Raw genomic sequence first — 44,156 nt, forward strand, 5'->3', positions numbered from 1 at the left:
GGGGTGTGGGTGGGGGTCAGAGCGCCGTCGTAGTCGCAGGTGATGAGGAGGCGGGGGGTGCGGGCCAGAGCGCTGACCCGCCGCCGCACATCCACGGGCAGGGTCTCGGGGGTCGTGTCGCCGGTCGGGCCGGACAGGCCTGGGACCGTTTCGGCCGCCTGGGTGAGCGTCACGTTGCCTCCTCCATCGGTCTTCGTCGACCTGGGGACGTCGGTGAGATGTGGAATTCCGCGCGCATGGTTCGGGCGCACACCGCAGTGGTGTGAAGACGGTAGAACCCAGGGCTTGTGGCGCGGGATGGGCTTCAGGGGACTTGAATCAGACCTTGGGAATTTTTGGTGTGAACACCGACAGACTGGACATGCAGTCGGCCGGGACAAGGTCGGGTCCTCAAGAAGTCAACGTGAGACTACCCGCGCAACAAGGGTCACCGCGACACCTCATCCGGGCAAATCAGATCACGGTCGGGCGAATCTTGATCGGGTCGCGGTACGGCCCCGCCCCCGGGGCGCCGTGGCGCGGGGGCGGGGCCGCCGGACGACGGGTCCCGGCGTCCACCGGGACGGCCGACGGGTTCAGGCGGGCTTGCGCAGGTGGTGCACCCACGCGGGCGGCACGTTGGCCCACACGCGCTCGGAGCGGATTCCGTAGCGGTCGATCCAGTCCTGCACCAGCCAGCTCGCGCGCGCCTGGCGCAGGTAGTCCTCGCGGCGCGCGATGACCGCCTTGACCTCCTTGGTGTACAGGTAGCCGTAGAAGGACAGCGTCCCGCCCGGCCGCAGCACGGTGAAGTAGTGGTCGAGGATCTCGCCGACCTGCTCCGCCGTGAAGTTGGCGAACGGGAGCCCCGAGATGATCACGTCGTAGGCCTGGTCGGTGCCCATGTCGTTGACGAGCATGGCGTGCACCGTGGCGCGGTCGGCGATGGCGGAGAGCTCGGGATCGCTCCCGAGCAGGTCCTCGACGTGGGCGGCGAACCGCGGGTTGGCCTCCACCAGGTCGGCGGTGTCCTTCGGCCCCATGGCGGCGGCGATGCCGCGGGTGATCGCCCCGGTCCCGGCCCCCGCCTCCAGGATCCGCAGCGCTTGCCCGGGATCGGGGCGCTCGCGCACGTACTCGGCGAGGGCGTCCGCCAGCGCTCTGCTGCTCGGGACGACGGAACCGGTGGCGTGGAAGGTGCGTACCGCCTGGGTGAAGAACAGCTTGGTGTCGCGGAGGCGGTCGTCCAGCCTGAGGGCGGTGAGAGGTCCGGTGGGACTCTGGGGCTCGGCCATACCCGAACGCTAGCGTCTGGCGCGGGCGGACGGGAGGGATCGGCGGGAAGTCCCGGCGGGCGCAACGATCTGTTCCCTCACGGGCCGGGCGGAGCGGACACCTCGGACGGGAGTAGTCTGCCCCCATGAGCGATGCGGACACCGCCCCCCGAGCCGCCCCCCGGACCGCGTTGGTCACCGGAGCCTCCACCGGCATCGGCGAGGAGTTCGCGCGCAGGCTGGCACAGCGCGGTTACGCCCTGGTGCTCGTCGCCCGCCGCGCGACCCTCCTCGACGAACTGGCCGAGGACATCCGGGACTTCTACGGCACCGGCGTCGAGACCCTCCCCGCCGACCTCGGGACCCGCGAAGGCGTGGCGGCCGTCGCGGAGCGCCTGTCCGCCGACGGCGAGGACGGCGGCGCCCCCGTCGACCTCCTCGTCAACAACGCCGGGCGCGGGGACGGCGGCCCGTTCGCCAGCCAGGACCCGGACGAGATCGACGCCATGCTCGACCTCAACGTGCGCGCCGTCCTCCAACTGACCCGTGCCGTCCTGCCCGTCCAGATCGCCCGGCGCGCGGCGGGCGAGACCGCCAGGCTCGGTGTCATCAACGTGTCGTCGCTGGCCGGTGAGCCCCCGGTCAACCCCGGCGGCTCCGTCTACGGCGGCGGCAAGAAGTTCGTCACGTTGTGGAGTGAGAGCGTGGCCGCCGAGGTGCGCGGGAAGGGCGTGCACGTCACCGTGGTCCTGCCCGGGTTCGTCCGTACCGACATGACCCGTGCGGTCCAGGAGAAGGGTCTGCCCGAGTTCGCCTTCGTGCCCAAGCACCAGCTCGTGCGCGACTCCCTGCGGGCCTGGTCCGCCGGGCGGCCCCACGTCGTTCCGGGCATCCAGTACAAGACCGCGGACGGCGTCCTCAGAATGCTGCCGCGCTCGGTCGTGCGCGCCCTGGCCCGGCGGATGGCCTGAGCCCGTGTCCGGAGGTCCTCCGACCACATCGTGAGACATCCGTCTCCGGTTGCGGCGAGGGGCGCGCGGAGCGCCTACGCTGGTAGCGCACTGTCGGTCGAGGAAAGACACCATGAAGACCTTCGAAGAGCTGTTCGCCGAGCTGTCCGAGAAGGCGCGCTCCCGCCCCGAGGGTCCGGGACCGTCGCCCAACTCGACGCCGGTGTCCATGCCATCGGCAAGAAGGTCGTGGAGGAGGCGGCGGAGGTCTGGATGGCCGCCGAGTACGAGTCCGACGACCAGGCGGCCGAAGAGATCTCGCAGCTCCTCTACCACCTCCAGGTTCTGATGCTGGCCAGGGGCCTGCGCCTCCAGGACGTCTACAAGCATCTCTAGCCGGTCTCCGACACCGGCTCACCGGACGTCCCGACACGCCAGAACCGACGAAGGAACCAGCAATGTCCGACCTGTTGCGAATCGCCGTGCCCAACAAGGGCCAACTCTCCGAACCCGCGGTCGAGATGCTGCGCGAAGCCGGGTACCGGCAGCGAAAGAGCACCCGTGACCTGGTCATGGTCGACCCCGACAACGACACCGAGTTCTTCTTCCTGCGCCCCAAGGACATCGCCGTCTACGTGGGCGAGGGCATCCTCCAGGCCGGGATCACCGGCCGGGACATGCTGCTCGACTCCGGCGCCGAGGTCGACGAGGTCCTCGCGCTCGGCTTTGGCGCCTCGACCTTCCGTTTCGCTGCCCCCAACGGCGCGAGCATGACCGTCGCCGACCTCAACGGCAAGCGCATCGCCACGTCCTTCGACGGCCTGCTCCGCTCCTACCTGGACCAGCGGGGCGTCGCGCCCGGGTGATCCACCTGGACGGCGCCGTCGAGAGCTCCGTGCAACTCGGTGTGGCCGACGCCGTCGCCGACGTGGTCTCCACCGGGACAACGCTGCGCCAGGCGGGCATGGAGACCTTCGGAGAGCCGATCCTGGTCTCCGAGGCGGTCGTGATCCGGCCGAGGGGCGCGGTCGAGGACCCGAAGATCGAACGGCTCCTGCGGCGTCTGCGCGGCGTCCTGGTCGCCCGCGACTACGTGATGATGGAGTACGACGTCCACGCCGAGCACCTGGAACCGGCCGTGGCGCTCACCCCGGGCATGGAGGGGCCGACGGTCTCCCCGCTGCACCGGGAGGGCTGGGTCGCGGTCCGCTCGATGGTGCCGCGCAAGGACGCCCAGCGGATCATGGACGACCTGTGGCGGCTCGGAGCCCGGGCCATCCTGGTCACCGACATCTACGCGTGCCGCCTCTGACCGCGCGGGTGCGCGTACTCCGCCGTGGGGCCCGAGCCCGGTTCGGCGCCGGGCCCGGGCCCGCGTCGGAGGGCAGAATATGGGCATGGAGCAACGGAGACCGGAGCAGTCGGCGTACACCGTTCCCGAGGGCGAGACCGTCACCCTGGACCGGGTGACCGGTGAGACCGGCGGTGACCTGGTGCTGCGCAGGGTGGGCGCGCACTACGAGATCTACTCCAACGGCGTGTTCCTCATGGACACCCGCGACGGCGCCTCCGAACGCGAGATGGTGCGGGCCGGCCTCGCCGCGCTGCCCCGGGGGCGTTCGCGTGCCCGCGTGCTGATCGGCGGACTGGGCGTGGGCTTCTCCGTCCGGGAGGCACTCGACCATCCCCGGGTGGCCAGGGTCGACGTGGTCGAACTCGAACCGAGGGTCATCGCCTGGCACGACGGCGAACTCGGCGAGGCCGCCGGACACGTCCACCGCGACCCCCGCTGCCGGGTGCACAACGCCGACATCGTGGCCTGGCTCGACGACGCCCGGGCCGCCGCCGACCCGGTTCGCTACGACGTCATCTGTCTGGACACCGACAACGGGCCCGACTGGACGGTGGTGGAGGGCAACGGCCGACTGTACGAGGACGCCGGGTTGGGCGGGCTCGGTGAGCTGTTGGCCCCGGGCGGGCTGCTGGCCTTCTGGAGCGCGAACGCCGCGCCCGCCTTCGAGGAGGCGCTGTGCGGGCGTTTCGCGTCGGTGGAGGCCATCGAGGTGCCGGTGGCCCGGGGCGGGCCCGACGTCGTCTACCTGGCCGGGGGCCCCGGCGGCCCCCGGCGGCGGACCGACCGCGTCAGCCGGCGAGTCCGGCGAGGAACCCTCTGATGTCGCTGGCCGGGGAGGCGGGGGATCAGTCCCCGTTGTCGGCCATGTAGAGGGCGAACTCCTCCAGCGTGATCAGCCCGTCGCCGTCCCGGTCCATCGCCTCGATCGCGCGCTGGGCCTGTTCCTCGGTGCAGCTGTCCCCCATGCGGTGCATCAGGTCGGCGTACTCCTGGGCGGTGATGCGCCCGTCGCTGTCGGCGTCGACGAACGCGAAGGTCGCGGCGTACTCGTTGGTGTCGGGCATGTGCTTCGGCCTCGCGGGATTCGGGGTCTGGTCCGGCGCAAGGCTATCGGGGAGGGGCCGGTTCGGGAAGGCGGCGCGGCCGGGCGCCCGGCCGCGCGGACCTCACGTGTTCCGGGGGTTGGTCGCCCTGCCGTCGAGCCAGAGTTCGGTCGAGGCGTCCCGGTGGGCACCCGTCGTTCCCACGTGCTTGGCGCTGATGCCCGTGCCCTTCTTGATGACGTGGACCAGGGCCATCGCGTGGCCGCGCCCCAGGCCGTAGTCGTCGGCCAGCCACTGGACGATGGTCCCGGCCTTGACCGACGGGTCGTCGTAGCCCCTTTCCCTGGCGCGGTCGACGATCTCGCGCGGGATCAGGCCGGTCTTGTCCTCGATGGCGTCGAGATAGGCCTGGAACGACATGGGTCCTCCTATGGTCGGGCGGCTTCGATCGCAATATAAGGCCACGTCATGACATTCCAGTCGGTCGAGGCTCGCGTCGGCGTATCGGTGCGTGCGGGTCAACGGAAGGGCAGGAGCGCGCCACGCGGGGCAAAGCGGAAGTCCAAAGATGGTTACCCTCGGTAGTGATATGAATTCTTATTGTGATTCTCCGGCGGGGCCTGGTCCGAATTGAGTCGGCTCCTTCATCTTTCGTTCATCTTTTCTCCCTTCCCTGATCAGTCGGACCGCTTTGCATGGGGAACGTGCTCGGCGGGACACGCCGGGCGGTCCCTGCACCGGGTCGGCGGTTCCCCCCTGTCGGCCGCAAGCAACGAGTCAAGGATTCCCACGTGATCTCTAAGAAGTGGCTTCAGGTCGTCGGCGTGGCCGGAGCGGTTCCGTTCATCCTCACCGCGTGCGGCGGGAACGGCGCCGAGGAAGGCGGCGGTGAGGGCGGTTCGGACCTGTCCGGCACGATCTCGATCGACGGTTCGAGCACCGTCGGCCCCCTCTCCGAGGCCGCCGCCGAGCTGTTCATGGAGGCCAACTCCGACGTCCGCGTCTCGGTCGCCCAGTCCGGCACCGGCGGGGGGTTCGAGAAGTTCTGCAACGGCGAGACGGACATGAACGACGCCTCGCGTGAGATCGGCGAGGACGAGATCGAGGCCTGCGAGGGCAACGGCATCGCGTTCGAGGACGTCCAGGTCGCCAACGACGCCCTGGCCATCGTGGTCAACCCCGAGAACCCGCTCGAATGCATCACCGTCGACCAGGCCAGCCAGATCTGGAACGAGGGATCCACCGTCACCACCTGGGGCGACGTGGACGGCCTCGACGTCGGCGACCTCTCCGACGAGGACATCACCCTCTACGGCCCCGGCTCCTCCTCGGGCACGTTCGACTACTTCACCGAGGCCGTCAACGGTGAGGAGGGCGTGATCCGCAACGACTACACCGACATCGGCGAGGACGACCAGGCCGCCATCGTGGGGGTCGAGGGCGACGCGGGCGCCATGGCCTACATCCCCTACTCCTACTTCACCGAGGCCGGTGACGCCGTCAAGCCGCTGCAGATCGACAACGGCGAGGGCTGTGTCGCGCCCACCCTGGAGAACGTCCAGAACGGCTCTTACGCCCCCCTGGGCCGCGGGCTCTACGTCTACGCCAGCGACGTCGCCCTGGAGCGTCCGGAGGCCGTGGCCTTCATGAACTTCTACATCGAGAACCAGGCCCTGATCTCCGAGGCCGCCGGCTTCGTTCCCCTGACCGAGGAGCAGATGGCCACGAGCACCGAGCAGATCGAGTCCCTCACCAACTGACCGTCCTCGATCCGAGAGCACTCCAGCCATGGCAGACAGCAACATGGCGACCCCTCCGGCCGGCGCTGACCAGCGCCGGCCGTTGGCGGGCGCCGGATCCTCCCACCTGGGTGAGCGGGGCATCAAGCTCTTCCTCGCCCTGTGCGCGGCCTTCTCCATCCTCGTCACGACCGGCATCGTCGTCGCCCTCGTGGTCCCCACGGTGAGCTTCTTCGGACAGATCACCCTCTCCGAGTTCCTCTTCGGCGCCGTCTGGCAGCCCGCGTTCGCGAACCCGTCCTTCGGTGTGCTGCCGATCGTCGTGGGCACGCTGATCGTCGTCGTGACCGCGCTCGCGGTCTCGGTCCCGATCGGTCTCGCCTCCGCGATCTACCTGTCCGAGTACGCCTCGCCGCGCGTGCGCAAGGTGATCAAGCCGGCTCTGGAGGTCCTGGAGGGCATCCCGACCGTCGCGATCGGCCTCTTCGCGTTCTTCTTCATGCGCCCGATCGCGGAGAGCCTGTTCCCGTTCTTCCCCTGGGACACCCCCTTCTCCATCGGTGTCGCGGGCGTGGCCGTGGGCCTCCTCATCGTGCCGCTGGTCGCCTCCGTGGCCGAGGACGCGATGCGGTCGGTGCCCGGCGGCCTCCGCGAGGGCGCCTACGCGCTCGGGGCCAGCAGGATGCGGGTGACCCTGCGCGTGGTGTTCCCGGCCGCGATCTCCGGCATCATCGCCGGTGTCGTGCTCGGCACCTCCCGCGCGATCGGCGAGACGATGGTCGTTCTCATCGCCGCGGGAGCGGGCAACCCGAATCTGACCTTCAACTGGTTCGGCTCCGCCCAGACCATGACCGCCTACATCGGCGGCACCGCGACCGGCGACATCCCGCAGCACGGTCGTCTACGACACGATCTTCGCCGTCGGCACCCTGCTGTTCTCGATGACGCTGGTCATGAACATCATCGCGACCCGTCTGGTCCGCCGCTTCCGTGAGGTGTACGAGTAAATGGTCATCGACAAGGGAAAGCGGCCCCAGAGGCCGCGGTTGGCCGTCGCGGGAGCCCGCGCGGCCACCGAGAGCATCTTCACCCCGTCGTCGCCCGGCGACCGCGTGGCCAACGTGCTCTTCCGCGCCCTGCTGCTGCTCGGCATGGGCTTCGCCCTGCTCGGGTTGGCCGCGATCATCATCTGGTCGTTCATCGAGGGTCTTCCCCGCCTGGACACCCAGCTGGTCACCGAGGGGCCGTCCACCCTCTTCCCGGAGAACGCCGGGTACCGGACGGCGATCCTCGGCACCCTGTGGGTGATCGGCGGCGTCGTGCTGTTCATCGTCCCCGTGGGCGTGGGCGCGGCGGTCTACCTGGAGGAGTACGCGGACAAGAGCCGCTGGTGGAACCGCGTCATCGAGGTGAACATCCAGAACCTGGCGGCCGTGCCGTCGATCGTGTTCGGCATCCTGGGTCTGGCGTTCATCGTGCGCGGGCCGCTCAGCCTCGGGTTCGTCGCCGCCGCCGGTTCGCTCACCCTCTCGCTGCTGGTCCTGCCGACGGTCATCCTCGCCGCGCGCGAGGCGATCAAGGCCGTCCCGAACTCGACGCGTCTGGGTTCGCTCGGTCTCGGCGCGACCCAGTGGCAGACCATCTGGCACCACGTCCTGCCGGGCGCGCTGCCGGGCATCCTGACCGGTGTCATCCTCTCCGTGTCCCGCGCGATCGGCGAGTCCGCGCCGCTGCTGCTCGTCGGCGCGGTCACCTTCGTGACGTTCGACCCGACCTTCTTCGACGGGCAGTACTCGGTGCTGCCGGTCCAGATCTACAACTACGCGGGCCGTCCCCAGGACGAGTTCCGGGTGCTGGCCGCGGCCGGGACCATCCTCATGCTGGCGGTGCTGCTGTCGATGAACTCGTTCGCGATCTGGCTGCGCAACCACTACGAGAAGAAGAACGCGAGGTGACCGGGGTGCCGGAGAGCGCACCCCGGCGGGTCCCCGTGGTCGGCCACGGGGCCGATCGCTCGGTCAGCCCCCGGTCCGGCACCGCCACGGCCGCGTCGGGTTCGTCCCGTTCCAGGAGGGCCGCGTGTGGAGTGTCCGACGCACCTGGAGGGGCGGCCAACGCTGTTGGCGGGAGAGTCGGACCGGCGCGGGGAGTCCGGGCTCCGGGCGCTCCTGGCCGGGGAACCGATCGACGTCCTGTACTGCGACGAGGCGCCCAAGGCCCTGCTGCTCCTCGGGCGGACCTCTCCGGACGCGGTGTTGCTCGGATCGATGGACGGTCCGATCGATCCGTTGGAGTTCCTCCGCATCGTCCGGAGTTCCGACCAGGTGCTGCCCGTGGTCGTGGGCGTACCGACCGGGGACGCGTCCTACGCCGAGACGGCGCGGTCCCTCGGGGCGACGCGCACGGTGGAGCGGCCCTACCGCTCCGACACCCTGCTGCCCGTCCTGCGGTCGCTGCTGCGGGGGCCGGGACGCGGTCCCCGGGACGCGAGCGCCGTCGACCTGGGGAGGCTGAGGGTCGACGGCGAGGCCCCGGCGTTCCGGCTCGACGGAAGGCTCGTGGCGCTGCCGCCCACGGAGTACCTGCTGCTGCGGCACCTGGCGCGCAACGTGGACTCGGTGGTGTCCCGACGTGAGTTGATCCGCGCCGCATGGGCGGGGGACGCGCCGGTGCGCACCAACACGCTCAACGTGCACATCATGCGGCTGCGCAGACGGCTGGGGGACGACCGCGCGCGGCCGAGGTGGATCAGCACGGTGCACGGGGTGGGGTACCGGCTGACCGTCCCGGAGGACCTGTGACGAGCTCCTCGCCGCGCGGGGGTCGCGTCCGGCAGAATATGGGGTGACGGAGCGTCGGATGAGGGTCCGATCCGACGCGCACGAGCGCGCCGACAGCGAAGCGAGAGCCCGTTGATCTTCATCACCGCAAGGTTCACCGTCCGGCCCGAGCGCGCCGACACCTGGCTCGACCTCACCCGCTCCTTCACCGAGGCCACCCGTGCCGAGCCGGGCAACCTCTTCTTCGAGTGGTCCCGCTCGGTCGACGAGGACGACGTCTTCTACCTGGTCGAGGCCTTCGCCGACAGTGAGGCCGGGCGTGCGCACGTGGAGTCGCCGCACTTCGCGAAGGCGATGGACGACATGTCCTACGCCGTCGCGGCGCGGCCCTCGATCGTCTCCACCGAGATCCCCGGCATGTCCGGCTGGGGTGAGATGGGTGAGATCGTTCCCCGCGACGCCTGATCGAGACGTCACGGCGCTCTCCCGGCGTGGTCGCCTGCCCTCTTCTTACGGAGTGCTTATCTCGGCGGGATAACAAGAAGGGAGAACCTACGGAGAGTGAGCGATGTTCGACGACGTGATCGAGTGGTTCAAGGGTCTCTTCGGCGGAGCCGCCGAGGAGATGGCCCAGGGAGCGTCCGAGACGGTGGACGGCGCCGCCGAGTCGGCCCAGGCCTACGGCGAGGGGGCCGTGGGGGGTGCGACCGAGGCGGCTCAGAACCACGGTGAGGAGGCCCTCGGAGGGGCGTCCGAGACCGCGCAGGGGTTCCAGGACCAGGCCGACGCCGTGGGCGGGATCGTGGAGGATCCGGGTGGCGCCGCCGCCGACGCGGCCACGGACCACCTCTACGGCGACGGTCGCTGAGATCTGGGCGGAACGGACGCGGGGCCCGCTCAGGGCGCGGAGGTGTCCAGGCGGTAGCCGATCCCGCGCACCGTGTGGATGAACCGCGGCTGGGACTCGGAGTCACCGAGCTTGTGGCGCAGGCGTCGGATGTGCACGGCGATCGTGTTGTTCACCGGAGGCAGCGGCTTGTGCCACACCTCGGCCCACAGCTCCTCGCGGCTCACCACGCGTCCACTGTGCCGCATGAGGAAGTCAATGATCCCGAACTCCCGCAGCGCCAGGTTGACCGGGTCGCCGTCCACGAACAGCCGGTGGCCCAGGGCGTCGAGCTCCAGCGCCCCCGACCGCAGCGCGACGGGGTGCTGGACCCCGTCGATCGGCGTCGGCGCGCCGCCCGCGGGCAGAGAACCGCGCAGCAGCGCGGAGAGTTCGGGGATCCGGTAGGGGCGGTTCACACAGGCCGTCGCCCCGGCCGCCAGTGCCCGCATGGCGCGCTGGGAGTCGCCCGGCCCGACCCCGATGAGGATGGGGGCGTCGGTCGCGCGACGGGTGACCCGAACGAGCGTATCCAGGTCGATCTCGGGGGGATCGGCGCTGGTCACGAGGGTGTCCGGTCGGACCATGCCGATCCGGAGCAGGGCCTCGGCCCCGTCCACGCAGACGGTGATGTCCATGTCGTGCCCGCTGAGCGACAGCACCAGCTGGTGGGACTGCTCCGACTCCGGTTCGATCAGCAGGACGCGCAGCGGCCCCTCGGACCGTTCACCGCCGGGCTCCACCCGCTCCTCCTCGTCCGGCGAGCCCGGGGGCTGGGGGACCGAGGCGGAGGGGCTGAGCGCGGGCATGGGCGTTCCACTTCGTCGAAGGGGAGTGAGGGACGGGACGTGTCGCGCGTGGCCTACCCGAAGCGGCCGGAGATGTAGTCCTCGGTGCGCTTGTCGGAGGGCTTGCTGAAGATCGTGGCCGTCTCGTCGTACTCGACCAGGCTGCCGAACCGGTCGCCGTTCTCGTCGACACCGGCGGTGAAGAACGCGGTGCGGTCGGAGACGCGCGCCGCCTGCTGCATGTTGTGGGTGACGATGACGATGGTGAACTCGTCGGCGAGCTCGTACATCAGGTCTTCGATCTTGAGGGTCGCGATGGGGTCGAGCGCCGAGCACGGCTCGTCCATCAGGATCACCTCGGGGTTGACCGCGATGGCGCGCGCGATGCACAGCCGCTGCTGCTGACCGCCGGAGAGAGCGAACGCGCTCTGCCTGAGCTTGTCCTTGACCTCGTCCCACAGCGCGGCCTTGACCAGCGACTCCTCGACGATGTCGTCCAGGCCGCCGCGCACGCCTTGATGCGGGGGCCGAAGGCGACGTTGTCGTAGATCGACTTGGGGAACGGGTTCGGCTTCTGGAAGACCATGCCGATCCGGCGTCGGACCTCGATCGGGTCGACGGCGGGGTCGTAGAGGTCCTCGCCGTGGTAGGCCACCTGGCCCTCGACGCGGGCCCCGGGGATGAGGTCGTTCATCCGGTTCAGCGTCCGCAGCACGGTGCTCTTGCCGCAACCGGAGGGGCCGATCATCGCGGTGATCTGGCGCGGTCCGACCTTCATGTTCACATCGCGGACGGCCTTGTTGTCGCCGTAGTGGACGGAGAGGCCGCTGACGTCGAAAACGGGCTCGTCGAGACCGGGCACCTCCCGGTTGTACCGGACGGTGTCGGGGGCGACGCCGCGGCCGGACTCGGCGCCGCGGGCGGTCGCGGTGTTGCTGACAGACATGGGGCCACTTCCGGATGGAGGTTACGCGGTCGATGAGGGGCGAATCCCGCGGAGCGCGGTCTCACCCATGCAAAGGTGTCCGGATGAAGTGGAGGTGAACGAACCTCGTGGCCAAGGTGAACGTGGGCGGTGAACTCTGGACACGGTGGGTGTCACCCTTGCTTGACGGACGCGCCGTGGGGGCGCGGTTGCCACCTTCCGTGACCGCCCGGAAGCGATGGTGCCGGTGACCTGGTGGGCGTGGTGGGTGAACGGCGGGGTGACGCGGGACGGCCGCCGCCCCGGGGCGGCGGCGGTGGCGGCGCCCCGGGGCGGTCGTCGGTCCGGTGGCGCGGGGGTCAGCCCTGGGCGCCCTGGCCGTCGCTCTCGGTCCGGGGCCGGCCGTCGTCCTCCTGGGTGGTCTGCTCGGCGATCTTCGCGCGGACCTCGTCCATGTCCAGCTCCCGGGCCTGGCTGATCAGGCTGTCCAGGGCGTCGGCCGGGAGCGCGCCGGGCTCGTTGTAGATGACCGTGCGGTCGCGGACGACCATCAGCGTCGGGATGGACTGGATGTTGAACTCGTAGGCGAGTTCGCGCTCGGCCTCGGTGTCCACCTTGGCGTGCACGATGTCGGAGTGCTTGTCCGAGGACTTCTCGAACACCGGGGCGAACTGGCGGCAGGGGCCGCACCAGTCGGCCCAGAAGTCGATGAGGACGAACTCGTTGTCCTGCAGGGTGTCGGCGAAGTTGTCCTTGGTGAGTTCGACGGTGGGCACGGGGTCTCCTGGAGTCTGATCGTCGTCTGGTGGTCGACCTGTGGCCAACTGCCATCCTCTTGCAGTGCTACAGCAGTGGTGTCCGCTCGTTTGTTCCACGGCTCGGCGGGGCGCGTCAACGGTGTCGCCGATGGGCGATTTCCGGCACAACACGCATTACATACCTGTTTGGGAGGACGGACACGCTGGGGCTAGGGTCTGCTCAAGGGACACGGTCCCATTGTCGTGACCGGATCGCGAACCGTGGTCCGAACGAGCGAGATTCCAGAGGTCGACGGGGGGACGGATGAGTGCCGACGCATCCGGGGAGCGCGCCCCGGTCGACTACCGCTTCACCCTTGCCAACGAGCGCACGTTCCTCGCCTGGCTCCGGACCGCCCTGGCCCTCCTCGCGGGCGCCGTCGCGGTGCTTCACCTGCTGCCGCTCGACTGGAGCGATGCCCTGCGCATGACGGTCGGACTCACGCTCACGGTCCTGGCCGGGGTCATCACCGTGTACGCGCCCCTGCGCTGGTACCACGTGCAGAAGGTCATGAGCCGTGGGCGGACGCTGCGGTTGAGCCTGCTGCCGGTGGTGACGACGTTCGCGATCTTCGCGGTGTGCGTCGTGATCCTCTGGGGGAACCTGCGTTGACCGCCGCGGATGAGGAGGACCGAGCCCCGGGCCTTCAGCCCGAGCGCACGTTGCTGTCCTGGCAGCGCACTCTGATCCTGGTCGTCGTCGTGGGCGTCCTGTACATGCGCGGCTCGTTGGTGGGGGCCGAACCGGACCTGCCGGTGGCGCCGCCGATCGTCCGCTTCGCGACGCTCATCTTCCTGCTGCTCATGTGCTGCGTTCTCGGACTGCACCTGTGGTACCGCTGGCGACGGACCGGGCGGGGCCTGTGCGACCCCGTGACCGGGCGGCCGCCGCTCACCGTGGCCCGTCCGTGGGCGCTGGTGCTGCTCTGCGTCGGCGTCCTCGGTCTCAGCGTCGTCCTCGTGCTGCCGGTTCTCCGGGCCTGACCCGGGGGCTGGGGGATGAGTCCGGGGCCGTCCCGGGCGGGCGGGACGGGTGGAGCATGCCCTGGGCGGGCGGAGTGCGGGGGCCCGGTGGCCGTGTCCCTCCCTCCCACGGAAACGGGGGCACACCGGGGCCGTCGACGTCCGCCCCGTGCTAGGCGGGCGTGGGAACGGACTGGATCGATCGGCGGTGCTCGACGAGCGACTGGATGATGTCGTTGAGGTCACGTGTGGGCTCGAAGCCGATCAGCCGTGCGGCCAGCGAGGTGTCGGGATAGCGGCGCTGCATGTCCTCGTACCCCTCGCCGTAGGCCTGCTCGTAGTCCACGTAGGTGATCGAGCTGGTGGAACCGGTCAGCGCGATCACGCGGTCGGCGAGCCCCTTGATCGAGACCTCCTCGCGTCCGCCCAGGTTGACCGCGCGGTTGTGCGCCTCCGGTGTCTCCATCAGCCGCGTCATCGCGGGCACGACGTCGAAGACCGAGCCGAAGCAGCGCCGCTGCGTGCCCGTGCCGTACACGGTGATGGGCGCACCGTTGAGCGCCTGGTCGACGAAGCGCGGGACGACCATGCCGTACCGTCCGGTCTGGCGCGGTCCGACCACGTTGAAGAACCGCGTGATGACGCAGGGGACGCCGGACTCGACGCCGTGGACGTAGGCGACCAACTCGTCCAGACCCTTGGCGGCCGCGTACGACCACCGGCTCTTGGTCGGCGACCCGTAGACGCGGTCGTCGTCCTCGGTGAGGCCGTCGGCGTCGTTCTTGCCGTACACCTCGCTGGTGGAGGCGACCATGTACGGCACCTGGTGTGCCACGGCGGCCTCCACCACGTTCTCCGTGCCGTGCAGGTTGGTGCGCAGCGACCGGAGCGGGCTGTCCACGATCGTGTGGACGCCGACCGCCGCGGCGAGGTGGTAGACGGCGTCGGACTCGGCCACGAGGGCGTCGACGAGGTCGCGGTCGAGGATGTCGCCGTGGACGAACCGGAAGCCGGGGGCCCGTTCGGCGTGGGAGAGGTTGTCGATGGAGCCGGTGGACAGATCGTCCAGAACGGTGACCTCGTGGCCGCGCGCGACCAGGTGGTCGCACAGGTGGGAGCCGATGAAACCGGCGCCGCCGGTAACGAGGGTCTTCACTGTTTTCCTCCACTGTGGTTGAGGCGCCCCGCGTTCGACGGGGCACGGACACGTACGGGACCGGTGGGGTGGTCCTTGGAGCCCGGCGTCGGGCCGGGGCGGGGCGGTGCGGGGACGGGCGTGTCGCGGGGCGGCACACCCGGTGGATCAGGCGTGCTGGCGTAGGACGTGGAACCCCTCCGCGAGCGCGACGCCGGCCTGCATGCCCCGCAGGACGGCCAGGGCGCGCAGGGTCGTCGCCGAGCGGGTGTGCGGGTGGGGGTGGCTCTGCGACCCGTAGGCCGCCATCGCGTGGATCTTGGCCTCCAGAGCCGTCTCGTCCAGGGCGACGAGGAGGGAGGGCGGGGCGACCGCGTCCGTGCGCCACTGGTCGGCGGCCTCCTCGTAGGCGAGGACCAGGCGGGGGTGGTGGCGCAGGGCGGCGTTGGAGGGGCGCAACGCGGTGTGGGCGGCCTCGGCGACCGCGCGGTGGTCCTGGTTGTAGCTGGTGTGGTGGGGGGCGACCACGACCGTGGGGCGCAGGCGGGCGATGGAGATCGGGCTCTCGTGCTCGATCACCTGCGCGAGTCGCAGCCGACCGACGAGGTCGAGCCGGAGGTGGTACTCGTCGCCGGGCAGGGCCATGTGCCAGTCATCCCAGCGGAAGTGGTCGCACACGGCCTTGATCTCGGCGAAGCGCTCCTCGGCGGTGGAGAAGCTTCGGGGAGTGGTCGACGGTGTCGCCGACCGTCATGAACTGCACGAAGACCTCGGCCCCGGCGTCCTTGGCCTTGCTCATGAGGCCACCGCAGCCAAGGGTCTCGTCGTCGGGGTGGGGTGCGAGGACCAGGATGCGCTCCTGGGACCAGTCCGTCTTCATGCCAGTTTCCCGTCCTTTACCGAGATGTGCGTGTGGGGGATTCCGGTCGTCCGGGACCGCCGAGGGCGAGACCGGAGCGGAGAGCGGGACCCGTGGGCGGTGTGGTGGCCGCATTGGTCGTGGTGGTCATGAGGGAGAGGCGGGGTTCCATGTGCGGTGCGGGCCTCGGGGCGCATGAGGTGTGGGCGAGTGCTGGGGTGTTCGAATCACGGTTGGTCGAGCCGCGGGAGGGGCGGCGACGTTCCTCCGGTCGGCGGCCGGTGTGGGCGGTGGAGTGCTGGGTCCGTGGCCGCGCCCGTGGGCCGGAGTAGGACCGGATGCGGAGATTCGTCCCACTTTTCTGCGAACACGCGTACGTCTTCGATGTGTTTCTTTCCTCGCGGCGGTGCACTGTGGCGCCTGTGTTCCGTGTGGCCGTGGTGAGGCCTGATTCTCCATTGTGGTGAGTTACCGGAAGTCGTGTCCGGTATGGGGTTATTCCGCATTGTCGAGGCGGTCATCCCTGAGGGATTCCCGGTATCTACTACGTGTTTTCGGTTATGTCGGAGTGGCCCTTCGAACTGATCCGAACGCGGTGCTGACTCAGGCTCCGGGAAACGGTCGGCGCGGACGAATCCGGTGCCCCCGCCGCCCGGCGGGGGCGGGACGTGGCTCCGGGGCCGCCGCTCCGCCGTGCCCGGGGCCCGGTGATCGTGCCTGGTGGGTTCTGGTGCCACGATGCCGGAGTTCGGGAGTACGGGGCCCGGTGCGGCCGATGTGGTCGGTACGTCGCCGATCACGTCTGGCGTTCTCCTTGTCTCCTCGTGTCACCGTCCGCGAGGTTTTCCGGTGCTCCGGGCAGCCTCGAACACGCCGGAGAGGGCTCGCCCCCCCGGCCGTCATCACAAATATCCTCTAATGGGTACCACCTCACGCAAGCCCGTGGATACGATTTGCGTGGCCTACATAGGACGCGAATCTGGGTGAACCCATCGGAGTCGCAGAGCGTCAATCTAACACCGACTTTGCGGTTAATGTCGGTCCGAAAACCAGTGACTTCCGGAGGGTCCCAGGATTGTGGGTATCGTACGTTTCATCGGAGGCCTGCTGGCGGGGTTGGTCGCCCTCGTCCTGGCAGCGGCACTGTTCGTCTACTGGTTCGACTTCGCGACGGCCGCGGCCGATGAGGCCGGCGGCGGTGTGGTCGCCTACGCGTTCCTGTGGCTGGCGTTCGGCGCGAACCTCCTGTGGTGGAGCGCCGTAGGGGTCCTGCGGCTGGGTGAGGGCTCGGTCCGGGCCGTGGCCGGGCGCGGGCCCCGGTCGCGGAGGCGGCAAATGACCGGGGGAACCGAGCACGAACGCGTCCTGGTCCTCGCCGGCGCCGCCGAGTCCGGCGCGGAAGTGACCTCGGGGGCGGGCACGGCGCTGGACACGATCGATCCGCCCGTCGGGGAGGAGACCGCGCGCGTCCGGACGGCGCCTCGCCGGACGGGCTGGTGCACACGAGCGGCGGCGCGGTGACGCGGGCCGGATCCGAGGAGTCCGACGAGCCGCGTGACGCGCGCATCGCCGTCATCATCCCGGCGCACAACGAGGAGCCGGTGATCGCCGGCGCGATCGAATCGGCGCTGCGGCTCTTCGACCGCTGGGACGTGTACGTCGTCTCGGACTCGTCCAAGGACGCCACTGCCGAGATCGCCGCGCGGACCGGTGTGAACGTCCTCGAACTGCTCACCAACCGAGGCAAGGCGGGTGCCCTGGAGGCGGTGATCGAGGAGTTCGCCCTCACCGAGAACTACGACGGCGTGCTCATCCTCGACGCCGACACCGAACTGGACGCCGGGTACGTGGAGGGGGCCAAACGCCAGCTCAGGGATCCGGACGTGGCGGCCGTCGCCGGGTTCGTGGTCTCGGAGTGGAAGCCGGGCGAGCGCACGTTCGTGGGACGGCTGATCTCGGTCTACCGGGACCGCCTGTACTTCATGCTCCAGTACTTCATGCGGTTCGGGCAGACCTGGCGGCACTCCAACACGTCGTTCATCGTCCCGGGCTTCGCCAGCGTCTACCGCAGCAGCGCCCTGCGGGAGATCGAGATCAACCCCAAGGGCTGGTGATCGAGGACTTCAACATGACCTTCGAACTCCAGCGCAAGCGCCTCGGCCGGATCTCGATGCGCCCCGACACCCGCGCCTACAGCCAGGACCCGTTCACCCTGCGGGACTACTCGAAGCAGGTGGGGCGGTGGACGCTGGGGTTCTGGCAGACCATCCGCCGCCACGGGGTGTGGCCCAGCGCGTTCTGGCTGTTCCTCGCTCCGTACCTGCTGGAGGTCGTGCTGGTCTCCGCCGTGCTGTTGGCCACGTCGGCGCTCGGACTGTTCGTCCTGGCCGGTGCGGTCGGCGGTGAGCCGGTGCTGAGCATCCCGTTCTACGGGGAGGGAGTCACCGCGGTGACCGCGTTCCTGCCGCCGACGGCACTGCTGGTCGGGCTGTTCGTCCCCGACTACGCGCTCACGTGCGTGCTGGCGATGGTCCGGAGGCGGCCGTCCTACCTGTTCTACGGGCTGTTCTTCCTGCCGATGCGGCTGATCGACGCCTACCTGGCGTTGCGCATGATCCCCCGGGCGTGGACGGCCAGTTCCGACGGTCGGTGGCGCAGTCCCGTGCGGGTGTCGAACCGGCCCTGAGCGGCCGGGGACCGCACCGCCTCGCCCACCCCGGCGCGGGGCGGTGCCGGACGGCGTTTAGCCTCGGGGAGGAGCCCCGACCCTCCTCGGGGCGGCAGTCTGTGGATGGGGTGAGATAGCGGTGGACAGCAGACGCGTGTCGTTCACGCTGTACCGGGTGCTGGCGTATGTGACCGGTGTGTTCCTGCTCGGTCTGACCTTCGTGGCCATGCCCGCGAAGTACCTGGTGGGCGAGGACTCGATGTTCGCCCTGGCGCCCGCGCCGAGCGGTCTGGAGCACTGGTTCGGCCCCGAGTCCCCGCTGATGCTGTTCATCGCGATGCCGCACGGCTACGTCTACATGGCGTACGTGCTGGTGGTGCTGTGGGTGTCGCTCAACCGCCGTTGGGGTGCGGGGCGGACCCTGGGAGTGGTGCTGGCGGGCACCGTTCCCGTGCTCGGCTTCGTGGTCGAGCACCGGTTGGCCAGGGCCGAGCGCGCCGCCGACCGGGAGGCTCAGGAGCCCGTGCCGACCGCCTGATTCCGCTCGTCCCGCGTCCGGGAGGCCCGTTCCCGTGGGGAGCGGGCCTCCCGGACGTCGCGGCGCATCCGGATCGTCCAGAACACGATCGCGGAGACGCCGAACATCGCCCACTGGACGGCGTAGCTGAGACTGCGCCAGTTGACGGTGATCTCGGTGGGGGCTCGGCGGGGGACGGGGTCAGCGACGCGGTGGCGGGGTCGTCCCCGGGAAGGGCGACGTATCCCTCGTAGAGACGGTAGTCCCACTCGTTGACCAGGACCGAGGCGGCGATCCGCTCGACCTGGCCGTCGGGTGTGTCGACGGGGATGATGCCGTCGGGGGCGCTGTCGGGCGGCAGCAGCCAACCGGTGACGGTGACCTCGCCGCCGGGGACGTCGGGGACGTCGGCGGGGTCCTCGGTCCAGCCCCGGTTGACGGTCAGGGCGACGTCGTCGGCGGTGAGCAGGGGGACGATGACGTCGAAGCCCCGGACGCCGTCCGCGACGCGCGGGACCAGGAGCTGGCCCCCGGCGTCGTAGGTGCCGGTCGCCTCCACCGCGGTGTTGGCGAACAGGTCCGGGTGCATGTAGGCGCCGGGTTCGACGAGGTCGTCGATGGGGGTGGCCTCCGCGAGGTCCTCGGCCGGGTTGGTGATGACGTCGCGGTCGGGCTCGACGGCGCGGACGGACTGCCAGTAGGTCCCGGCCGCGCACACGGTGACCGCCAGCACGGCGAGCAGGTGTAGGCCGATCCAGCGAGGACTGAGCAGCGGTGATCTCACCCGACCAGGCTATGCGTGCCTTCGGGGGGCCCGGTCATGACCCCGGATTGACACTGCACGCACGGCCTTGGCCGCGAAAGGGGCGAGGAATGACGATCACTTTAAGTAGTTTCCAGTGACTCAGGGTTGTTATTCGAGGGTGGGGTGGGTAGTGTCTCTATCAGCGCGGAACGACATGATCGCTTCCGCGGGCAGACCTTCCAGGCCGCGACTCCAGGGGGGAGGAGTCGCAGGCCGTTTCCCAGAGCGAGGGTCGCTCCGTACTTTGAGGGGGGATGCGGAGGCGATCCTCGCCACTTCCTTCCGAGGGCGTTCCCGCGGACCGGCGGGGCGTCCTCGGTGTCGTCCTGACTCTCTGGGAGGCCCTCGGCGTAGACCCGGGCGTCCGCTCGCGTTCCGCTGGACCAGACTTCGCGGATCTCCACACGTTTCCCGCCTCAGCCAGGCGTGGTGACCGATGATCGGTTCGCGAAACCCCGTGAGCTCGCCGCCCACGGGGTGTCCGGCCTCCGCATTCTCCTCCAGGAGACGCGCTAACCGGCGAACGGCGCGGCGATGGACGGGCCGAACGCAGCGCCGAGGAGGTAGCAGAGATTGAACAGCCCCGTCGCCGAGGGACGGTCCGCCTCACGGACGGCGTCCTGGGCCTGCCCGGCGAGGACTCCCTGGCCGGACGCCGCCGCGATGGAAGCCGAAGCCTGGGCGACGAGCAACACCGCCCACGAACCGCTGAGCGCCAGTAAGGGAGCCACTGCGCCCAACACGACCAGGACGGTGACGACCGGCCGACGCCCCAGCGGCCCGGACGCGGCGACGACGAACCAGGACAGTCCGCCGCCGAACAGCAACGGCCAGACCATCGACACCCCGATCCGGTCGATCGTCCAGTCGGTGTGCTGCATCAGCGCCTCGGGAACGGCGTACATCAGACCGAAGTTGACGATCGCCAGCGCCAGGGCCAGGCCGCACGCGACGAGGAAGGCGGGCCGACGGACGACGGAGGCCGGAACGAACCCCGATGGCCGGGAACGCGTGTGCCTCACCAGGACGACCGCGGCCACGGCCGCGCACACGCCGGCGACGGCCGGGTACGTCGGGACGAACACCACCGCGGTGACCAACGCGGTGAGGATGGCGGCGCCGAGACCGTCGAAGGCGCGGCCCCGATCCCGGTGGGCCGGCGCCCACCGGATCACGGCGAGCACGCCCAGCACGCTGATCACGGGCAGCGCGAGGGACATCCGCCAGGAAAGCGCCTCGTTCACCAGTGAACCGACCAGGGGCGCGCTCGCGCCCACCACCGCGAGCGAGGCGCTGACCACGCCCATGCGCCGTGGGGAGCCGGCGAGGTTCATCGCGATGGAGGTGAGCCCGGCCGTGCCCAGGGCCTGCAAAGCACATCCCGCGATGGTCGCCGCCAGGACGGGGACACCGAGGACCAGCGCGGCGCCGACCGCGATCTGCAGGGCGCAGGCGAGCAGCGCCAGGCGGGTACCCCAGTGCCTCATCAGGCCGGACATCAAGGGGGTGCCGACCGCGATGCCCCAGCCGAAGGCGATGACGCACCAGGCGGCCGCGGATTCCGAGGTCCCCAGTCCGCGGGCGACGTCGTCGAGCACCAGAGCGGGCCCGGCTATGCCGAATGACAGAGGACCCGCCATCAGCGCGAGGTACGGCGCGGGAATGCGCGGCGTAGGTGGCCACGCGCCGGGTGTCCCGGAGGTGTCCGCGGCACGCGAGTCGGGTGTGGGTTCTTGCATGGGTCCTCCCGGACATCAGGGCCCGGCCGGGACGGCGGCGGCGCACTCCGGACCTCCACCGCCCCACCGGTACCGGGTGGGGCGGTTCAGCCCTTGAGGGTGGGATAGTCGGTGTATCCGCGGTGATCGCCGCCGTAGAACGTGGCGGGAACGATCTCGTTGTACGGTCCGCCGCTGCGGATTCGCTCGGGCAGGTCGGGGTTGGCCAGCCACATCTGGCCGAGACTGATCGCGTCCGCGAGGCCCTCGCTCAGCGTCTCCGCCGCGATCTGCGGGGTCACGGTCGGCTCCTCCCCGGTCTCGTGCGGGTTCAGGATCAGGGTTCCGGGCCACTCGGCTCGTACCATCCGGGTCACCTCGCGGTGGCCGAACTCCATGATGTGGACGTACGCCAGGTCCAACGGGGCCAGTGAACGGATCAACGTGCGGTACAGCGTGGCGGGGTCCTTCTCGTCGATGCCCTCGCCGGTGCTGCCGGGGGAGATCCGTATGCCGACGCGCTCGGGCCCGATCGCGTCGCCGACGGCGCTGGCCACCTCCACCGCCAGGCGAACCCGGTTCTCCAGGGAACCCCCGTAGGCGTCGGTGCGCAGGTTGGTGTTGTCGGCCAGGAACTGGTGGATCAGGTAGCCGTTGGCGCCGTGCAGTTCGACGCCGTCGAAGCCCGCGAGCATCGCGTAGCGCGCTGCGCCCACGAAGTCCTCGATGGTCTGGGCGATGTCCTCCAGCGTCATCTCACGCGGTACGGGGTGCTCCACGAAGCCGTCGGGTGTGAACATCGTGCGGCCGGTGGCGACGGGCGACGGGGCCACCGGCAGCGCTCCGCCCGGGTAGAGGCTGGGGTGTCCGACCCGGCCGGAGTGCATCAGCTGAACGAAGATCCGGCCGCCCCGGACGTGCACGGCCTCGGTCACCGCGCGCCAGGCGTCGCCTGCTCGGGTGAGTGCAGGCCGGGGGTGTCGATGTACCCCTGGCCGATCACGCTCGGCTGGGTCCCCTCCGTGATGATCAGCCGGCTCCCGCGCGCTGGGAGTAGTACTCCGCGGTGAGCCGCCCCACGGAGCGGTCCTCCGAGCGGCTGCGGGTCATTGGCGCCATCACCAGCCGGTTCGGCAGGGTCGTCTTCCCCAGGCGCAGTGGCGTGAACAGTTCTCGCATCGTGCTCCTTCGACGTGATCGGACGAGTGCCCCGTCCTTGCGGTCACGACGGTAAGGACGGAGCCGCTGCGCTCGAATCCGTAGGGCTACTGGCCGCCCTACCGGGATCGCGCGAATAGGGTGGGGTCAGGTGGTGCGGGACGACGAGTTCGGGCGAGGGACTGAGGTGCTGTACGGCAGAGTCGGCGAACAACGAAGGCTGGACGAACTGGTCACCGAGGCGATCGCGGGCCGCGGTGGCGCCGTCCTGGTGCGCGGCGAGGCCGGGATCGGCAAGACAGCGCTCCTCGATTGGCTCGCGGACAGTGCCTCGGAGCGTGGGATGCGCCTGGTCCGGGTACGCGGAATCGAGCACGAGGCTGATCTGGCCTTCGCCGGCCTGCTCCAGCTGGTGTGGCCGTTCCAGCGACGGGTCGCGAAGCTGCCCGAGGCGCAGGCGGACGCCCTGCGCTCGGTGCTGGGCAGGGGTAAGGATCGAGGAGCCGACCGTTTCCTGACAGGGCTCGCCGTCCTGACCCTCCTCGCCGACGTCGCCGAGGACGGACCGTTGTTGTGTCTGGTCGACGATGCCCAGTGGGTCGACCAGGCCAGCGCCGAGGCTCTGCTCTTCGCGGTCAGGAGGCTGGGGGCGGAGCGAATCGCCATCGTGCTGGCCGGTCGGGACGGCGTCGTCGAGGACGGTTCCGCCTTCGCCGGACTCACCGAGCTGCGACTCTCCCGACTGGGCCACGAGGACTCCGCCCGGCTGTTACGGGACCGGGGTCACTCGGCCGCCGTGCGATCACGGGTCATCGCGGAGTCCCTGGCAACCCGCTGGCCCTGATCGAGTTCGCCGGAGCGCGGCGCGACGGAGAGCATGATCATCCACCTCTGCCGGTCCCCGACCAGGTGTTGTCCCACTTCAGTGCCCAGATCGCCCAGCTCCCGCAACGAACGCGGCTGATGATGCTGATCATGGCGGCTGAGGCCAGGGGGGACCTGCGGCACCAGATGCGCGCGGCGGAGCGGCTCGGGGTGGGGGTCGCGGATCTGGGCGAGGCGGAAACGGCCAGGTTGGTCCAGACGATCGACGGTGTCCTGGCATTCCGGCATCCCCTGATCGCCTCCGCCAGCTACCAGAACGCTCCGCTCGCCCAGCGCATGGCCGTCCACGAGGCCTTGGCCGACGTCGCCGAGGACCCCGACTGCAGGGCTCGGCACCTCGTCGCGCTCATGCCGGACCCTGACGCGGGGATCGCCGACGAGCTCGCCGAAGCCGGTGAGCGGGCCCGGGCCTGCGCGGCCTACGGGGCCGCGGCCCGGCTCTACGAGCACGCCGCACGGGTGTCAACGGCCGAACGTCAGCGCGCCTCCCGGCTTGCCACGGCCGCCACGATGGCCCTGACCGCGGGTCGGTTCGCACTGGCCGACCGCCTCGCCGCCCAGGCGGAGCGACGGCCGGTGGAACCGGCGGACCGGGCCGTGCTGGCCCGGGTCCGAGCAGCAATCCTGGTCGACGACAACGACCTCCGGGGGGCCGCCCGACACCTGCTCGACGAGGCGGAGCGGACGACGGCCGAGGCCGCTCCCGCACTGCTGCTCGCAGCTGCCCGTCACGGCTGGCTTGCCCGCGACGCCTCGTTGGTCCGGGCGGCGACGGCGCGGCTGACTGCTCTCGGCCGGGCGGAGACCCTGGCCCAGGGGCTGGTCGAGCTGTGTGACGGAGACTACGCCCGTGCCCTGCCGACCCTCACCGAGTCGCTCAGGAAGCATCTCGCCTCACTCTCCGAAGCCGTCGAGGACGACCACCTCGACAGTGTTCGGCCGTTGGCCGCCATCACTGCCTTCGCCACCGGCGACGACGCGGCCGCGCTGGTCCTGGCCTCGGCGGAGGTGTCCCGCTGCCGAGACGCAGGACTCATCGGTGAACTGCCCCAGGCACTGGAGAGCCTCAGCCGGGTGCAGGCGGTTCAGGGGCGCCACCGGGAGGCGCGTGCGGCGATCGCTGAGTGCAGGGAGATCGCCGGGGACACGGGCCAACTGCACCGGCTGACCGGGCTGTACGGGGTCGAGGCCCGGCTCGCGGCCGTCGAGGGAGACGAGGAGCTCTGCCGTCGGCTCGTCGAGGAGGCGCCGCGCGGATCACTGGACGGGATCGAGGGGGCACTGGTCCTCCTCGACCTGGGGTTGGGCCGTTACTCCTCCGCGCTGGAACGCGTCGTCCCGCCTCCCCACGGTCCCGAGCAGGTGACGTGGCTGTGCACCTCCGTGGCCGCCGACCAGGTCGAGGCCGCCGTCCGGCTCGGCACTCCCGAGGCGGTCGAGACTCATATGCTCTCCCTGGACGCCTGGGCCCTGACGGCCGCCAAGCCCTGGGTGCGGGCGGTGGCGGCGCGCTGCCGGGCCCTGTTCAGCGGCCGTGAGGAGGACTACACCACGGCTCTGCGCCTCCACGCGGAGGGTGACCGGCCCTTCGAACGGGCCAGGACCGAACTGCTGTACGGGGAATGGCTGCGCCGCTGCCGTCGGAGGGGAGAAGCCCGGGATCCGCTGCGTTCCGCCCTGGCGGCCTTCGACCGGCTGCACGCCGACCCGTGGGCGCACCGGGCACGGGCCGAACTGGAACTCACGGGGGAGACCGTCATCGCGGCACAGGCGACGGCGCGAAAGCCGGCCGACCGCCTCACCCCGCAGGAACTCCAGGTCGTGCGGCTCGCCGCGGACGGTGACAGCAGTCGGCGGATCGCCGCGCAGCTCTTCCTCAGCCCGCGCACCGTGGAGCACCACCTGTACAAGGCGTACCCGAAGCTGGGGGTCGGCTCGCGAAGGGAGTTGGCCGGGCTGGACCTGACCTGAGCACCGCACGGGTGAGGCGATGGGGACGCCCCCGTGCGGACCGCCGAGGCGACCCACGGCGTAGCGGGGGGCCGGGCCGGGCCGGGTACGATCGCCGTGCCCGGTGGAGCGGACGAGGGGAGCCGGACCGATGACCCTGCTCATGGTCGCCGTCGGCGGTGCGATCGGCGCCCCGCTGCGTTACCTCGCCGACCGGTTCGTGCAGGTGCGCCACGACTCGGTGTTCCCGTGGGGCACACACGCGGCCAACGCGACGGCCTGCCTGCTGCTCGGCTTCGTCAGCGCGCTCAGCCTGCCGGAGTGGGCGTACGCCCTGGCCGCGACCGGTTTCCTCGGGGCGCTGTCGACCTACTCGACCTTCGGGTACGAGACGTTGCGGCTCATGGAGAGGCGGACCTGGTTCCTCGCCTTCGCCAACGCGGCGGCGTCCGTGGGCGCCGGACTGGGCGCCGCGTACGTCGGGGCGGCCTTCGCCGCCGCGCTCTGACCGCACCCGGCCGGGTACGATCGCCCTGCCCGGTGGAGCGGACGAGGGGGTCGGGTATGCGGCGCGAGGACGGGGAGCTGCCCGTCGACTCCGACATCGACGTCCACTTCCCCCGGCAGCGCCGGGAGCTGCGCGATGCTCCCTGGCCGGTGCTCGCGGCGATCTCTGCGGGCGGCGCGCTCGGCGCGGTCTCCCGCCACGGGGTCGACGCGTTGCTGCCCGACGCCCCGGGCGGGTTCGCGGTCTCGACGCTGTTCGTCAACGTCACCGGCTGCCTGCTGATCGGCGTGCTCATGGTGCTGGTGATCGACGTGTGGCCGCGGCTGACACTGCTGCGCCCCCTGCTCGGCGTGGGCTTCCTCGGCGGGTACACCACCTTCTCCACGCACGTCCTGGACGCCCAGAACCTGTTGGAGGCGGGGCGGGCCGGGGCCGCGCTGGTCTTCCTGGGCGCCAATCTGCTGGGAGGGGTGGCGGCGGCGTGGGTCGGCGTCACCCTGGCCACGCTGATCACCCGCGGTCGCGGGGCGGGCCCGGGCGGCTCCGCCCGCTGACCCGCGGCGGGCCCCGCCCCAGGGCGGGGCGGAGCCGGGTCAGCCCATGGTCTTCTGGCCGTCCAGCGTCTCGCGGATGATGTCGCAGTGCCCGGCGTGCTGGGCGGTCTCGGCGATGAGGTGCAGCAGCACGTCGCGGGCGGTCCACCAGGCGTCCTCCGGCCACCAGGGCGCCGAGGGGAGCTTCTGGTTGACCTCCAGGTCCGGGAGGCCGTGGACGACGCGTTCGGTCTCCTGGGCCGTCTCCCCGTACTCGGCCAGGAGGCCGGCGAGGGTCTCGCCCTCCTGCATGCGCATGCTCTCCAGGTGTCCGGCCAGGACCTGCGGGTCCGCGTAGTCGATGCCCGGGTCGCCGTCCAGGATGAACCGGATCCAGTGGCGTTCGCCCCTGGCCAGGTGTTTGACCACCCCGCCCAGGCACAGTTCGCTCGCGGTCGTGCGCTGGTCGGCCTGCTCGTCGGTCAGGTTCCGCACCGTGTACCGGACGTTCCCGCGCATCTCCTCCAGTGTCCGCAGCAGCGCTGCGCGCTCGACGTCCACCGCCGTGCCCTGGACCTGGATTCCCATCATGACCACCGCTTCCCGAGAGTCGTCCTCCGTGCTCGGTACCGACCATAGGAACCGTCCAGGTCAGTTACTGTCCTCCACTCGCGGGTGCTTCGCGTGCACCGACGACCTCCCCGGGAGCGCGGCGCGTGGGGGCGCGGGGTCAGTCCGCGGCGGTCCGACCGTCCAGGGACTCGCGGAGGATGTCCGAGTGCCCGTTGTGCTGCGCGGTCTCCACGAGAACGTGCAGCAGGGTCTCGCGGGCGCTCCAGGAAGCGCCCTCCGGGAACCAGGGCGCGGGCGGGAGCGGGTGCCTGACGTCCAGGTTCGGCAGCGCTTCGACGACCCGCTCGGTCTCCTCCGCCGCACGCGCGTAGTCCGCCAGGACGTCGGCGAGGGTCTCGTCGTCGGTGAGGCGGAAGCTGGCCTCGTGCGCGGCGAACACCTGCGGGTCCGAGTAGTCGGTACCCATGTCTCCCTCCGCGAGGAACCGGGCCCAACGCCGTTCCATCCGGGTCACGTGCTTGATCATCCCGCCCAGGCACAGCGCGCTCCTGGTGGGGCGCTCTCGGGCCTGTTCGTCGGTCAGCTCCCGCACCGTGCGTCGCAGCGTCCCGCGCGCGTTCGCCAGAGCGTGGAGGAGTTCCGCGCGCTCCGCGTCGACCGGCGTCTGCTGACCCTGGGCCCCCATCATGACCACCGCTTCCCGATCTCGTCCGTCCCGTCCGGCACCTGCGGTGCGAAGGATAGCGGGGGAAACCGGACCGAGCCGGGGATCGTTGTCTGGAACCTCCGGAAGCTCTCCCGCTAACCTGGGCCTCTCGCGACCCGGAGGTTTCATGGCCCTCATCCCGCTCCAGTACCGTCTCGACGGTCCGAGGCAGGCGCCCGTCGTCCTGCTCGTGCCGCCCTTCGGCACGACGATGTCGGTGTGGGACGCGCAGTTGCCCGTGCTGACCCGCGACTACCAGGTCCTGAGGATCAACCACCGGGGGCACGGATTCTCTCCGGCGCCGGACGGCCCCTACACGATCGCGGACATGGCGCTCGACGTGCTGCGGGTGCTGGAGGAACGGGGCCTGTCCCGGGTCTCGGCGGTCGGGGCGGGATTCGGTTCGTCGCTGCTGGTGTGGATCGCGGCGAACTCCCCGCGCACCCTCGGCCGCCTCGCGCTGCTCGCGGCCGCGCCGCGCACGCCCAGGTCGCACCGCTGGGACCGGATCGCCGCCAGGATCCGGGCCGCGGGTCTGGACTCGGTGGCGGCCGAGGTGACGCTGCCGTGGTTCACACCGGACATGGCCGACGAACGACCGGAGGTCGTGGAGCGGTTCGGGGAGGACTTCGGCGAACTCGACCCCTGCGCCTTCGCGTCGGTCTGCGACGCCGTCGGCGCGCTGGACCAGCGCCACCTCGTGGCCGCGGTGCGGGCTCCGACGCTCGTGGTGTCGGGCGCCCACGACCCGCTGCTGCCGCCCGGGCACGGCCGCAGGCTGGCGGACGGGATCGTCGACTCCCGCTTCGAGGTGGTCGCCGGCGCCGCGCACCTGGTGGGCGTGGAGCGCGCCGATCGGGTGGGCGAGCTGCTCGTCGACCACCTGGCCGGACCGAGGCCGGAGACGCCGACCTGATCGCGGGGGCCGAGCGCGCGGCCCCGTGACGGTCAGGGCGTCTTGGCGGGGATCAGGGGCCGGTTGATCTCCAACAGGTAGCCGTCGGGGTCGCGGAAGTGGGCGGCGCGGATGCCCCACGCCGTCCAGTCCCTCGGCTCCATGACCTGCCGCGCCCCGTCCGCGACCAGTCGGGCGGCGGTCTCGTCGACGTCGTCCACCTCGAAGACCACGGCGAGCCGGTCCTGGTGGGGGAGTTCGGGGTCGGCCGTGTCGGTCTCCAGGGCCTCCGCCATGACCTCGCGCTGGTTGATCGCCAGCCGTGTGGTGGAACCCACGTCGAACTCGGCGTAGCGGCTGCTCGTCCCGCCCCACAGGACCGGGAACTTGAGCACTTCGGCGTAGAAGCGGAAGCAGGCCTCGTAGTCGTCGACGAGGAGCCTGATGTAGGTGCAGCGCATGGGGTCTCCGATCACGGTCCGGGTCCGCCGTGCCGGTTCGACGTGTCGGAACGGCGGATCACCGAGTATCAGTACCCCCGTTCCCCCGCACCATGGCTCGCGCGGCGCGCGGAGTGCCCGGCGCGCGCTGGCCGGATCCGGACGCGTCCTCACCCTGATGACCTGCTGATGCGTCCCGTCCGGCGGTCCAGGCGGCCGGACGTCGACTGTTGTCCTTTTACCGTAAAATGTAGTACAAGTACTATCAATGGCAGTATAAAACAGACGAAGGGGTGAAGTGGTGTGATGAACACTCCTGCCGCTCCGCTGTCCAGGGCGCAGGCTCAGGCCTCGGGCGGCTCCGGCGAGGCCGTGATCCGGGTCCGGGACCTGCGGATGAGCTACGGGGCGAACGAGGTCCTGCGGGGCGTCGACCTCACCGCCCACCGCGGCGAGGTCGTCGCGCTCCTGGGGCCCAACGGAGCGGGCAAGACCACGACCGTCGAGGTCATGGAGGGCTTCCGGAAGCGCTCCGGGGGCGAGGTCGAGGTGCTGGGCGCCGACCCCGAGCACGGCGGCGAGGACTGGCGGGCCGGGCTCGGCGTGGTCCTGCAGTCCTGGCGCGACCACGGCCGCTGGAGGGTGCGCGACCTCCTCCACCACTTCGGCCGCTTCCACGCCCCCTACTCGGCCCCCGGCCGGGTCCGACCCCATGACACCGACGATCTGCTCGCCCGCGTCGGCCTCGCCGAGCACGCGGACCAGCGGATCAACCGGCTCTCGGGAGGGCAACGCCGCCGCCTGGACGTGGCGATCGGGGTCGTCGGCCGCCCGGAGGTGCTCTTCCTCGACGAGCCGACCGCGGGGCTGGACCCCGTGGGCCGCCGCGACTTCCACGACTTCATGCACGACATCGTCGACAGCGACGACACCACGGTCCTGCTGACCACGCACGACCTGGACGAGGCCGAGAAGCTGGCCGACCGGGTGCTCGTCCTGGCGGGCGGCGTCATCGTCGCGGACGGGAGCCCGGAGCAGCTGTCGTCGCTGGTCGAACGGGACAGCGAGGTCTCCTGGACCGTCGACGGCCAGCGCCGGGTGCACACCACCGACAGCCCGGCGCGCCACGTCGCCGAGCTGTACGGGGAGTACGGGGAGGACCTGACCGACCTGCGGGTCAGCAGGCCCTCCCTGGAGGATGTCTACATGGAACTGGTCCGCCGCCACGAGTCCGGCGACGCGGAACAGGCCGCCCACGAGTTCGTGAAGGGGATCCGGTGAACAACGCCCTCAGCAACGCGGTCCGCGCGGGGTCCGCCCGCGGAGTCCTGGAGTTCCGGGGGACCTTCACCAATCCGCCCGACCTGTTCGGCTACCTCTACCTGCCCGTCCTGTTCGTCGTCCTCGGGATCTTCCTCTCCGACGAGGAGGTCGACGGCGCAGCCACCAACTACGGAGCGGTGACCTACAGCGGCGGCCTGGTGCTCATGCTGATCATGCTGGGGACCCTGGCCGTGGCCCAGGTCCTCGCCGCCGAGCGTGAGGACGGCACGTTCCTGCGGGCCAAGGCGATCCCGCACGGCATGGTCGGGTACGGCGTCGCCAAGGCCGTGCATCTGCTGGCCATGTCCGCCGTGGCGGTGGCGCTCACCGTGGTCCCCGGCCTCTTCGTGGTGGAGGGGTTCGGCCCCCAGGGGTGGGGCGCCGCGCTCACGCTCGTGTGGGTGTGCCTGTTGGGAATGCTGGCCATGGCCCCGATCGGCGCGACCCTCGGAGCGCTCTTCGGCAACCCCCGCGCGGTGGGGCTGCTGATGATCCCGATCATGGGCCTGATCGTGCTGTCCGGAATCATGTTCCCACTGGATCTCCTGCCGGACTGGGTGCGGGGCCTCGCCCAGGCGACGCCCGTGTACTGGCTCGGACTGGGAGTCCGCGCGGGCACCCTCCCCGCCGACTACGCCGCGCTCGAACTCGCCGCATCCTGGCAGTTGCCCGTGGTGGCGGCGGTCCTGGCGGCGTGGGCGGTGGTCGGTTCGCTGGTGGCCCTGCGCGTGCTGCGGTGGACGGCCCGGAGGGAGTCGGGGTCGCGGGTGCAGGCGGCGAGGGAGAAGGCGATGAAGCGTGTCCTCTGACCAGGCCGAGGCCAAGAGCACCGGTGGGGGCGGCCGGCGCGGCCGCTCCGGAGCCGGGGGCGGCGAGACGATCTACAACCGCATCGCGATGCTGCGCGCGGAGCGGCAGGTCTCCCGGCGCCATCTCGCCGAGGCGCTGGGCGTCCACTACCAGACCGTGGGTTACCTGGAGCGGGGCGAGTACAGCCCCAGTCTCCACCTCGCTCTGAGCATCGCCCGCTACTTCGAGGTGCCGGTGGAGGTGGTCTTCTCCACCGAGCCCTTCCCGCGCATCGGTCATGAGCCGTCCTGATTCTCGCGGTTCTCCTCGTTCCACCAGGACGAGCTGTCGATCGCCGCGCTCACGGTGGCCGAGTTCCGAGTCGGAATCGAGTTGGCGGGCGCCGCCGCGCGGGCGGCCGAACGCTCCAGGGCGCTGGTGGCCATCCTCGACAACGTGGAGGTGTTGGAGTACACGGAGGCGACGGCCGCCCACCACGCGGCGTTGATCGCCTACACCAAACGCAGTGGCACACCCCGTGGGAAGCACGACCTCATGATCGCCGCGCACGCCGCGCAGACGGGCCGGCCGTCGTGAGCCGTGACGCCAAGGCGCGTTTCGGGGATCTCCCCGGTGTCATGGCGACGGCGGTCGAGTAGCGGCTAGAAGACGTCCGGGCCCGCCCAGCCGTGGGCGTCGCGCGCCCGCACCCGAGCCAGCTCGTCCTCCGACAGCACCCGGGGCTCGCCGATCTGACGGGCCCGGATGTAGGCGGAGCACAGCCAGTCGAGCAGCCGCAGGTTCTCCAGCGCCTGCTCCAGGTCGCGGCCCAGCGCCACCCCGCCGTGGTTGGCGAGCAGAGCGGCGTCGCGCCCCTTGAGCGCCTTGACCGCCTGGTCGGAGATCTCCCCGGTGCCGTAGGTCGTGTAGGGCGTCACCGCGATCGCCCCGCCCAGCGCGGCGGCCCGGTGGTGCACCGGGGGCAGTTCGGCCAGGACGGCGGAGACCGCGACGGTGTCGGCGGTGAACGCGTTCACCACTGCCGTGACGTCGCGCCCGTGCTCGACGGCCCCCCGGTGCACGGCCAGGTGCAGGGTGGTCTCGGCCGCCGGGTCGTGGCGCCCCTCCAGGACGCGGTCGTCCACGGACATGACCGGGCAGTCGGCCGGTTGGAGCTGGTCGGGCGCGACCCCGTGCGGCGTGACGACGACGAGGTCCCCGCTGCGGACGCTGACGGTCACCGACTCCCCTGGAGCGGCCACGGAGGCGAGGCTTCGGGCGGTCAGGCAGACGTCGCGGCGTTCCTGTTCTAGCAGCATGTGGCGTTCCTCGGCGCGCCCTGGCGGCGCGGTCCTGGTACGGGCTCCGACGTGGACGCCCGGAACCGGACGAAACCACTGAGGTACACCTCAATGTACGTCAAATTCTCTCCCAGATATTCCCCAGGCGGGCGTGTGCGCTGTGTGGTCGCCCCTGCGCGCCGAGTACCTGTGGACCCGTCGACGCGTGACGCCCACCACGGGTCACGACTCCCCGAGGGCGCTCGTTTGCTGGTCAGGGGTGAGTTGTGGGATTTGTGTGACATAAGAGTCCATTGAGACGAGGCAGTTTGTGACTACCGATCTCGGGCAAACCGGACCCGTGAACGATCCCTACGTATCCCTGCCGTCCGTGCCGTACCTGTCGGAACCCGGTTCGGCCACGGCCACGAGCCTGTACATCGACGGTGCGTGGCGTGCGGCCCAGAACGGCCGTGTCCGGGAGATCCTGGACCCCGCGGACGCCTCCGTGCTCACCATCGTGAGCGAGGGCGGACGCGCCGACGCCGAAGCGGCCATCGCCGCGGCCCGACGCGCCTTCGACCACGGCGAGTGGCGGAGCACCACGGCCGCCCATCGCGGTCGGATCCTGGAGCGCATCGCCGAACTCCTCCAGCGCGACCGCAGGGAGATCGCGGTCATGGAGTCGCTGGACACCGGAAAGACGATCGAGGAGGGCGGGATCGACGTCGACGACGTCACCGACGTCTTCCGCCACTACGCCGGTCTCGCCGACAAGGACTCCGGTCGGCTCGTCTCCTCCCCCGAGGGCGTGCACAGCCGCGTCGTCTACGAACCCGTCGGCGTCTGCGGCATGATCACCCCCTGGAACTACCCGCTGCTCCAGCTCGCCTGGAAGATGGCCCCCGCGATCGCCGCGGGCGACACCATGGTGGTCAAGCCCAGCGAGATCACCCCCGTCACCACCGCCAAACTGGTCGAGCTCACCACCGAGGCGGGCGTCCCGGCGGGCGTGGTCAACCTGGTCCTGGGCAGCGGCCCCGACGCGGGCGCCCCGCTGTCCGAGCACCCGGACGTCGACCTCATCTCCTTCACCGGAGGTCTGGCCACAGGGCGCCGCATCATGGCGGCCGCCTCCGCGACGGTCAAGAAGATCGCCCTGGAGCTCGGCGGCAAGAACCCCAACATCGTCTTCCCCGACGTCGACCTGGACACCGCCGTGGACTACGCGCTCAGCGCCGCGTTCTTCCACTCCGGGCAGGTCTGCTCCGCGGGCGCCCGGCTCATCGTGCACAACGAGATCCACGACGCCTTCACCACCGAACTCGCCCGCCGGGCCGAGGCCATCCGGATCGGACGGGGCCAGGTCCAGGGCGTGCGCTGCGGGCCCCTGGTGTCCGCCGAACACCGCGCCAAGGTCGAGGCCGCCGTCGCGCGCGGCGTCGAGGAGCGCCCGGGTCATCGCTGGCGGCAGGCGCCCCGACGACCCGGAGCTCACCGACGGCTACTTCTACCGCCCGACGGTCTTCGTCGACTGCGACCGCTCCATGGACATCGTCCAGACCGAGGTGTTCGGCCCGGTGGTGACCGTCGAGCGGTTCGAGACCGAGGCCCAGGCGATCGAACTCGGCAACGACACCGACTACGGGCTCTCCGGCGGTGTGTGGACCGACGACACCGCCCGCGGCGAGCGCGTCGCCGCCGCCCTGCGGCACGGCACCGTCTGGATCAACGACTACGGACCGTACTTCCCGGGCGCCGAGTGGGGCGGCTTCGGGCAGAGCGGCGTCGGCCGCGAACTCGGGCTCGCCGGGCTCGACGAGTACCGGGAGGCCAAACACATCTACCGCAATCTCGCACCCGAACCGCAGCGCTGGTTCGGCTAGACGACGACCCGCCCCGGACGGTCCGACCGCCCGGGGCGGGTCGTGGCCGGGGCCGTCCCGGCGCCCGGGTCGCCGCGCTGTCTCCGCGGCCCCGACCCGGAGGAAGAACGACGCGCAGGTCGGTATCCCCCCGACATCCCCCTGTGTGAGTAGTAACGAGAGGAAACCAGACCGTGTCCGACGACCAGAGCACCTTCGACTACGTGATCGTGGGAGGTGGAACCGCGGGATCGGTGATCGCCAACCGGCTCACCGAGGACCCCGGCGCCACCGTCTGCGTGATCGAGGGCGGCCCCGACGACCGCGACCACGCGAACGTGATCAAGCTGCGCGACTGGCTGAGCGTCCTCGACGGCGACCTCGACTACGGGTACACCACGACCGAGCAGCCGCGCGGCAACTCCCACATCCTGCACTCCCGCGCCCGCGTGCTCGGCGGATGCTCGTCGCACAACACGCTGATCAGCTTCCGCCCCTTCGCCGAGGACCTGGACGAGTGGGTCGCCATGGGCGCCGAGGGCTGGGACAACGCCACCGTCCAGTCCTACGCCGACCGGATCAGGTGCAACATCGTCCCGGTCGCCGAGAAGGACCGCAACGCCATGGTCAGGGACTGGGTGTCCTCGGCCGCCGAGGCGGCGAACGTCCCCGTCATCGAGGACTTCAACGCACTGACCTCGCACGGCGGCGGGTTCCCGGACGGCGCGGGCTTCCTGTCCATCGCCTACGACCCCTACACCGGCGACCGCTCCTCCGCCTCCGTCGCCTACCTGCACCCGATCATGGGCGTGCGCGACAACCTGACGGTCATGCTGGAGACCTGGGTGGACCGGATCGTCTTCGACGGCGACCGGGCCACGGGCGTGAGCGCGACCCTGAAGTCCGGGGAGCGCGTCACCGTCAACGCCCGCGAGGAGGTGATCCTGGCCGCCGGCGCGTCGACAGTCCGCGCCTGCTCATGCTGTCCGGCGTGGGCCACGCCGAGGAACTGCGCTCGGTGGGCATCGAGGCCCGCCACGACCTGCCCGGCGTCGGCGAGAACCTGCTCGACCACCCCGAGTCGATCATCATGTGGGAGACCGAGCGCCCGGTTCCCTCGGAGACGGTGATGGACTCCGACGCCGCCCTGTTCGTCCGCCGCGACGAGTCCGACCCGCGCCCGGACCTGATGTTCCACATCTACCAGATCCCCTTCGACGACAACACCAAGCGGCTGGGCTACGCCTCGCCCGCGGACGGCTACGCGGTCTGCATGACGCCGAACATCCCCCGGTCCCGTTCGCGCGGCAAGCTCTACCTCACCAGCGCCGACCCCCAGGCCAAGCCCGCACTGGACTTCCGCTACTTCACCGACCCCGACGGCTACGACGAGCGGACCATCGTCGACGGGCTCAAGATCGCCCGCGAGGTCGCCGCCACCGAGCCGTTCCGCTCGTGGATCAAGCGCGAGGTCGCCCCCGGCCCCCAGGTCCGGACCGACGAGGAGCTGTCGGAGTACGGCCGCAGCGCCGCGCACACCGTGTACCACCCGGCGGGCACCTGCAGGATGGGCGCCGCCGACGACGACACCGCCGTGGTCGACCCCCGACTACGCGTGCGGGGCCTGCGCGGCCTGCGGGTCGCCGACGCCTCAGTCTTCCCGACGCTGCCCACGCCCAACCCCATGGTCATGGTTCTGGCGCTCGGAGAGCGTGCCGCGGACCTGATCCGCGCCGACCGCACCGCTCGGAAGGAGAGCGCCCGATGAGCACGCAGACAGCCGAGACGGCCGGACCGGACGGTGTCGGGTCCGACGTCACGTTCTCGGTCCGCAACCTGTGGAAGATCTTCGGCAAGAACGCCGACAAGGTGATCGGCACCGAGTTGGAGACGGCGGACCGGGACCGCATCAAGGAGGAGACCGGCTGCACCGTCGCCGTGCGCGACGTGTCCTTCGACGTCCATCCCGGCGAGGTCTTCGTGGTGATGGGCCTGTCGGGGTCGGGCAAGTCGACCCTGATCCGGTGCCTGAGCCGGTTGATCGAGCCGACCGCCGGACAGGTCCTGCTCGACGGAGAGGACATCGAGCAGGCCAGCCCGCAGCGGCTGCGCGAGCTGCGCCGCCACAAGCTGGCCATGGTCTTCCAGCACTTCGGCCTGCTGCCCAACCGCAAGATCATCGACAATGTGGCCTACGGGCTGGAGGTGCGCGGGATGTCGCGCGCCGACCGCCACGACCGCGCTCGGGAGATGATCGACATGGTCGGGCTCGGCGGCTACGAGAACTCCCGGCCGCGCGAGCTGAGCGGCGGCATGCAGCAGCGGGTCGGCCTGGCCCGGGCGCTCGCCGTCAACCCGGAGGTCCTGCTCTTCGACGAGCCGTTCAGTGCCCTGGATCCGCTGATCCGCCGCGACATGCAGGCCGAGGTCGTCCGGCTCCAGCACGATCTCGACAAGACGTCGGTGTTCATCACCCACGACCTACAGGAGGCGCTCAAGCTCGGCGACCGCATCGCCATCATGCGCGACGGCGAGTTGGTGCAGGTGGGCACGCCGGAGGAGGTGGTCGGCCGCCCGGCCGACGCCTATGTCGCCGACTTCACCTCCGACGTCGCCCGGACGACCGTGCTCACCGCGCGGTGGCTGGTCCGCGACGCCTTCCCGGAGGAGCGCACCGACGGACCCGTCTGCGAGGCGGGCACCGTTCTGGCGGAGGTGCTGCCGATGCTCGCCGCCACCACGGCGCCGGTCCGGGTCGTGGACAAGGGCGTCTTCCTCGGGTACGTGGGCCGCGACGACGTGCTGCGCGCGATCGCCGAGGACCAGCTCGCCGACGCCACGGTGGCGGCGGCCATCGAGGAGGAGGCGGTCGAGGGGGTCGGCGAGGACACGGAGGGCGGGCCGCCGGAGACACCCGAACGGTCGGCCGAGACCGAGGCGGCGCCCGAGACCGGGGACGCCGCGGCGGAGGACGAGGCCGCCGCCGGGGGCGCTTCGGAGACCGGGACCGCGCCCCAGGCGCCGACGACTCACGGGGCTACGACGGCCCCAGCGGACACAAGGGACACGGCGGCCCGGCGCGACCGGGGACGGTGGGTGACATGGCCGCGGCGACCAAACCCGATCCCGACCAGCACACCGGCGGACTGGGACGGCTCGACGGCACCCCCCTGTGGCAGTGGCCCGCGGCGCTGATCGCGATCGCGCTGCTCGTCGCCGGGTACTACCTGAGCGGCTGGATGGGCACTCCGGCGTGGGCGGGCCCGTTCCCGTCCGCCGTCGGCGAGTGGCTCATGGCCCGGATGGACGAGGCCTACCTGTGGATCGTCCTGAACCGCAACGAGAGCCCGCTGTTCCTGTACGGGTTCAACTACGTCTCCGTGACCCTGGGTTCGGCGGTCGTGCTGATCAACCAGATCCTGCACTTCCTCACCTGGGTGGGCGTCACCGTCGCCGGGGTGCTGGTCGGCTGGCGCGTCGCCGGATGGCGGGTCGCGCTGGTCGTGCTCGCCACGTTCGCGGTCTTCGCGCTGACCGGGCTGTGGAACGAGTCGATGACCACGCTGGCGCTGATCATCACCTCGGTCATCGCCGCCCTGCTGTTCGGCCTCCCGCTGGGCGTCCTGGCCGGGCGCAGCGAACGGTTCTACCGAGCCATCCGGCCGGTGCTGGACTTCATGCAGATCCTGCCCGCCTTCGCCTACCTGCTGCCGTTCGTGCTGTTCTTCGGTATCGGCAACCCGGCGGCGGTCGTGGTGACCGCGGTGTACGCGATGCCGCCCGCGGTGCGGATCACGGCGCTGGCCGTCCGCGAGGTCGACCGTGGCGCAGTCGAGGCGACGACGTCGCTCGGCTCCACGCCCTGGCAGGTCCTCACCAAGGTGCAGCTGCCGATGGCGCGGCGGACCATCCTGCTGGGCATCAACCAGGCGATCATGCTCGCGGTCTCCATGGTCGTGATCGCGTCGGTCATCGGCGCGGGCGGTCTCGGCGACGCGATCTACCAGGCGCTGGCCAAGGTCAACGTCGGCGAGGCGTTCCAGGCGGGCCTGGCGATCGTCATGCTGGCGATCGCGATGGACCGGGTGACCGGCGCGGTCGGCCACGGGGCGCAGACCCCGGACATCGAACCGCGGTTCCGGCTGCCGGTGCTCGGCGGCGGTCTCGCGATCATCATCACCGTCGTCGGCACCGCACGCGTCCTGGGCGTCGAGGGATGGCCGCGCGACCTGTCGATCGACATCAGCGATCCGATCAACGCGTTCGAGGCGTGGTTCGCGTCGGTGGCGGGAGACGCCACCGCGGCCCTGGGCGAAGCGGCGCAGAGCGTCGTGATCAACCCGCTGACCGCCCTGCTCACGGGATCGCCCTGGTGGCTGGTGGTGCTGGTCGCCGCCACGCTGGGGTGGATCTTCGCCGGGACGCGCGCCGCCCTGGTCTCGTGCGTGTCCTTCGTCGTCGTCGGCCTGCTCGGAGTGTGGCCCGAGGCGATGGACACCCTGGCGCAGGTCCTGGTGGCGGCGGTGGTCACGCTCGCGCTCGGCGTGGTCGTGGGAGTTCTGGCCTCGCGCAGCGACGTGCTCGCCATGGTCCTGAAGCCGATCCTGGACGCGATGCAGACCCTGCCGCCGTTCGTGTACCTGATCCCCGCCGTGGCCTTCTTCGGCCTCGGTCCGGTTCCTGCGCTGGTGGCGGCGGTGGTCTTCGCCCTGCCCCCGGTCATCCGGCTGGTCAACGACGGGATCCGCGGCGTCCCCAAGGCCACGCTGGAGGCCGCCCGGTCGCAGGGATCCACGAGGTTGCAGCTGCTGACCAAGGTCGAACTGCCGATGTCGCGCGGGTCGCTGCTGCTCGCGGTCAACCAGGGCATCATTCTCGTGCTGTCCATGGTGGTCATGGGCGCGCTGGTCGGCGCCGGAGCGCTCGGCTTCGGGGTCGTCTTCGGCCTGGCCCAGAACCAGTTCGGGCTGGGTCTGGCGTCCGGCCTGGCGATCGTGTGCCTCGGCCTGTTCCTGGATCGCGTGACGCAGGGAAGGAGGGCACCCCGTGCCTAGGTTCATGAGGAAGGGCGCCCTGATCCGCCTGTTCGCGGCGGTGCTGGCCGTGGTGTCGGTCACCTCCTGCGCGGTGCGCACGGACCAGGTCGCCCGGGACCCCAACACCGTGCGGATCGCCGTCAACGGCTGGGTGGGGTACGAGGCCAGCGCCGAGGTGCTGGCGTACATCCTGCGTGAAGAGATGGACTACGAGGTCCAGCTCATGCGGGTGGACGAGCAGCCCGCGTGGCAGGCGCTCGACCAGGGCGTGCTGGACGTGATCGTGGAGAACTGGGGTCACGAGGACCTCATGGAGCTCTACGGCCCCGAGGGCAAGGGGACGGTCGTCGACGGCGGCCCCACCGGCAACGTGGGCGTGATCGGCTGGTACGTGCCCGCCTACCTGGTGGAGGAGTACCCCGAGATCGCGACCGTGGACGGGTTGGCACGGCACACCGACCTGTTCCGGACGGCCCAGACCGGCGACAAGGGTGAGTTCCTCGCCGGAGCGCCGGGCTTCGTCACGCAGGACCAGGGCATGATCAACGCCTTCGACCTGGATCTGGAGATCGTCTACGCCGGGTCGGAGGCCTCGCAGATCACCGAGGTGCGGCGACGGTACGCCGACGAGGAGCCGGTGCTCTTCTACTTCTACGACCCGCAGTGGCTCCAGGACGAACTCGACCTGGTCAAGGTCGAGTTCCCGCCCTATTTCCCGGGGTGCGACGACGATCTTGAGTACGTGCCCTGCGACTACCCGGTCTACGAGCTGAACAAGATCTTCAGGACCGGGTTCGTGGAGACGGGTGACCCCGCGTACCAGTTCCTCGACAACTGGCGGTGGAGCAACTCCGACCAGAACGAGGTCGCGCGGATGATCGCCGACGAGGGGCTCGACCCCTCGGAGGCGGCCGAGATCTGGGTGGACGCCAACCCGGACGTGTGGCGCGACTGGATCCCGGAGGGGTTCGAGGGGCCCTGATCCGCCCGGGGCCGGGACGGGGGCGAGGACCCGCGTCCCGGCCCTGCGCACGGGTACGGGCGGCCGGGCGGCGCCCCCGCCGGGCGCAGACGAGCCCGAGGCGTCCAGCGGCGCTCGCGCGGTCAGGCGCGCGGGCGTCGTAGTGCAGGCGTCGGCCCACCCAGTACGCGTTCACACACGCGCCGGCGAAGCCCGCGCCGAGCAGGACGGTCAGCCACGGCTCGGCGGTGAGCAGGGCGCTGGCGACCGTGCCGACCAGCAGGACCAAGGCGCCGAACAGGGCCAGCACGAGCCGGAAGCCCAGCGCGCTCGCCGGGCGATCGTGGCTGCCCAGCGGTCCCTTGAGCCATCCCCGCCGCATGATGTCCGCCTCCTTCACGTCCCCACCCCCCGTTCTACCGCGCGCGGCGGGCGCGGGCACGGCGCCCTCGGCCGTGCGTCGACCGTCGGCGCGGTGAACGGCACGGCCGGCGGACCGCCCCAGGTCCGCGAGATCGGGCAGGGCGGGGCGGGTGCGCCGTCGAGGAAGCGGTTCGCCTCCTCGGTGAAGGCCGCGCTGGTGGGCAGGTAGGCGTGCGGGGTGCGGACCGGGCAGGCGTTCCGGTCGACCGGCAGCCGCCATCCGGAGGGCATGAGCGGCAGGTCCCCGGTGGACACGACGCTGAGCGAGCGCGTGTGCTCGGGGAGGGGGAGTCTGAAGACCGCGGCGGGGGCGTCCGTGGTGCCGAGCAGTGCGTACCCGGCGGCGGATTCGGTGTCGAAGGCGAAGTCGATCGCTCGGCCGAGGGGCGTCAGCACGTGGAGCAGGTCCGACGCGGGTCGGCCCGGGCCCGGCTCGCCCGGGGGCCGGTAGCCGCCGGTGCTCTCGGGGAAGGGTCCCGCCAGGATCAGGGCGTCGACCCGGGGCGCCGCGCCCGTGGCCACCGCCCGCCACGCGATCCACGCGCCCTGGGAGTGCCCGACCACCACCAGCGGACGCGGCAGGTCCTCGGTCTGCGCCGCGAACGACCGGACCTGCTCGCTCACCGGGGACTGGGTGTGCGCGCTGAGGTAGGGGGCTCCGGTGCGGATCGGGCAGAGGGCCTCACCCCGGGGCTGGCCGTCGCCGGGCCCCGCGTAGGAGAAGTAGTGGGTCTGGTCGCAGCCGTAGCCGAGCAGGTCGGTGCGCGTGCGGAAGGCGTTCCCGGCGCCGGAGCGCGAGTCGATGCCCGACATCAACAGGATCGACCCCGGGCGCGGCGGCGCGGGTTCGGCCGGTGCGGACGCCGCGTCGCGGGTGGCGACCCACACCCAGGCCAGCACCGCGAACGACGTCGCGACCGCCGCCAGGCGGCGCCGCCCGCCGGGGCGCGCGGGGCGGGCCAGCGCGGTGACGGCGGCGGCGGTCGCCGCGGCCGACACCGGGACGAGCGCGACCGTCACGGCGGGGAACAGGTGGGCGAGCACGCCGATCCCGACCACCGCGACGCCGTAGGGCAGCGTCACGCCGACCCGGAACCCGTCGCGCCAGGCACGGGCCAGGACGTCCCGGATCCGTCGACCCGCCTCCCAGGGCAGGGGCGCGAACAGCAGGACGAGGACCGCGACCGCGACGAGCCCGGCCCAGAACAGGCGCGCGTACAGGAGCGTGCCCGCCATGGACACCGCCTCGGCCGCGAGCAGCATGGGCGGCAGCAGCACGCCGTAGAAGGCGGCGGCCATGGTCAGCCGTCTCCAGGTGAGCCCGCCCGTCATCAGGGCCAGGACGGTGACGCGGACGGCGAGCACCGCGGCCAGGCACAGGGTGAAGGACACGGGCCCGGTGGTCGTGGTGAGCAGGATCCGGAGGTCGCCGAAGAGGTCCAGCGGCGGGAGCGCGACGAGGTGGACCAGGCCCGGCCAGGTCGGCAGGACCCCGGTCGCCGCGAGGGCCACGACCAGGAGGGCGAGCGGCACCAGGGGCAGCCACCGGGGGCGGACGCCCCGGCTCATGGAGAGGGTTCCCACCGTCACGCGCGTCACCCCCTCGCCCCACCCCTACCCATCGGGAAGGACTGCCCGTACGGACGATTCTCAGATATCCCAGCAAATCCCTTCAATTCGGACCAAAGGAATTCTTCTGGCGGCGCTCCATAAGGGGAAAGTCCGTTTCAAAAAAGGGGTCTGAGCTGCGAGGATGTTCGATCTGGCGAACTTTTTCAGACCTGCTTCACCAAAAAGTTCTCCCCCGCTCCTCCCATGCCCTAATCTTCTACCCAACACGGCTGCAAACCCGAAAGACCCCGCGGCGTTTCTCACGCCCGGGGCCGTGGCCAGCAACCTCAACCTCTTTAACAAAAAGGATTGCCAGCATGCGCGATTATAGCGCTGCCTTCCTCGCCCTGCTCACGGCGTACGCGAAGGCGCTGTTCACCCCCGCTCGCGGTCGCCACGCGACCGCCGCCCGCCGTCGCCGTTCCACCCGGGTCCGCCGCTACGCGCCGTCCCCCGCCCCGGTCGAGGCCAGCGCGCCTCCCATCCCCAAGCCCGCGCCGCGTCTGGTGCCGCCGCGTGAGAGCTTCCCCGCCGACGAGGTCGCCCTCGTCCGCCCCTACTACCCGTCCCACGAGCGCGACCTCGACCGCGTCCGGGCCGAAGCGACCGCCCGCCTGCACGCGTGGGTCCCCAGGCCCGGCCCCTCCGGTGACCTGCTGGCCGCCCCCGTGCAGCCGCGGCCCGGCGAGTTCGACGAACTCGCGGCCCTCGTGCGCACCTGGAACGACCAGCGGACCCGGCGGCGAGGGGAGGTGGCGGTGTGAGCGCCCTGGACATCGCCCTGCCCGGCGTGTGGTGGCCCTGCCGTGGCTACGCCGGTGACCTGTCCGAACTCGCCAGGGTCCGTGCCGACCTCGGTCAGGACCTGATCGGATTCGACCCGGACCTGGTGGACACCGTCCAGCTCGTGGTCAGCGAACTCGTGGCGAACGCGGCCAAGTACGCCCGCCCTGGCGGCGAGGTCGTGCGCACGATGTGCCTGACGGACCGGCGCACGCTGCGCGTGGCCGTCAGCGATCCCGGCGGTCCCACGCGTCCCCGCATTCCCACCGAGCGCACCGCCGACGAGTGGGACGTCGCCGAGGGACAGCGCGGATTGCTCCTCGTGGCGAGCCTGGCCGCCGACTGGGGCTGCCACGCCTTCCCGGAGTGGCCGGGGTACTTCACCCAGGTCTGGGCGGCCTTCCACGTGGATCCCGGCTGAGGTGTCAGCGGGTGACGCTGGCGATTCACGGAGGCGAAAGACGGACATCGGTGTATGCATCGGATGTCGACGAATTCACTCAGCCACACCGCCTCGGATCACTTCCGGGGAGGTGTGGTGTGTGTGGACCAACGCGAAGGCCCCCGACCGGACAGGGGTCGGGGGCTGGTGGGGGCGTTCTCAGGACAAGGACTCGATCAGATCCATCTGAGCTGAGCGGAGCCGTTCGAGGTGATTCGTTCCGTGTGTCTCCTCCAGATCAGCCAACGGGAGTTTGCAGGAGATCCACAACTTGCAGATCCTCCCATCTCGGGAAGAGAGATCGTCATGGAAACGACGCTGTACCTCTTCGGCCAACCCGGAAACAAGGAAGGAGCATGCCCACAGTGTCGCCGCGTCGGCTCCCCTGGGAAGCCTGCCCCAGCACTCCCAGTCCAGAATGCACAGGCGCGGAGCGGTGAGATTGGCCCAGTGCAGATCACCATGTCCGGTAACCCAGTCGGAAATACGAGTGTCCAGGTCCAGACCCGTGAATTCCTTGATCTCCCTGTTGATGGGTGCCGGGGGTAGCGATATGCGGTTTGTCTTCACCTGAGACAGGTTCTTCAGTGCTTGTGACAGATCCTCCCACCACTGTTCGTCCACGTCCGGGAACTGGGACGGTAGAGAACGAGGGGAAGCTACCTGATCGCCGGCAAGCGTCATCTCCTCAGCTCGGAAGATGACACCCGAGTGTGCCCAGTGAGGTGATCCCAGCGACTTTGAAACGGGATGAAAGCCGTCAACCGGACCATGCGGGAGATATGACCGTTCAGCAGACATAGACGTGGAGCCCC

The 44,156-nt window shown here is 70.7% G+C and carries 39 protein-coding genes and 10 pseudogenes; 30 read left to right on the top strand and 19 right to left on the bottom strand.

Annotated features, from left to right (window positions below; all coding sequences use genetic code 11):
- Positions 1-575: 575 nt before the first annotated feature.
- Positions 576-1,274: a class I SAM-dependent methyltransferase gene (locus tag BJF83_RS15415; protein WP_075926842.1), complete on the bottom strand. Its 699-nt coding sequence runs from the start codon at positions 1,272-1,274 to the stop codon at positions 576-578.
- A gap of 125 nt (positions 1,275-1,399) precedes the next feature.
- Between BJF83_RS15415 and BJF83_RS15420 the strand changes: the two genes are divergently transcribed.
- From BJF83_RS15420 to BJF83_RS15435, 4 genes and pseudogenes are all read left to right on the top strand, one after another.
- Positions 1,400-2,224 carry an SDR family oxidoreductase gene (locus tag BJF83_RS15420; protein ID WP_187347163.1) on the top strand — a complete coding sequence of 275 codons (825 nt, stop codon included), beginning with the start codon at positions 1,400-1,402 and terminating at the stop codon, positions 2,222-2,224.
- Between the two features lie 112 nt (positions 2,225-2,336).
- A pseudogene (locus BJF83_RS15425) lies at positions 2,337-2,599 on the top strand (phosphoribosyl-ATP diphosphatase).
- Positions 2,600-2,661: 62 nt separating this feature from the next.
- Positions 2,662-3,515: pseudogene (gene hisG / locus BJF83_RS15430) on the top strand (ATP phosphoribosyltransferase).
- An 85-nt stretch (positions 3,516-3,600) separates the two neighbouring features.
- Positions 3,601-4,377, top strand: a complete 777-nt coding sequence (locus BJF83_RS15435) for a spermidine synthase (protein WP_075926868.1) — start codon at positions 3,601-3,603, stop codon at positions 4,375-4,377.
- Between the two features lie 25 nt (positions 4,378-4,402).
- Here the strand turns inward: BJF83_RS15435 and BJF83_RS15440 are convergent, their stop codons facing one another.
- Positions 4,403-4,621, bottom strand: coding sequence for an EF-hand domain-containing protein (locus BJF83_RS15440; protein WP_075926843.1), 219 nt, complete (start codon positions 4,619-4,621; stop codon positions 4,403-4,405).
- Between the two features lie 102 nt (positions 4,622-4,723).
- Positions 4,724-5,020 carry a DUF4287 domain-containing protein gene (locus BJF83_RS15445; RefSeq protein ID WP_075926844.1) on the bottom strand — a complete coding sequence of 99 codons (297 nt, stop codon included), beginning with the start codon at positions 5,018-5,020 and terminating at the stop codon, positions 4,724-4,726.
- A gap of 371 nt (positions 5,021-5,391) precedes the next feature.
- Between BJF83_RS15445 and BJF83_RS15450 the strand changes: the two genes are divergently transcribed.
- From BJF83_RS15450 to BJF83_RS15475, 6 genes are all read left to right on the top strand, one after another.
- Positions 5,392-6,360: a PstS family phosphate ABC transporter substrate-binding protein gene (locus BJF83_RS15450; RefSeq protein WP_075926845.1), complete on the top strand. Its 969-nt coding sequence runs from the start codon at positions 5,392-5,394 to the stop codon at positions 6,358-6,360.
- Between the two features lie 28 nt (positions 6,361-6,388).
- Positions 6,389-7,333, top strand: a complete 945-nt coding sequence (gene pstC, locus BJF83_RS15455; RefSeq protein WP_262391574.1) for a phosphate ABC transporter permease subunit PstC — start codon at positions 6,389-6,391, stop codon at positions 7,331-7,333.
- Positions 7,334-7,346: 13 nt separating this feature from the next.
- The gene (gene pstA, locus BJF83_RS15460; protein WP_075926846.1) at positions 7,347-8,294 is read left to right on the top strand and encodes a phosphate ABC transporter permease PstA; all 948 of its coding nucleotides are present in this window, start codon (positions 7,347-7,349) and stop codon (positions 8,292-8,294) included.
- Between the two features lie 126 nt (positions 8,295-8,420).
- Positions 8,421-9,140 carry a response regulator transcription factor gene (locus tag BJF83_RS15465; protein ID WP_075926847.1) on the top strand — a complete coding sequence of 240 codons (720 nt, stop codon included), beginning with the start codon at positions 8,421-8,423 and terminating at the stop codon, positions 9,138-9,140.
- 111 nt (positions 9,141-9,251) lie between these two features.
- Positions 9,252-9,584 (top strand): putative quinol monooxygenase, encoded by a 333-nt coding sequence (locus BJF83_RS15470; RefSeq protein ID WP_075926848.1) that lies wholly within the window; start codon positions 9,252-9,254, stop codon positions 9,582-9,584.
- Positions 9,585-9,687: 103 nt separating this feature from the next.
- Positions 9,688-9,987, top strand: a complete 300-nt coding sequence (locus tag BJF83_RS15475) for a hypothetical protein (RefSeq protein ID WP_075926849.1) — start codon at positions 9,688-9,690, stop codon at positions 9,985-9,987.
- Positions 9,988-10,016: 29 nt separating this feature from the next.
- Here the strand turns inward: BJF83_RS15475 and BJF83_RS15480 are convergent, their stop codons facing one another.
- The 3 genes and pseudogenes from BJF83_RS15480 to trxA form a co-directional block, all read right to left on the bottom strand.
- Positions 10,017-10,814 carry a response regulator transcription factor gene (locus BJF83_RS15480; RefSeq protein ID WP_075926850.1) on the bottom strand — a complete coding sequence of 266 codons (798 nt, stop codon included), beginning with the start codon at positions 10,812-10,814 and terminating at the stop codon, positions 10,017-10,019.
- A gap of 53 nt (positions 10,815-10,867) precedes the next feature.
- Positions 10,868-11,571: pseudogene (pstB, locus tag BJF83_RS15485) on the bottom strand (phosphate ABC transporter ATP-binding protein PstB).
- A gap of 506 nt (positions 11,572-12,077) precedes the next feature.
- Positions 12,078-12,494 carry a thioredoxin gene (trxA, locus tag BJF83_RS15490; RefSeq protein WP_075926851.1) on the bottom strand — a complete coding sequence of 139 codons (417 nt, stop codon included), beginning with the start codon at positions 12,492-12,494 and terminating at the stop codon, positions 12,078-12,080.
- Positions 12,495-12,780: 286 nt separating this feature from the next.
- Between trxA and BJF83_RS15495 the strand changes: the two genes are divergently transcribed.
- Both BJF83_RS15495 and BJF83_RS15500 read left to right on the top strand, forming a co-directional pair.
- The gene (locus tag BJF83_RS15495) at positions 12,781-13,128 is read left to right on the top strand and encodes a DUF202 domain-containing protein (protein ID WP_075926852.1); all 348 of its coding nucleotides are present in this window, start codon (positions 12,781-12,783) and stop codon (positions 13,126-13,128) included.
- Positions 13,125-13,499 carry a DUF202 domain-containing protein gene (locus tag BJF83_RS15500; protein WP_075926853.1) on the top strand — a complete coding sequence of 125 codons (375 nt, stop codon included), beginning with the start codon at positions 13,125-13,127 and terminating at the stop codon, positions 13,497-13,499. The genes BJF83_RS15495 and BJF83_RS15500 overlap by 4 nt, the downstream gene beginning before the upstream one ends.
- Positions 13,500-13,650: 151 nt before the next feature.
- Here the strand turns inward: BJF83_RS15500 and BJF83_RS15505 are convergent, their stop codons facing one another.
- Positions 13,651-14,634, bottom strand: a complete 984-nt coding sequence (locus tag BJF83_RS15505; protein ID WP_075926854.1) for an NAD(P)-dependent oxidoreductase — start codon at positions 14,632-14,634, stop codon at positions 13,651-13,653.
- Positions 14,635-14,781: 147 nt separating this feature from the next.
- Positions 14,782-15,493, bottom strand: a pseudogene (locus BJF83_RS15510) (PIG-L deacetylase family protein).
- A 1,056-nt stretch (positions 15,494-16,549) separates the two neighbouring features.
- Between BJF83_RS15510 and BJF83_RS31140 the strand changes: the two are divergent.
- Positions 16,550-18,158, top strand: a pseudogene (locus tag BJF83_RS31140) (glycosyltransferase).
- A 121-nt stretch (positions 18,159-18,279) separates the two neighbouring features.
- Positions 18,280-18,678 (top strand): DUF3817 domain-containing protein, encoded by a 399-nt coding sequence (locus BJF83_RS15520; RefSeq protein ID WP_187347164.1) that lies wholly within the window; start codon positions 18,280-18,282, stop codon positions 18,676-18,678.
- On the opposite strand, the pseudogene BJF83_RS15525 reads toward BJF83_RS15520, so the two are convergent.
- The 4 genes and pseudogenes from BJF83_RS15525 to BJF83_RS30600 all read right to left on the bottom strand — a co-directional run bounded on the left by BJF83_RS15525 (position 18,654) and on the right by BJF83_RS30600 (position 22,359).
- A pseudogene (locus BJF83_RS15525) lies at positions 18,654-19,441 on the bottom strand (SURF1 family protein). The gene BJF83_RS15520 and the pseudogene BJF83_RS15525 overlap by 25 nt on opposite strands.
- Positions 19,442-19,974: 533 nt before the next feature.
- The gene (locus tag BJF83_RS15530) at positions 19,975-21,201 is read right to left on the bottom strand and encodes an MFS transporter (RefSeq protein WP_083678547.1); all 1,227 of its coding nucleotides are present in this window, start codon (positions 21,199-21,201) and stop codon (positions 19,975-19,977) included.
- A gap of 86 nt (positions 21,202-21,287) precedes the next feature.
- Positions 21,288-22,115, bottom strand: a complete 828-nt coding sequence (locus BJF83_RS15535) for an alkene reductase (protein ID WP_316042292.1) — start codon at positions 22,113-22,115, stop codon at positions 21,288-21,290.
- Positions 22,116-22,209: 94 nt separating this feature from the next.
- Complete coding sequence (locus tag BJF83_RS30600) at positions 22,210-22,359, bottom strand: hypothetical protein (RefSeq protein ID WP_316042293.1); 150 nt, start codon at positions 22,357-22,359, stop codon at positions 22,210-22,212.
- A 130-nt stretch (positions 22,360-22,489) separates the two neighbouring features.
- On the opposite strand from BJF83_RS30600, the gene BJF83_RS29305 reads away from it, so the two are divergent.
- The 4 genes from BJF83_RS29305 (at position 22,490) to BJF83_RS15550 (ending at position 26,235) form a co-directional block, all read left to right on the top strand.
- A complete protein-coding gene (locus BJF83_RS29305; RefSeq protein ID WP_262391575.1) occupies positions 22,490-23,182 on the top strand; it encodes an AAA family ATPase in 693 nt (230 codons plus the stop codon).
- A gap of 68 nt (positions 23,183-23,250) precedes the next feature.
- Positions 23,251-25,194 (top strand): LuxR family transcriptional regulator, encoded by a 1,944-nt coding sequence (locus tag BJF83_RS15540; protein ID WP_262391576.1) that lies wholly within the window; start codon positions 23,251-23,253, stop codon positions 25,192-25,194.
- 130 nt (positions 25,195-25,324) lie between these two features.
- Positions 25,325-25,681 (top strand): CrcB family protein, encoded by a 357-nt coding sequence (locus BJF83_RS15545; RefSeq protein ID WP_075926856.1) that lies wholly within the window; start codon positions 25,325-25,327, stop codon positions 25,679-25,681.
- A gap of 56 nt (positions 25,682-25,737) precedes the next feature.
- Complete coding sequence (locus BJF83_RS15550) at positions 25,738-26,235, top strand: CrcB family protein (protein ID WP_075926857.1); 498 nt, start codon at positions 25,738-25,740, stop codon at positions 26,233-26,235.
- A 39-nt stretch (positions 26,236-26,274) separates the two neighbouring features.
- Here BJF83_RS15550 and BJF83_RS15555 read toward each other — a convergent pair whose 3' ends face one another.
- Positions 26,275-26,805, bottom strand: a complete 531-nt coding sequence (locus BJF83_RS15555) for a DinB family protein (RefSeq protein WP_075926870.1) — start codon at positions 26,803-26,805, stop codon at positions 26,275-26,277.
- 139 nt (positions 26,806-26,944) lie between these two features.
- Positions 26,945-27,475 carry a DinB family protein gene (locus BJF83_RS15560; RefSeq protein WP_075926871.1) on the bottom strand — a complete coding sequence of 177 codons (531 nt, stop codon included), beginning with the start codon at positions 27,473-27,475 and terminating at the stop codon, positions 26,945-26,947.
- 145 nt (positions 27,476-27,620) lie between these two features.
- Here BJF83_RS15560 and BJF83_RS15565 point away from each other — a divergent pair, with 145 nt between their 5' ends.
- Complete coding sequence (locus tag BJF83_RS15565; RefSeq protein ID WP_075926858.1) at positions 27,621-28,409, top strand: alpha/beta fold hydrolase; 789 nt, start codon at positions 27,621-27,623, stop codon at positions 28,407-28,409.
- Positions 28,410-28,441: 32 nt separating this feature from the next.
- On the opposite strand, the gene BJF83_RS15570 is transcribed toward BJF83_RS15565, so the two are convergent.
- Positions 28,442-28,849: a VOC family protein gene (locus tag BJF83_RS15570; protein ID WP_075926872.1), complete on the bottom strand. Its 408-nt coding sequence runs from the start codon at positions 28,847-28,849 to the stop codon at positions 28,442-28,444.
- A 285-nt stretch (positions 28,850-29,134) separates the two neighbouring features.
- Here BJF83_RS15570 and BJF83_RS15575 point away from each other — a divergent pair, with 285 nt between their 5' ends.
- The 4 genes from BJF83_RS15575 to BJF83_RS15590 all read left to right on the top strand — a co-directional run bounded on the left by BJF83_RS15575 (position 29,135) and on the right by BJF83_RS15590 (position 31,537).
- Entirely contained in the window at positions 29,135-30,109 is a 975-nt protein-coding gene (locus BJF83_RS15575) for an ABC transporter ATP-binding protein (RefSeq protein WP_075926859.1), read from the top strand.
- Positions 30,106-30,960, top strand: a complete 855-nt coding sequence (locus BJF83_RS15580) for an ABC transporter permease (RefSeq protein WP_075926860.1) — start codon at positions 30,106-30,108, stop codon at positions 30,958-30,960. Before BJF83_RS15575 ends, BJF83_RS15580 begins: the two co-directional genes overlap by 4 nt.
- Positions 30,961-31,048: 88 nt before the next feature.
- A complete protein-coding gene (locus BJF83_RS15585) occupies positions 31,049-31,252 on the top strand; it encodes a helix-turn-helix transcriptional regulator (RefSeq protein WP_262391579.1) in 204 nt (67 codons plus the stop codon).
- 54 nt (positions 31,253-31,306) lie between these two features.
- Entirely contained in the window at positions 31,307-31,537 is a 231-nt protein-coding gene (locus tag BJF83_RS15590; protein ID WP_262391577.1) for a hypothetical protein, read from the top strand.
- Between the two features lie 65 nt (positions 31,538-31,602).
- On the opposite strand, the gene BJF83_RS15595 is transcribed toward BJF83_RS15590, so the two are convergent.
- On the bottom strand, positions 31,603-32,259 hold the full coding sequence (locus BJF83_RS15595; RefSeq protein WP_075926861.1) for a class II aldolase/adducin family protein: 657 nt from the start codon (positions 32,257-32,259) through the stop codon (positions 31,603-31,605).
- Positions 32,260-32,728: 469 nt separating this feature from the next.
- Here BJF83_RS15595 and BJF83_RS15600 point away from each other — a divergent pair.
- The 5 genes and pseudogenes from BJF83_RS15600 to BJF83_RS15620 all read left to right on the top strand — a co-directional run bounded on the left by BJF83_RS15600 (position 32,729) and on the right by BJF83_RS15620 (position 40,103).
- Positions 32,729-34,106 (top strand): annotated as a pseudogene (locus BJF83_RS15600) (aldehyde dehydrogenase family protein).
- Positions 34,107-34,279: 173 nt separating this feature from the next.
- Positions 34,280-35,853 (top strand): annotated as a pseudogene (locus BJF83_RS15605) (GMC family oxidoreductase).
- Positions 35,850-36,986 (top strand): annotated as a pseudogene (locus BJF83_RS15610) (glycine betaine/L-proline ABC transporter ATP-binding protein); the annotation flags it as partial. The pseudogenes BJF83_RS15605 and BJF83_RS15610, both read left to right, overlap by 4 nt.
- A 200-nt stretch (positions 36,987-37,186) precedes the next feature.
- Positions 37,187-39,139 (top strand): proline/glycine betaine ABC transporter permease, encoded by a 1,953-nt coding sequence (locus tag BJF83_RS15615; protein WP_075926862.1) that lies wholly within the window; start codon positions 37,187-37,189, stop codon positions 39,137-39,139.
- A gap of 4 nt (positions 39,140-39,143) precedes the next feature.
- The gene (locus BJF83_RS15620) at positions 39,144-40,103 is read left to right on the top strand and encodes a glycine betaine ABC transporter substrate-binding protein (protein ID WP_075926863.1); all 960 of its coding nucleotides are present in this window, start codon (positions 39,144-39,146) and stop codon (positions 40,101-40,103) included.
- Between the two features lie 136 nt (positions 40,104-40,239).
- Here BJF83_RS15620 and BJF83_RS29310 read toward each other — a convergent pair.
- Positions 40,240-40,464: pseudogene (locus tag BJF83_RS29310) on the bottom strand (hypothetical protein); the annotation flags it as partial.
- 14 nt (positions 40,465-40,478) lie between these two features.
- Positions 40,479-42,095 carry a hypothetical protein gene (locus BJF83_RS15630; RefSeq protein ID WP_075926864.1) on the bottom strand — a complete coding sequence of 539 codons (1,617 nt, stop codon included), beginning with the start codon at positions 42,093-42,095 and terminating at the stop codon, positions 40,479-40,481.
- Between the two features lie 338 nt (positions 42,096-42,433).
- Here BJF83_RS15630 and BJF83_RS15635 point away from each other — a divergent pair, with 338 nt between their 5' ends.
- Both BJF83_RS15635 and BJF83_RS15640 read left to right on the top strand, forming a co-directional pair.
- The gene (locus BJF83_RS15635) at positions 42,434-42,880 is read left to right on the top strand and encodes a hypothetical protein (RefSeq protein ID WP_075926865.1); all 447 of its coding nucleotides are present in this window, start codon (positions 42,434-42,436) and stop codon (positions 42,878-42,880) included.
- Entirely contained in the window at positions 42,877-43,320 is a 444-nt protein-coding gene (locus tag BJF83_RS15640; RefSeq protein WP_075926866.1) for an ATP-binding protein, read from the top strand. Before BJF83_RS15635 ends, BJF83_RS15640 begins: the two co-directional genes overlap by 4 nt.
- Before the next feature lie 180 nt (positions 43,321-43,500).
- Here BJF83_RS15640 and BJF83_RS26820 read toward each other — a convergent pair whose 3' ends face one another.
- Positions 43,501-44,025, bottom strand: a complete 525-nt coding sequence (locus BJF83_RS26820) for a hypothetical protein (RefSeq protein ID WP_143831902.1) — start codon at positions 44,023-44,025, stop codon at positions 43,501-43,503.
- Positions 44,026-44,156 lie beyond the last annotated feature (131 nt).

Origin of the sequence: Nocardiopsis sp. CNR-923 (genome assembly GCF_001942255.1) — a bacterium.
In the GTDB taxonomy this organism is placed as follows: Bacteria; Actinomycetota; Actinomycetes; order Streptosporangiales; family Streptosporangiaceae; genus Nocardiopsis.

Coding starts and splice junctions, on each gene's coding strand:
- BJF83_RS15415 (WP_075926842.1), bottom strand. CDS start 1,274: ATGGCCGAGCCCCAGAGTCCCACCGGACCTCTCACCGCCCTCAGGCTG.
- BJF83_RS15420 (WP_187347163.1), top strand. CDS start 1,400: ATGAGCGATGCGGACACCGCCCCCCGAGCCGCCCCCCGGACCGCGTTG.
- BJF83_RS15435 (WP_075926868.1), top strand. CDS start 3,601: ATGGAGCAACGGAGACCGGAGCAGTCGGCGTACACCGTTCCCGAGGGC.
- BJF83_RS15440 (WP_075926843.1), bottom strand. CDS start 4,621: ATGCCCGACACCAACGAGTACGCCGCGACCTTCGCGTTCGTCGACGCC.
- BJF83_RS15445 (WP_075926844.1), bottom strand. CDS start 5,020: ATGTCGTTCCAGGCCTATCTCGACGCCATCGAGGACAAGACCGGCCTG.
- pstC (WP_262391574.1), top strand. CDS start 6,389: ATGGCAGACAGCAACATGGCGACCCCTCCGGCCGGCGCTGACCAGCGC.
- pstA (WP_075926846.1), top strand. CDS start 7,347: ATGGTCATCGACAAGGGAAAGCGGCCCCAGAGGCCGCGGTTGGCCGTC.
- BJF83_RS15475 (WP_075926849.1), top strand. CDS start 9,688: ATGTTCGACGACGTGATCGAGTGGTTCAAGGGTCTCTTCGGCGGAGCC.
- BJF83_RS15480 (WP_075926850.1), bottom strand. CDS start 10,814: ATGCCCGCGCTCAGCCCCTCCGCCTCGGTCCCCCAGCCCCCGGGCTCG.
- BJF83_RS15495 (WP_075926852.1), top strand. CDS start 12,781: ATGAGTGCCGACGCATCCGGGGAGCGCGCCCCGGTCGACTACCGCTTC.
- BJF83_RS15530 (WP_083678547.1), bottom strand. CDS start 21,201: ATGCAAGAACCCACACCCGACTCGCGTGCCGCGGACACCTCCGGGACA.
- BJF83_RS30600 (WP_316042293.1), bottom strand. CDS start 22,359: ATGCGAGAACTGTTCACGCCACTGCGCCTGGGGAAGACGACCCTGCCG.
- BJF83_RS15545 (WP_075926856.1), top strand. CDS start 25,325: ATGACCCTGCTCATGGTCGCCGTCGGCGGTGCGATCGGCGCCCCGCTG.
- BJF83_RS15550 (WP_075926857.1), top strand. CDS start 25,738: ATGCGGCGCGAGGACGGGGAGCTGCCCGTCGACTCCGACATCGACGTC.
- BJF83_RS15555 (WP_075926870.1), bottom strand. CDS start 26,805: ATGATGGGAATCCAGGTCCAGGGCACGGCGGTGGACGTCGAGCGCGCA.
- BJF83_RS15560 (WP_075926871.1), bottom strand. CDS start 27,475: ATGATGGGGGCCCAGGGTCAGCAGACGCCGGTCGACGCGGAGCGCGCG.
- BJF83_RS15565 (WP_075926858.1), top strand. CDS start 27,621: ATGGCCCTCATCCCGCTCCAGTACCGTCTCGACGGTCCGAGGCAGGCG.
- BJF83_RS15570 (WP_075926872.1), bottom strand. CDS start 28,849: ATGCGCTGCACCTACATCAGGCTCCTCGTCGACGACTACGAGGCCTGC.
- BJF83_RS15575 (WP_075926859.1), top strand. CDS start 29,135: ATGAACACTCCTGCCGCTCCGCTGTCCAGGGCGCAGGCTCAGGCCTCG.
- BJF83_RS15585 (WP_262391579.1), top strand. CDS start 31,049: ATGCTGCGCGCGGAGCGGCAGGTCTCCCGGCGCCATCTCGCCGAGGCG.
- BJF83_RS15595 (WP_075926861.1), bottom strand. CDS start 32,259: ATGCTGCTAGAACAGGAACGCCGCGACGTCTGCCTGACCGCCCGAAGC.
- BJF83_RS15615 (WP_075926862.1), top strand. CDS start 37,187: ATGGCCGCGGCGACCAAACCCGATCCCGACCAGCACACCGGCGGACTG.
- BJF83_RS15620 (WP_075926863.1), top strand. CDS start 39,144: ATGAGGAAGGGCGCCCTGATCCGCCTGTTCGCGGCGGTGCTGGCCGTG.
- BJF83_RS15635 (WP_075926865.1), top strand. CDS start 42,434: ATGCGCGATTATAGCGCTGCCTTCCTCGCCCTGCTCACGGCGTACGCG.
- BJF83_RS26820 (WP_143831902.1), bottom strand. CDS start 44,025: ATGACGCTTGCCGGCGATCAGGTAGCTTCCCCTCGTTCTCTACCGTCC.